Below are 56,541 nucleotides of genomic sequence, written 5' to 3' on the forward strand. Positions count from 1 at the left end.
TGACCGGGATGCCGTGCTCCGCTGCGCCTTCGACATCATGATGGCGATCGCCGATGAGTACGGGCTTGGACGTGTCGACGCCCGCCGCGGTCAGCCGCTCCATCGCCCAGCCGACCACGTCGTACTTGCTGTCGCTGCGCCCGATCATGCCGCTGCGCGCACCCGAGACGGCGGCGAAGAGCCCGAGCAGGTCGTTGTGTTCGAGGATCGCGGTGACCTGGTTCTCGGGTTTCGTGCTCGCGGTCGCCTGGGGAATGCCGGCTGCCGCGACCGCACGGATGAGCTCCGGGACGCCGGGATAGACGTCGACCGAGGCCGCATAGCCGTCGCGGGCGGCGAGAGTGCGGTAGCGGACGAGCGCGTCCTCGGCCTGGGTCGCGCTCAACCCAGCAAGGCTCTGGAACGATTCGTACATCGGCGGCCCGACCCAGCGCGGCAGTGATGCGGGGTCAGGTGCCGGCTGGCCGAAGGATGCGAGCACTTCCATGAGACGAGGGAAGATGCCGGGAGTCGCGTCGGCGATGGTGCCGTCGACATCCCAGAGAATGCAGGAGAAGGGGGAGCGAGGCATTCCTCCAGCCTATGCGGACGGTGTCGCCCCACGGTCCCTGAGCCTGTCGAAGGGTCAGAACAGGCGCGGAACTCCGGACTCGATGCCCTTCATGTCGTCGTAGTCGAGCACGAGGCAGCGGATGCCGCGGTCCTCGGCCAGCACACGGGCCTGCGGCTTGATCTCCTGGGCGGCGAACACGCCCTGCACCGGGGCGAGATGCGGGTCGCGTCCGAGCAGTTCGAGGTAACGGGTGAGCTGCTCGACGCCGTCTATGTCGCCGCGGCGCTTGATCTCCACCGCGATGGCTGCACCCGCAGCATCGCGCACCATGAGATCGACCGGACCGATCGCCGTCGGATACTCGCGGCGCACGAGCGTCGCCCCTTCGCTGATGCGCTCGACCTGCTCGGCGAGCAGACGCTGCAGGTCGGCCTCGACGCCGTCCTTCTGCAGACCGGGGTCGATGCCCAGTTCGTGTGCGGAGTCGTGCAGCACCTCGTAGATCTGCACGCGCAGGGCGTCGCCGGTCTTCTTGTGCGTCACGCGCCACACGTCGATGACGCCGGCGCTCGCTTCTTCTTCACCAGGAATCTCTGTGACGAGGGTGCAGGGCGGACTCATCCAGTTCAGCGGCTTGTAACTGCCGCCGTCGGAGTGCACGAGCAGACTGCCGTCGCCCTTGTGCACGAGCAGACGTGTGGCGAGGGGGAGGTGGGCGTTGAGCCGACCCGTGTAGTCGACGGAGCAGCGGGCAATGACGAGGCGCACCCGACGAGCCTACTTCGTCGTCGTCTCGGCATTCGCCTTCTTGAGAGGTCGGGCGGCGCCGGATGCCAGACCGGATGCCGCGACGAGCGCGACCAGGATGAAGAGGGTGTTCAGCAGGCCGATGTGTTCGCTGATGAGACCGAGCACGGGTGGACCGCCGAGGAAGGCGACGTAGCCGATGGTGGCCGCCGCGCTCACGCGCGCTGCGGCCTTCGCAGGGTCGTCCGCCGCCGCCGACATGCCGAGAGGGAAGCCGAGTGAGGCCCCGACACCCCATAGCGCAGCGCCGACGAAGACGAGGGGGAGTGACGGAGCGAGGATGAACAGCAGGATGCCGCCGGTCGCCGCCACTGCGAGGATGCGCAGCACCAGCACGCGGCCGAAGCGGTCGACGAGCGGCCCGCCGAAGATGCGCACCGTCGTCATCGCCACCGAGAACACGGTCAGCGCCGCGGCACCCATGGCAGCGCCGCCGCCGTGGTCCTCGCTCGTGCCGAGGGCGAGCCAGTCATTGGCGCCGCCCTCGGCGAAGGCCATACCGAGCATCACGACGCCGAGCGCATACGTGCGCGGTTCGCGCCATGCGGACATCGCGACGTGCATGCGCTCGCGCCAGTGAGGCTTCTCGCCAGGCCCTTCCGGATCGAGCGTCGCTTCACGGTTCGGCACGTTCGCGATGCAGACGAACGCGCCGACGAAGATGAGGATGGCGACGACGATCGCGTGCATCGCCACATTGATGTGCCAGTTGGTCGCCGCCCAGCCGAGGCCGGCGCCGATGACAGTGCCGAAGCTGAAGAACGCGTGGAACAGCGGCAGGATCGTCTTGCCCGCCTCCTGCTCGATCGCGGTCGCCTCGACGTTCATCATCACGTCGAGACATCCGTTGCCGTAGCCGAACAGCGCGAGACCGATGACGACGACGGGGAACGACGCGAGCATCGTGGTGCCGACGCCGACCAGCACGAGGCCGATCGAGAGCATGATCATCAGCGACAGCATCCCTCGGCGCGCACCGGTGCGGGCCATGACCGCCGGACTCGTCGAGATGCCGAGGATCGATGCGATGCCCATACCGAGCAGCAGCAGGCCGATCTGCGCATTGTCGATGCCGAGCGCGATCTTGATGTCGGGCACGCGGGACGCCCAGGTCGCGATCGAGACGCCGCTGGCGAGGAAGATCGCGAAGATTGCGCCCCGCCAGCGCACGTACTGCGAACGAGTGAGGGCGTAGTCCATGGGAGATAGCGTATCGAATCGATTCGATCTTCGGAATCGGTCGGGGCTATCCTCGGAGGATGACACCGTCTGCTGCCTCGTCCTCCACGCCGCGTCGTGCGACGCTCGCGGACGTCGCCAGCGCGGCGGGCGTGTCCACATCCACAGCATCCGTCGTCTTCAGCGGCGCCACGAAGGTCTCAGACTCGACGCGCGAGCGTGTGCTCGCCGCGGCGGCCGATCTCGGATACGCGGGACCCGATCCGCGTGCGGCGTCGCTGCGGCGCGGCCGAAGCGGGATAGTCGCCGTCGTGCTCGAGGGTCAGCTGCGCACCGCGTTCCTCGACCCTGTGACGATTCCGATGATGGACGGGCTCACCGACGGTCTCGCCTCACTCGGCGCGGGAGTGCTGCTGCTGCGCGACGAGCCGGGGGAGGGCGAGGTATCGGCGTTGACGACGGCACCTGTCGATGCCGTCGTGCTGATCGGATGCTCTGGACGAGCCCGAGCGTCGCTGGAGATCGCGCGCGTCAGAGGACTCCCGGTCGTCGTGATCGAAGGCGACGCGGGGGAGGGGATCCCGCAGATCACACTCGATAACCGCGAGGCGGCCGCCGAAGTCGCCAGGCACGTCAGGGATCTCGGGCATGAGCGCGTCGCCGCCGTGACGCTGCCGCTCGACAGCGATCGCGTCCGCGGTCGCATCACCGAAGAGCGGCTGGAGCGCGCGACGATCGACGTCACACTGGAGCGGCTGGCCGGCCTTCGGGATGTCTACCCCGAAGTGATCGCGGTCTCGGCCGGCAGCAGTTCGATCGACGACGGCGTGATCGCCGGGCGCGCGCTGCTCAGCGATCCTGCCACTCGTCCGACGGCGATCCTCGCGCAGAGCGACCTTCTCGCCGCCGGTGTGATCCGCGCGGCCGAAGACCTCGGCCTGCGGGTGCCGGATGACCTCAGCGTCGCCGGTTTCGACGGGATCAGAGTCGACGGCATCGGACCTCACATGCTCACGACGATGGTGCAACCTGCTTTCGAGAAGGGCAGAGCGGCGGGGGAGCAGGTCGCGCGGATGCTGCGCGGCGAGCTCGCATCGTCGTTGCACTTCACCTGCCGCTTCCGTGCGGGGACGACGACGGCAGCGCCGCTCGGCTGAGCTCTTCCAGGGTGGGCCCGTTCAGGAGCGCGCGGGTCCGAGGGGCAGTGCGACGGGCGAGAAGTCGTAGATCGTGTACTGACCGCACGTGATCACCTCAGAAGGCATGGCATCGGTACCCAGTGCCCACGGCGTGCTCTGCGAATCTTCGATGAGGAAGGTGACCTCGGCCACGTCGAAGTCCGCGCGATTGACGAGCCACGCGTAGGCATTCAGCTGGTGGTCGACTTGAACGAGCTGCGAAGGATCGTCCAGGTGCAGCTTCGGCAGGCGCACGGTCCAGAACTGCCCGGCTCCGGGCTGACCCGACGCTGTCACCCAATCGTTCACGCACGTGAGGTCCGCATTCGGATGCTGCGCCGCAGCAGCCGCGCGGGGAACACTGAGGCCGGCGCCGACGACGAGCAGCACACCGATGCCTGCGGTCATCCCGGTCAGTGCGCGGCGCGGTATCCGCAGAGCCTGAGGCGACGCGACCAGCCCGAGAATCGGAGCGAACACCACAGGCTCGAGGTATCGAGCGGCGTGTGTGCCGAGTGCGATCGCGCCGATCGTCACGAGCAGCGGCAGCAGCCACGCGGTCGTCGCGACGAAGCGAGCTCCCGGCGACTGTGCGCGGAGGGACTGGCGAATCGCGAGCAGAAGCAGCGCCACCAGCAGCACTGCGCCGATCACGCCGAGCGGAGTCGACAGCCGCTCGGCCACGAGGTCGCCGTAGTACCGGACCGACTGCGGCCAGAGTGTCGGCTGCGCATACGCGGAGCCGTCGTTCGCGATCCATTCCGAAAGCGGAATGCGCGCGATGAATCCGATCGCCGTGCCGCCGATGAGCCAGGCGAGCAGCGGCAGCGCGTGAGCGCGCGAGCGCTGATACACGGCGGCGACGCCCAGCAGCAGACTCAGCGGCACCGTCGCCCATGCCGCGTAGAGCGGGTTGGAGAGCGTGGATACGGCGGCGGCGACGCCGAGCAGCACAGGCAGCAGCCGCGGTGCTCGAGCGGCGTTGTCGAACACTCGTCGCACGACGCCGATGCTAAGCACGACGGCGATCACCGTCGCCGAATAGTACGTCGTGGTCACAAGCAGCGACGCCAGCTCGAACGAGTCACGGGAGGCGGAGGTCTCGGTCACTGCGAGAATGCAGAACCCGCTGAGCGCGAGAAGCGACCACGCGACCGGGGCCGCTCCGGCGCGCCGACGGCCTGCGACCAGGCGCACCGCTCCGAACAGCGCCATCAGGTTGAGGACGGCGTTGATCACGAGGACGGCATTCACGTCGAGAGCGAACGCCTGCCCCAGCATCCAGAGCAATCCGAACACCACGATCTCGGGTAGGAACAGAACGCTCGACATGATCCAGCCGAAAGATTCCCCATCCGCCATCGAACGCACCAGGAGCGCGACGACCAGTGAGTCACTGTCACGGAAGATCAGATCCGCCCGTGCGGTCGCGGCGATCTGGGCCACGGTGACGACGGCGATCAACGCGGCGAACAGCCAGCCGCACAGCTCTCGGATCCACGTCTGTCGCATGTCCACCACTCTCGCACGCCTGATTCTGTGCGGAACGCGGAGTGGTGGGGGTTCATCGACCGGTAAACTTGCAGAAAATGCCCGCCCGCCTGTGCCGCAAGGCCTCGACGAGCCATTGAGGAGCCGCTTATGCTGTTGCTCCTCGCCGTGTTCCTTCTCGGGGCTCTTCTTCTCCCTGCGTTGGTACGTTGGCTCGGGGCACGGGCGTTCGCGATCGGGGCTCTCATTCCCGCCGCGGCATTCGTTCACGCGCTCGTCCTGACGCCACAGGTGCTCGCCGGCGATCCGACGCCGTTCGAAACCGTGGAGTGGATTCCGCAGCTCGGTCTGAGCCTCTCGATGCGCATGGACGTGCTGGGCTGGGTGATGACTCTCATCGTCACCGGGGTCGGCGCTCTGGTGCTGCTCTACTGCCGTTGGTACTTCCACGATGAGGCCGCGGATCTCAGACAGTTCGCCGGTGTTCTGCTGGGCTTCGCCGGAGCCATGTACGGACTCGTCCTCACTGACGACCTGGTCATGCTCGTGATGTTCTGGGAAGTCACCAGCATCCTGTCCTACCTGCTCATCGGCCACTATCGGCGCCGTGCCGCCAGCCGCCGTGCCGCACTCCAGGCGCTGCTGGTCACGACCATGGGCGGACTCGTTATGTTCGTCGGTGTTGTGCTGCTCGTGGTCGAGGCCGGAACCTCGAGCATCGCCGAGATGCTCGAGCTCGCTCCGACCGGACCGCTCGTGAATGCCGCGGTGGTGATGCTCCTGATCGGGGCGCTCAGCAAGTCGGCGATCTTCCCCTTCCACTTCTGGCTCCCCGGCGCGATGGCGGCACCGACACCGGTCAGCGCATACCTCCACGCCGCCGCCATGGTGAAGGCGGGGATCTACCTCATCGCCCGGTTCGCGCCGATCTTCGCACTGGCTGAGCCGTGGCGTCCGATCGTGATCTCCTTCGGGGTCTTCACGATGCTGCTCGGCGGCATCCAGGCGCTGCGTGAGACCGACCTGAAGCGCATCCTGGCATTCGGCACGGTCAGTCAACTCGGCTTCTTCACGGTCCTGGTCGGCTACGGCACGCAGGCGACTGCACTCGCGGGTCTCGCACTGGTGCTCGGGCATGCACTGTTCAAATCGGCCCTGTTCCTCGTCGTCGGCGTCATCGACCGCCAGCTCTCCACCCGCGACATCGATGAGCTCTCCGGCGTGGGCAGACAGGCGCCGGTCATGGCCGCCGCCTCATTCATCTCAATCGCGTCGATGGCGGGCATCGCGCCGACCGTCGGTTTCGTCGCGAAGGAATCCGCTCTCACCGGCCTCCTCGACGACGCGCTCGGCGGATCGACGTGGGGGCTCGTCGCTCTGATCGGCGTCATCCTCGGATCCATGCTGACTGCGGCATACGGTGTTCGTTTCCTGTGGGGTGCCTTCTGGAAGAAGCGTGACGAACGCGACGAAAGGATGCCGGACACCGCCTGGCCCGATCCTCCGGTGGGCTTCCTCTCCGCACCGATCATCCTGGCCGGTGCGACGATCGCCCTGGGCATCGGAGCGCCGGCGGTCGACATCGCGCTGCACGGATACGCCATCACCGCGGTGCCCGGTCTGGATGCCCATGGCCTGGCGGTCGAGGGACCCGGACATCTGGCGCTCTGGCACGGCTTCGAGCCGGCGCTGGGGATCTCCGTGCTGTCCGTGGTTCTGGGAATCGGCCTGTTCCTGCTCAGCAGACGCACGGGCTGGGACCGCAGGGCGCGAATGCTGAAGTTCACGGCGGCCGACGTGTACTACCTGGTGATGCGCGGTATCGACCGGCTCTCGGTGATCACCACGACGTTCACGCAGCGAGGCTCGCTGCCGGTCTACGTCGGCACCATCTTCGTCGTGTTCGTCGCCGCGGAGACCACCGCGCTTCTCGCGAGTGACATCGATCGGCTGAATCTCTCCGCCTGGCACACGCCGACCCAGATCGCCGTGGCACCGATCATGGCCATCGCCGCCGTCGTCGCCGTGCAGGCGCGCAAACGCTACACCGGTGTCGTGCTGGTCTCGATGACGGGTCTCGGCATGGTCGCGCTGTTCGCGACGAGTGGTGCCCCTGACCTCGCTCTCACCCAGATCCTGATCGAGACGGTCACGATGGTCACCTTCGCCCTGGTCCTGAGACGCCTGCCGTCGCGGATGGGCGAGCACAACGCCTCGGTCTCCCGCATCCCGCGTGCGGTCCTGGCGATCGCCGTCGGGGTGACGATGGCCTTCATCGCCGTGGTCGCGACTCAGGCACGCATCGCCGATCCGATCTCGGTCAACTTCCCCGAGCTCGCCTACGAGATCGGACACGGCAAGAACGTCGTCAACGTCGCACTCGTCGACCTCCGAGGCTGGGACACGATGGGCGAGCTCTCCGTGCTCGTGCTCGCCGCCACCGGCGTGGCATCCCTCGTGTTCGTCACCCATCGCGCCGACATGCTGTCCCAGCGGCCGTCGCTGCCCAAGCGGATACGACGCAAGGCACGGATCGCGCCGCTCGTCGAGACGACGGACGGCATCCGCTTCCAGACCACCGAGAACCGCAGCAGCCCACGCGCATGGCTCGTCGGCGGTCAGCAGATGAAGCCGGAGAACCGATCGATCCTGCTCGAGGTGATCGTCCGCATCCTGTTCCACACGATCATCGTGGTCTCCATCTATCTGCTCTTCGCCGGTCACAACGGACCGGGTGGCGGCTTCGCCGGCGGACTCGTCGCCGGAATGGCGCTCGTCATGCGCTACATCGCCGGCGGACGCTGGGAGCTCGGCGCCGCCGCTCCGGCAGATGCCGGACGCCTGCTGGGCGCCGGGCTCATCCTCGCCGTCGGCACCGCAGTGTTCCCGCTGTTCTTCGGCCTAGCGCCGCTGACCAGCTCGTTCTGGGAGTGGGAGATCCCCGGCCTCGGTCACATGGAGTTCGTCACCTCGACGGTCTTCGACATCGGCGTGTACCTCGTCGTCATCGGGCTCGTCCTCGATGTGCTGCGCAGCCTCGGCGCCGAGGTCGACAGGCAGGCGCAGCAGATGCGGTCGCGGGGGGTGAGAATCTGATGGATGTTTCGCTGACCCTCATCATCGTGATGGCGATACTCTTCGCCTGCGGCGTGTACGCCATGCTCGAGCGCAGCCTCACACGTGTGCTCATCGGATTCCTGCTGCTGGGCAACGCGACGAACCTGCTGCTCCTGATCGTCATGGGCGTGCCGGCCGGCGCGCCGTTCTTCGGAGCAGCGGGCGACGTGAGCGATCCTCTTCCGCAGGCGCTCACCCTGACGGCGATCGTCATCACGTTCGCCGTCTCCGCCTTCCTGCTCGCGCTGATCTACCGCTCCTGGCAGCTCGGCCAGGCCGACACCGTGGAGGACGACGCCGCCGACATCGCCCTGCGCGAGCGCACCGACGAAGACGAAGACGTCCTGGACGACGAAGGAGATGCCGAGGACGAGGAGGCGACCACCGACTTCGTCGATGTGCGCACCTCGCCGATCACGGTGCTGCAGATGCGCGATCACGCTTCGATCCGGGACGACGCGCCGACGGATCGGCCGTGGTCGAGGCTCGAGCCCGCCGATACGACCACATCCGACGATGAGGAGGACCGCACGTGAGTGCACTCGTTCCCCTGCTCGTCGCCCTCCCTCTTCTCGGTGCCGCGGTCACGCTGGTGTTCGGCCGCAGCCCGCGGCTGCAGGTTTTCGTCACCGTCGTCACCCTCGCCGCCGTGGCGATCATCGCCGCTGTGCTGCTCATCGTGGTCGACGGAGGTTCGCCGCTCGCCGTCTCGGTCGGAGGATGGCCGGTGCCGTTCGGCATCGTGCTCTACGTCGACCGGCTCGCCGCGCTGCTGGTGCTGATCTCCAGCATCGTGCTGCTCGCCGTGCTGCTCTTCTCGATCGGCCAGGGCGCCGCGGACGGCTCGGACGAGACTCCGATCTCGATCTTCAACCCGTCGTACCTGATCCTCGCGGCCGGCATCTTCAACGCCTTCATCGCAGGCGACCTGTTCAACCTCTACGTCGGCTTCGAGATCCTGCTCGTGGCGTCATATGTGCTGATCACGCTCGGCAGCACAGAGTCGCGCATCCGCACCGGTGCCGTCTACGTCGTCGTCTCGCTCGTCTCGTCGATCCTCTTCCTCGCCTCGATCGCGATGATCTACGGAGCCCTCGGCACCGTGAACATGGCGCAGATCGCCGAGCGGATGACCGAGCTGCCGCAGGAGACGCAACTCGTGCTGCATCTGATGCTCGTCGTTGCCTTCGGCATCAAGGCGGCCATCTTCCCGGTGTCGTTCTGGCTGCCTGACTCCTACCCGACCGCGCCGGCGCCTGTCACCGCCGTGTTCGCCGGTCTGCTGACGAAGGTCGGCGTCTACGCGCTGATCCGCACCGAGACGCAGCTGTTCGCCGAGAACAGCATCGACACGCTCCTGCTGATCGTCGCGCTCGCGACCATGGTCATCGGCGTGCTCGGTGCCGTGGCGCAGGCCGAGCTGAAGAGGATCCTCTCCTTCACGCTGGTGAGCCATGTCGGGTACATGATCTTCGGCCTGGCCATCGCGACGCCGGCTGCCATCGGCGCGACCGTGTACTACATCGTTCACCACATCGTCGTGCAGACGACCCTGTTCCTCGCGGTCGGGCTCATAGAGCGAAGAGCCGGCAGCACATCGATCCTCAGGGTCAAGGGACTGCTGAAGGCGGCGCCGCTGCTGGCCGTGCTCTACTTCGTGCCGGCCATCAACCTCGGCGGCCTGCCGCCGTTCTCCGGTTTCATCGGCAAGTTCGCGCTCTTCGAGGCCGCGGCATCCGTCGGCACTCCGATCATGCTCGTACTGATCTTCGGCGGCATCCTGACCTCGCTGCTCACCCTCTACGCGCTCATGCGCGCGTGGAACCTATCGTTCTGGCGCGAAGAGGACGACTCAACCGAGACTGACGTCAGGATCGAGTACCTCGGCAATGCACCCGCCGCTGACGAGCAGCAGGAGCGTCGTCGTATCCCGAGGATCATGACGCTCGCGACCGGCGGAATGGTCGGCGTGACGTTGCTGCTGACGGTCTTCGCCGGGCCTCTCTACGCGCTCTGCGACCGCATCGGCGATGCGCTGCTGCAGCCGGTGAGCCTCGTGCAGTTGGAAGAGGAGGTGACCCCGTGACTCCCGACACTCAGCGCCACCGCCTGCATGACGTGTGGCTGCAGCTTCCATTCCTCGCATGGCTCGTCGTGCTGTGGATGCTGCTGTGGAACCAGTTCACGCTGCTGTCGTTCGTCAGCGGGCTCGTCGTCGCCGTCTTCGTCACGCGCGTCTTCCGTCTGCCAACGATCGAACTCTCCGGGCGCGTCAACCTCTGGTACGGCGCGCTGTTCCTCGCCCAGTTCCTGCTCGCCGTCGTTCGCGGTGCGATCGCCGTGTCGATCCAGGTGTTCGATTTCCGCCATCAGCCTGGTGCGGCAATCATCGCCGTACCGCTCAAGTACGCCGACGACCTGATCATGACGCACGTCTCGGTCACCTCGTCGCTGATCCCTGGTTCGCTCGTCGTCGAGACGGACCGTGATCGACGCGTGCTCTACCTCCACATCATCGGGGTGCGCACGAGGGCCGACGCCGATGCGCAGCGCGAAGGCGTTCTGCGCTGGGAGGAGCGGATCGTGCGGGCGCTCGGCAGCCCGGCGCAGTATCGTGCCCTCAAGGCCGACGAGCGCGCAGGAGGTGGGCGATGAACATTCTGCTGATCCTGATCGTGGCGGTGTTCAGTGTCGCGGCGATCCTGACGATGTTCCGGATCATCCGCGGACCGTCGATCCTCGACCGGGCCGTGGCATCAGATGTGCTCCTCACCGAGGTGATGTGCGTGCTGGGCGCTGAGATGGCCATCAACGGACATACCCGCAGCATACCTGTGCTGCTCATCATCGCGGCGGTCGGGGTGTTCGGCTCGATCTCGGTCGCCCGCTACGTGGCGAGAAGGGACAACACGACATCATGAACGTGTTCGACTTCGAGATCCCGGATGCCGTCATCGACGTCGCGGTGCTGGTGCTGATCCTGTTCGGCGCAGTGCTGTGCCTTTCCGCCGCCGTGGGGCTGCTGCATTTCCGCGACGTGCCGTCCCGTCTGCACGCGGCGACCAAGCCGCAGGTGCTCGGGGTGATCCTGATCTGTCTGGCCGTCGCGCTCGCGCAGCGTTCCGTCGGCGGCATCCTCCTAGGCCTCGCGCTGGTCGCACCTATCGTTCTGATGCAGTTGGCGACTTCACCGCTGTCTGCCCACATGGTGGGCCGCCAGGCCTATCGCAACGGAACGACAGAGGAACGCCGCCTCGTCGTCGACGAGCTCGGCGAGTCGAAGCAGACGCCGCCCGGGGCGGGGTAGGTCCCGGGGGTCCCGGGCCGCGCGCCGTCCCGGCTTCACCCGCACAACTCCGGAGAAACTGCCCAAACGGCGGTCCGTCGGGCCGATGCGCCGCGGATGCAGCAAAAAGCTCCGGAGTTATGCTGCGGAGAGTTCGGCCTGCACCTCTCCTGCACCTCCCCTGCACAGGAACCCCGAGAGCCAGCGCCTTCCACAGAACGTGGTTTCAGGGCTTCGGGTCTCCGGCGATGGAGGCACGATTCGGTGGATGAACAAGACAGTTTCTGAGCGCCTCACGACGACATATGCTCCGACCGTCTTCTCCCGGAAGGAACTCCTGGAGGCGGGGAACAGCGCAAATGACATCACACGTGCCGTCAAGTCGGGCCTGCTCGTGCGTCTGCGGCGAGATCACTACAGCGCTCCGGGCGTCGACGCGGAGGTGGCGGAGGCGGTTCGAGTGGGTGGTCGTGTGTCGTGCGTGACGTTGCTGCAGATGCTGGGCGTCTTCGTGCTGAAGTCCTCGGGGCTGCACATGCAGCTCCTGCCGCATATGTCGCGGATACGGCCTCGTGCCTCGAAAACGACGGTGATGCACTGGCCACGCCGGTTTCAACGCGGAGGTCCCCGACATGTCGTACCTCTCAGGGATGCCGTGCGACAGTCGATCCTCTGTCAGCAGCCGAGGGCGGCGATAGCGACTCTTGACAGCCTGTTGCATCTCGGCCTGCTCACCAGAAGGCAGCTCGAGGAGTTGTTCGCGCTCCTGCCCGCACGACTGCATGTTCTCCTGAGCCTCGTCGACGCCTCAGCGGAGTCCGGGCCGGAGACATACATGCGCTTGATCCTCCGCACGCTCGATGTGAGCTACGAGACACAGGTGGTGATACCTGGCGTCGGACGCGTCGACTTCGTCGTAGACGGCTGGCTCATCATCGAATGCGACAGCAGGACGTTCCATGAAGGATGGGACAAGCAGGTGGAGGACCGCACCCGCGACATCGCCGCTGCCTGCCTCGGCTACACCACCATCCGCCCGATCGCGTCGGACATCCTGTTCGACTCGCACACCGTTCGACAGAGCGTTGCGGACATTCTGGAAGCGTTCCGGAGGAGAGCTCGGAGCCGTCAGGCTGCATAACTCCGGAGCAACGACCTCAAACCACGTGTGTACTGCTCGAAACACGCCGAATCTGCGAAAACCTCCGGAGTTCTGCCCGGGTGAGTGAACCGGCAACCCGCCGCCGGCCGGGTCAGAGCGAGCGGGCGAACTCCGTGATCACGGCGGCGAGTGCGGCGTCGCTGAGGAGGGTGCCGTGGCCATGGTCGGGGATCTCCTTGAGCGAAGCCGGCCCTGGCACGAGAGAGACGATCTTGCGGCACCATGCCACCGGTGCAAGCGGGTCGCGCTCACCGCGCAGCACGAGCACGGGGCACTTCACGCGCGCGTATGCCTTCTCTGGTTCGTGCACCACGGTGGCGCGGATCTTCCGGATGAGGTGCGGGCCGCCGCGCAGGTACTCGCGCGCGCCGCGCCACAGCACGATCGGGCGCTCGCCGACGAGGTCGCGCAGCAGATGCGTCGCCTGTTCCCGGATGCTGCGCGTCGCGCTGTTCACGGTCGGCCCGGCGAGCACGAGCCCGGACACGAGAGAGGGATGCCGCGCCGCGAGCTCTGCGCCGATCTGGCTGCCCATCGAATGGCCGATGATCACGGCACCCGTGACGTCGATGCTGCGCAGGAACGCTGCGATCAGGTCTGCGTGGCGCGCCATGGTGAGTGTGCGCTCGGGCTCCGGCGCCTCGCCGAATCCGGGCAGATCAAGGGCGATGATGCGACCGGGGAGTCGCTCGATGAAGTCGAGGTAGACGCTGCGACCCATTCCGATCCCGTGCACGAGGACGTACGGGCGCGTGCCGGCACCGAAGTCTTCGGCGATAAGTGTCGCGCCGCCGTGCTCGAACTCGATGACGGATGCGGGGACGCCCTCAGGAGCGAGAAGACGGGAAGGCATGGATCGACCCTATCGAGGGATGCTGACCGCCGGCGGCGTGGACGGGCTGTGTCCGCGCCGTGTGTGAAACTGTCATGTGCCTTCGCAAGACCCGCCTCCCACCGCCACCGTGAAACCGCGAATCAGAGAGCGCCTGGCGCAGTCCTTCGCCGACCCTGTGCTGCGCGCACTCGTGACAGTGACGGCGGTGTCGCGCATCGGTAGAGAAGTCTTCCTCACCGTCACCGTCCTGTTCTTCACGCTGATCATCGGCGTGAGCGCCGGTGAGGCCGCCGTGGTGCTCGCCGTCTCCAGCGCATGCGGTGTGCTCGCCTCGTTCCTCGGCGGATGGCTCGCCGATCGGTCGAGCGCACGACGCCTGGCGTCTTCGAGACCCTCGGAGGGCTGCTTCTGGCGACCTATGCCTTCGCCGACACGTTCATCACCGCCCTGGTGATCGCGAGCCTGGCCGGCTTCTGCGACACGATCGGTTAACTCGGCCCGGTCAGCGATCATCGCCCGCGGATTCGCACCCGAACGGCGAGTGCACGCACGTGCCGTGCTGCGCACGGTGACCAACCTGTCGATCGCGATCGGCTCCGGCATCGCCGCGATCGCACTGGCGCTGGGAACCGCCGAGGCGTACCAGGTCGTGATCGTCTTCGCCGGCGTCATCGGTGCGTTCGGAGCACTGCCGCTGCTTCGGCTGCCGGCATCCGTCGACGCAGCGGTGCGCGAGGTCGAGGAGATGCGCACCGAGACCGGTTCGATCGTCGTGCTGATCGTGGCGGCCCTCACGCACACCGTCGCCGAGGTCCTCACGCACACCTTCGCCGAGGTCCTCTCGCAGGCCGGCGCGTGGGGGCTCGACTTCGAACTCGCCGATCCGGCACGTGCCGGCGCCTATCAGGGCGTGTTCGGCATGGGGTTCTCGCTCGGCGCGCTCGCCTCACCCATCGTCGTGAATGCGACCGCGATCACGTTCGGCCTGCTCGGCTGGGTGATGCTCGGCGTGATCTTCCTCGCCGCCGCATTCGGCATCTGGTTGATCTCACGGCGCGCGGTCGCGGCCGCCGAAACTCGCTGAGCTGCAGCTCAGAGTACAGCCGCGAGGAAGTCCCTGGTGCGCTGTTCGTGCGGGTTGCTGAAGATGTCTTCCGGCGCGCCCTCCTCGACGATGCGGCCGCTGTCGAACATCAGCACCCGATTCGACACGTCGCGGGCGAACTGCATCTCGTGCGTGACGATCAGCATCGTGACGTCGGTGTCGCGGGCGATGTCGCGAAGGATGTTCAGCACCTCTCCGACCACTTCGGGATCGAGCGCACTGGTGACCTCGTCGAGTAGCAGGATCTCAGGCTCCATCGCCAGAGCACGCGCGATCGCGACGCGCTGCTGCTGACCGCCCGAGAGCTGGGTGGGGTGAGCGTTCTCCTTGTCGGGGAGGCCCACCTTCTCCAGCAGTTCGCGCGCCCGCACGATGGCGTCCTTCTTCGGCAACCCGAGCACGTGCACCGGCGCCTCGATGATGTTCTCGATCACCGTCATGTTCGGGAACAGATTGAACTGCTGGAACACCATGCCGATGCGCTTGCGCATCTCGTTCTTGTGCTTCTCCTTCAGCTCGACCCGCCTGCCGTCCTTCTCGTAGTGGGTGAGAGGGTTGCCGTCGATGAAGATGTAGCCGGAGTTCGCCTCCTCGAGTGTCATCACGAGGCGAAGGATCGTCGTCTTTCCCGAGCCGCTCGGTCCGATCAGCGTCACCCGATCCCCACGACGCACCGTGAAGTCGAGGTCGTGCAGCACGACGTGGTCGCCGAAGCGCTTCTCGACCTTGTCGAAGCGGATCGCGGGCACATCACCGTCGTCGAGCGTGATCGCGCCGGTGTGCGTGTCAAGCGGTGGTGTATTCAAGACGTTTCTCCAATCGCCTGGCCAGCAGGGAGCTCAGGTAGCTCGCGACCAGGTAGATGAGGCCGGCGATGATGATCGCCTCCACGAAGCGGAAGTTCTTGCTGCCGTACAGCTGTGCCTGGCGCACCATCTCGACGACCGTGATGACCATGAGGAACGGTGTGTCCTTGAACATCGAGATGACGTAGTTGCTCAGCGCCGGCAGTGTCGATCGCAGCGCCTGGGGGATGATCACGGCAGTCCACGTGCGGCCGCGCGACATCGACAGAGCCGTCGACGCCTCCCACTGTCCTGGCGGTACCGCATCGATTCCCGCGCGGTAGACCTCGGCCATATAGGTGGCGTAATGGATGCCGATGATGATGGTTCCGAGCACGAGGGGCGGCACCGTCGTGAACACGTAGTACGCGAACAGCAGCTGCACCACGAGCGGCGTCATGCGCACGAAATTCATCAGCAGAGTGATGATGGCCGCGACGGGTCGGGGCGCCGTGCGGCGCCCGAGTGCGATCACGAGACCGAGGACGGCAGCGATGATGCTGCCGATGATCGTCACGACCAGCGTGACGGTGAGGAACTTTTCCAGAATGTCCGGGAATGCCGCGATCGCGTGATCCCAGTTCCAGAAGTTGTTGTCGTCGTTCATGCCGCCTGGCCCGCCCCCTTCATATCGGGGAGCGGGGTGGTGGCGATGGTGTCACGCCACTTTCCGCCCTGCCCGAGACGGTGCTTGGCACGGGTCTCGAGTGCATTCATGCCCAGTGTGAGCAGGTAGGCGATCGCGAAGTACACGAGCAGGCCCAGCCCGTAGGCGAAGTACACGTCGGTCTGCACGCGCAGCCGGTTCAGCTCTGCGGTGAGGTCGACGATCGTGATCAGGTAGACGACGGCGGTGCCCTTCAGAAGCTGGATCAGCAGGTTGTTCAGGGATGGGATCATGAGCGCCCAGGCCTGCGGGAAGATCACCCGCCACATCCGCTGCGTGCGCGAAAGACTGAGCGCCGTCGTCGCCTCCCATTGCCCGGCCGGCACCGAGTTGATCGATCCGCGCACCACCTCGGCTCCGTAGGCACCGTAATTCATGCCCAGGGCGAGGATGCCCGTGAAGACGGCTGGCAGCTCGAGGTTGAAAGGCGGCAATGGAAGCACGAAGAAGAAGAAGAACAGCTGCACCAGCAGCGAGGTGCCGCGGAACAACTCGATGACGGTGCGCGCGAAGCCGCGCAGCAGAATGTTCTCGAATCGTGCCAGCAGGCCGAGGCCGATGGCCACGACGATCGCCAGGAGGGCGCCGCCTGCTGTCAACTGAAGGGTGATGATCACCCCATCGACAAGCTGAGGCAGCGCCCGCCAGAGCGCTTCGAAGTTCTCAGTCACCGGACCGGTGTCAGCCCAGCTCGCCCGAGCAGAGCTGCTCGGTGGTCAGGTCTGCCGGCGGGAGGTTCTCCGCCGTGAAGCCGAACGGCTCGACCAGATCGAGGTAGGCCGCCTCGTCGCCGGTGATCTTGGCGAGCTCCTCGTTATAGGCCTCGAGCAGCTCGGTGTCTTCCTGACGGAAGACGGTCGCGCCGGCGCCGATCTGCTCCACACCGTCGATCTCCTGCACGAAGGCCTCGGTGGTCTCGACGTCGTCGCTGCCTTCCGTCATCCAGTTCAGCGACACGGCGGTCAGGGCGAAGGCATCTGCACGGCCCGACTGCACGACCTCGATGCCAGCCTGGGCGCTGTCGACCTGGATCGTGTTCGCGATGCCGAGGTCGGTGGCGTAGCCCTCTTCGATCGCACCCGACTGCACGGCGAGGGTGACGTCTTCGGCTGCTGCGACCGAGTCGAGGTCGCTGAGATTCTTGGGGTTGTCCTTCGCCACGACGAGCGTGGTCGTGTACATGATCTCGGGGTCGCTGAAGGCGGCCTCGGCGCAGCGCTCCGGAAGGATCGACATGCCGGCGCTCACGGCATCCCATCGACCGGCATTCAGGCCGGGGATCAGCGAGTTCCAGTCGACCTCTTCGATCTCGATATCATCGATGCCGAGGTTCTTGAAGATCTGCTCGTGCATGGCGATCGTCGCGCCGGTCGCCTCGCCGTCCTCGACCCAGGAGTATGGCTGCTCGGAGGCGATCGCCAGAGTGATCGTGCCCTCTTCCTGCGCCTTCTCAAGCGTGTTCATGCCTTCGGTATCGCTCTCGCCTGATGCGCACCCGGCGAGAAGGCCGAGCGTCAGGGTTCCGACGGCGGCTGTGGCGATGCCGATCCGTGTCGTTCTCTTCGTCATGATGTCCTCGCGTTCCGTATGCGGTTCCGTATGCCGGCGCTCTGCACGGCGCCGTTGACCGTGCCCCAGACTATGGAATCTGTCGAGCGATGTACAGTCAGACGCGCAGATTGTCGTCATGTATACAAAAATGTGATGATGAGGCAGACTGGTGAATTCAGAATCGACTTCGCGGATCGGCGCGGAGGATCGACAATGAGATGTTCGCGGTTTCGCGCGACGCCTGGAAGGGATGCACATGGCTTCACACACCCCCCGCGCGGTTTCGCCGATCTCGATGGTGCGCGTGGCGCGTCCGTCGACCGTCGACCTCATCACCACCGAGCTGCGCAAGGCGATCTTCACCGGCGCGCTGCCGGTGGGCAGCCCCATCGGCGAGGTCGAGATGTCGTCACAGCTGGGCGTGAGCCGCAGCCCGCTGCGGGAGTCAACGCAGCGACTCGTGCAAGAGGGCCTGCTCACGGCATCCCCCGGCCGAGGCATGCGTGTGAGTGTCATCGGACCCGAGCATGTCGCCGATGTGTACGACGCCCGCCTCGCCGTCGAATGCCAGGCCGTGCGGCTGATCGTCAGGGCCGGCACCGCGTCCGTGCTCGATACGCTCAAGCGCGCTTATGACGAACTGGTCGCGGTCAGCAAGGGAACGGATGCTCGGGCCATCGGAGACGCCGACATCGAGTTCCATCGTGTGCTGGTCGATTCCGCCGGGAGCCGCAGGCTGTCGCACTATATGGCCACACTCGCCGTCGAGACCCGAATCGCCAGTCTCAGCGACCCCAACGGCTACACGGTGCGCCGATCGGTCTCCGACACCTATCAGGAGCTGCTCGATGCGATCTCGGGGGGTGATGTCGCGGCCGCGTTCTTCGCACTCGAACGTCAGTTCGCCGAAGCCGTGGCACGGTTGACGGGCAAGGACGAGGACGTCGAGACTGTTGAGACGCCTGCCGACGACGAGCCGCCCGCCATCGGCCCGATCGAGTTCACCGAAGAGGTCTGAGGGAATCAGCCCTTCGGCGTGAGCACCAGCGTGTCGACGGTCGCCGCATCCACGGCATCCGGAGTGAACGCCCATGGCGTCTGGATGCCGGCGGACCAGTTCTCGGTCTGATCCACGTAGTGCGGGTGGAACGCATGCCCGGATGCGCCGGTCAGGTGATTCCACGACGACTCATCGAAGTCCGACAGGTCGATCACCATGCGCATCGACGGCACCGTGGTCGTCGTGTATCCCTCACCCAGCTCCCACCCGGTGGCGTTCACGACCGATGGGCCGCCGCCGACCGGATACGGCCCGCGGTTGAACAGCGCTTCGATCGGCGCGATTCCGGACGAGCCGAGGGTGTCGCTCGTCAGGGTGATGGCGTGCAGGTCGCCCCAGTTCCAGCGCGAGACGGTCGAACCCTGGTACCCGGCGAGCTCGTCGTAGGCCTGCTCGGCAGACAGCGCCAGCATCTCTTCCATGCCGGAGACGCCGATGTTCTCGTTCGTCCAGAGAGGGTCGGTCGGGTCATCGAGCAGTGCGGACACCACGGTGAACAGACGGCCCTGACCGTCGTGCGGCAGGGACCCGTCGCGCTGCTCGAACAGGTTCAGCACCAGGTTCGACCACAGCACGTTCGCGTAGGCGGCAGCCGATGAATCAGCGTTGTTCTGCGCATCCCACGTGCGCAGCAGGGCGACGGCCTCCTTCGGGCCTGCGCCCTTCACCTCGATGTCGCCCATCACCGCCGCGAGCTTCTTGCCGATCCACATCTCGTTGTCGCTCTGGATGTCGCGCATGACCTGCGCGGTGAGGGGCGCGGCCGCGGCCTGGCGTTCGATCAGGTGCGTGATGCGTGCAGCGCGGTAGCCGTAGGCCCAGTCGCGAGAGAGGAAGTGTTCGTAGTCGTCGGTGACGATCGCGTTGTTCGCCGTGACGATGTAGCCCGAACTCGGGTTGTACGAGACCGGAAGATCCTCGAACTCGATGAAACCGGTCCAGTCGTAACTGCTGTCCCACCCTGGCTGCGGGATCCACCCGTCTCCCGCTCCCCGGAGCGGCAGCCGACCCGGCGCCTGGTACCCGATGTTGCCTTCGACGTCGGCGTAGATCAGGTTCTGCGCCGGCACGTCGAACAGTGACGCCGCATGTCGGAAGTCGTTGAAGTCCTGGGCGGTGGCGAGTGCGAAGATCGCGGTCGCGGCGCTGCCCGGATCCAACGCTGTCCATCGCAGGCTCACGGCGTACTCGCCCGAGAGGGCGGCCGACGCATCAGTCTCACCCTGCGTGAGGGCGTCGCCGTCCGCCGACACCTCGCCATCGGCGATCGCGGTGAAGTCATCGGTGAGGCCGGAGATGATCGGGCCGTGCACGGTCGAGCGGATGGTGAGATCGATGTCGTCTCCACCGGCGACCCTGACGGTCTCCTCTCGCACGTCGAGCGGCACCAGTGCGCCGTCGCGCCAGTAGGAGTCTCCGTCGACCTTCTCGATGTAGAGGTCGGCGACGTCGGTCGTGAGGTTCGTGAAGCCCCAGGCGACCTGATCGTTGTGGCCGATCACGATGCCGGGCAACCCGGAGAACGAGAAACCGCCCACGTCGAACGGGCATTCCTCGGTGACCTCGGAGCAGCGCAACTGCACCTGGTACCAGACCGACGGAAGCGATGCGCCCAGGTGCGGATCATTCGCCAGCAGTGGCATGCCGCTCTCGGTGAGCTGCCCAGACACGACCCATGAGTTCGAGCCGATGCCCTCGCCGACGTCGCCGACCAGCAGGCTCGCCGCCGCGATGACGCTGCCGGCCTCGCGCCATTCGATCGTCGTGACTGCGGTCTGCACGTTCGATACGCCGGTCTCGTCGCCATCGGCTTCGAAGGCGGCCGGCGTGGCATCCGTCTCCGACCCGAGGGCCGGAACGGTCGAGATCTCGGGAACGATCACAGGGTTCTTGTCGAAGGGGTAGGCGGGATACAGCTGCTCGAGCAGCTCGAGGCTGTCAGCCGGAACCCCGGGGTCGCCGACCTCGGCGACGAGGAGTGCGCGCTCGGTCTCGTCTTCGATGTTGGTGCGCAGATCCCACGCCATGGCCTTCAGCCACGCGACCGAATCCGCGGGTTCCCACGGCTCGACCTCGTAGTCGGGGTTCTGTATGTCGAGAACGGCATATTCCAGGGCGAGGTCAGCACCGTCACGCGTGGAGAGGTAGGAGTTCACTCCGTCGGCGTACGCCTGGTAGTAGGCGAGAGTCGTCTCGTCCATCGCCTCGACCTCCTGTTCGGCGACAGCGCGCCAGCCGAGAGTACGCAGGAACATGTCAGTCGGCGCCTGTGATTCGCCGAACATCTCGGCGACGCGACCAGATGTCACGTGTCGGCGGAAGTCCATCTCGAAGAAGCGATCCTGGGCGTGCACGAACCCCTGTGCGTAGAACAGATCGTGCGAGGAATCGGCGGTGATCGTCGGAGTTCCGAGGTCGTCGCGCTGCACGGTGACCTGGGCCTTCAGTCCGTCGAGTTCGAGCTCGCCGGCCGTCTGCGGGAACGAGCGCTGGATCGTCCAGACCACGAAGAATGCCGCAGCGACCGCCGCCACCAGCAGCCCGGCGACGATTACGAACGCGATGCGTCCGATCTTGGTGCCCAGCGTGCGACGTACGGGAGCTTCGAGCGGTTCGATCGTCATTGATGAGTTCTTTCACGGTCGTCGATGGGATCCGGTCTAACAGTCCCCCAGAGAGTGTCTCGGGCGTGCTGTCGAGCCTAGTCGGATCGATGGGCTTCAGCAGGAGGCACGGTAGACGTCGACCTGTGGAGGATGAGTGCGGATGCCGCGGCATCCGCACTCCGAATCGCCATGCACGAAACCGTGCCTTCGCCGCCGGCGACTCACCGCGTCAGTCTCTGCGCTCGCAGTCGCCGAAGCACTGGACGAGGGTGCGCCTCAGTCGGTGCCGGAGTCGAACGCCGCACCCTCGGACGCCGTGTCGACGGCATCCGCAAGAGCGTCGTGCTTCTCGCCCGAATCTGCGATCTCGGATGCTTCGCCCGCAGTGACGCGCCCGACGAGCTCACCCGTCGCGCCGCCGACGAGGCCGAGGCCTGCGTACTGCTCGAGACGCGAGCGCGAGTCGGCGATGTCGAGGTTGCGCATGGTCAGCTGGCCGATGCGGTCGACCGGACCGAATGCGGCGTCGCCGACCCGCTCCATCGACAGCTTCTCCGGACCGTATGACAGGTTCGGGCTGGTGGTGTCGAGGATGGTCCAGTCGTCGCCGCGGCGCAGGCGGATCGTGACCGTGCCGGAGATCGTGAGTCCGACCCAGCGCTGGATCGACTCGCGCAGCATGAGCGACTGCGGCTCGAGCCAGCGTCCCTCGTACATGAGGCGACCGAGGCGGCGGCCCTGCTCGTGGTAGGTGGCGAGGGTGTCTTCGTTCAGGATGCCGTTGACCAGGCGCTCGTACGCGATGAAGAGCAGCGCCATGGCCGGGGCCTCATAGATGCCGCGCGACTTCGCCTCGATGATGCGGTTCTCGATCTGGTCGCTCATGCCGAGGCCGTGGCGTCCGCCGATCTTGTTCGCCTCGAGCACCAGCGCGACGGGGTCGGTGTACTCGACGCCGTTGATCGCGACCGGGCGGCCGCCCTCGAAGGTCACCGTCACGTCTTCGGTCTCGATCGCGACCGCGGGGTCCCAGAACTTCACGCCCATGATCGGGTCGACGGTCTCGAGCGAGACGTTGAGGTGCTCGAGCGTCTTCGCCTCGTGCGTGGCGCCCCAGATGTTGGAATCGGTCGAATAGGCCTTCTCGGCGGCGTCGCGGTAGGGGAAGCCGTGCTCGACGAGCCATTCGCTCATCTCCTGACGTCCGCCGAGCTCGGTGACGAAGTCGGCGTCGAGCCAGGGCTTGTAGATGCGCAGGCGCGGGTTCGCGAGCAGGCCGTAGCGGTAGAACCGCTCGATGTCGTTGCCCTTGTAGGTGGAGCCGTCGCCCCAGATGTCGACGCCGTCCTCCTTCATGGCGCGCACCAGCATGGTGCCCGTGACGGCGCGGCCCAGGGGGGTGGTGTTGAAGTACGTCTTGCCGCCGGAGCGGATGTGGAACGCGCCGCACTGCAGCGCGACGAAGCCCTCTTCGACGAGTGCGGTCTTCGCATCGATGATGCGGGCGATCTCGGCGCCGTACTCGAGCGCGCGTCCGGGGATGGACTCGATGTCGTCCTCGTCGGGCTGGCCCAGGTCGCCGGTGTACGTGCAGGGGATCGCGCCCTTGTCGCGCATCCATGCGACGGCGACGGAGGTGTCGAGTCCTCCGGAGAAGGCGATGCCGACGCGCTCGCCGACGGGCAGGGACTGGAGGACCTTGGACATGGAGTCCATTCTATCGGCGCGCGGCGTGTCGCCATGCGGCCCGAGACGTGCCATCCGAACGAGCGGATGCCGCCGCTAGGGTGGGGGCATGATCGAGGCAGTGCTGTGGGGTGCGGTCGCGGCGGTGCCACTGTTCGTCGGGGCCGTGCTCGCGCTGCTGCGCACCTGGCCACCGAAGTGGCTGGGGATCGTGCTCGGCTTCGGCGCCGGAGCCCTCATGGCATCGATCGCCTTCGAGCTGTGGGAGGAGGGCCTGCAGCTCGCCGGCCCGATCCCGCTCGTCGCCGGAGTCGCCGTAGGGGCGCTCTGCTATTACGCGGCCGACCGGATCGTCGAACGCCGCGCTTCCGCGACGCAGGGGTCGGCCGGTGGGCCGCTTGCCGTGGGCGCTCTGCTCGACGGCATACCGGAGCAGCTCGTCCTCGGAATCGGGCTGGCCACGGGCGAGGGGGTGAGCGTCGCCCTCATCATCGCGATCGTCGTCTCCAACCTGCCAGAGTCGATCGGTTCCGCCGCCGACCTGTTGGACAGTGGGATGAAGCGCTCACGGGTGCTGTCGCTGTGGGGCGGGGTGGCTGTCGTCTGCGCGCTCGCGACGATCGCGGGTTACGCCCTCGCGGATGCGGTGAGCGCCGAGTTCAGCGCCGGAGCGAGCGGGTTCGCGGCCGGCGCTCTACTCGTCATGCTCGTCGACTCGATGGTGCCAGACGCACAGTCCAAGGCCAAGGAGTTGACGGGCCTGGCCACTGTTCTCGGCTTCGCGCTCGCCGCGGGGCTCTCCTTCGTGGCGTGAATACAGGGCTCTCTCGCCTGATGGCCGACCCTGCCGGAAAACCCAGACGATCTGGCGTGCCGACGGCGTGTCAGTGAGTGACATGCCGTCGACACGCCGATTGATCTGGGTTTTCCCACGGAGCCCAGGCGCTCAGTACCCCGGGTACTCCTGCATCCGCGTCTCGAACTCTTCCCGGTCGTCCTCGCTGAGCAGCTCGGGCGCGAGGAAGTAGATCTGCAGCCCCTCCAGCGGCTCGCCGGTGCGGGCGCTCTGCGCCTCGCGCTCACCGGCGAACTCTCCGGTGGTGTCGTTGGACAGGTCGTAGAGCACGGCGTAGAAGCGCAGCGGATCCGGATAGTTGTCCGAGTAGTACTCCCAGGTGGTCTGCGAGCGCGGGTCGGTACTGCCGTAGAACCTCTCGAGGATCGAGTCGTCCATGCCCGAAGAGGGCTCGTTGAACGAGTACAGGTCGTACATGCCGTACTGCGTGACGACGTCTTCGATGACGTCCATCACGGCGACCTTGCGGTCGTAGTCCTGGATGGGCTCGTTCGTCATCCACTGCATCGAGGTGTACTGCACCAGCATCGATTCGCCGCCGTAGCCGTTGCGCTCCGGACGGAGATTTTCCGTGCCGGCCTCGGTCCACGTGTAGCCGAACCGCTCGGTGAGTCGGTCGCGGATCTTGGCGAGCATCTCCTCGCTCTGCGCGCGCACCTCTTCGAGAGAGGGCTGCGCGAGGATCGTGCTCGACGAGGTGTCCTTGATGCCGGGGTAGGCCTCTTCGTGCTTCTGCTCGTCGGTCTTCTCGCCCTCGTAATTGCCAGACGCCGAGGTCTGCAGCGCGCTCATCGCACCGACGGTGGCGACGTTGAGCATGAGGGTGACGATGAGGGCGGATGCTGCGAGCCTCCGTCCACGTCGAGAGAACAGTGCCGCGATCACGACGGCGAGCACGACGAGCTGCAGGGTGAGCATGGTGACGCCGTACAGCGCGTCGGTACCGCCGGAGAGCAGGACCCCCAGCAGCACGACGGCGAAGAGGATCGCTGTGACCAGCGCGACCCAGCCGATCACGCCCGCCGGCTGCTTCTCCTCGGCAGCCTGCGCCGGGCTGAGCACCGGCGGCAGTGGTGCACCCTGAAGCGGTGCGGTGGGGGCCGGCTGCACTCGACGAGCGCCGTGGTACCCGCCGGGCGGCGGCACCGGAGGGGCGCCATCGGTGCCGGCGATGTAGCGTGCGCGCTGCTTCTCTGGCTCTACCATGGCTTGTCCGTCCCGCCACCGGGGCCGTCCTCGTCGCCCTGGTTCTGCTCGCGCTCCTCGGCGCCCTGATCGAGCTTGTCCTGCAGTTCGTCGAGCTTGTCCTGATCGGGGTGCGGCTGCTCCTGCTCTTCGCCCTCGCCCTCAGCGGGTGGCGGCTGCTGTTCCCGGGCCTGCTGTTGCTTCTCCTGCAGTCGATCACCGAGCTCGTCGAGGGTCTCACCCATGCTGCGATCGGGGTCGGGCGACTGCGAATCCGCTTCTTCGCTGTTGCACTCCTCCGGCGTCTCGGCCGTGATCTGCAGCGCCTCGCCGTACAACTCCGCCCCGCCGGGCGCGTCGCCGGCGTCGACCGCAGCATCGCCCTGACGCTCGATCACGATCGCGAGGTTCACCCGCACCGCGCACACTTCGAGGCCACTGGCCAGCGGCAGAGCCTCTTCGAACTTGGCACGGGCACCGTCGAGTTCCTCAGATCCGGCCAGTGCCGTGCCGACGTTGTACGGCGCCTTGTAGGGCTCGAACCAGTTCAGGAACTCCTGGCCCTCGGCCGCGGCCGTCGACCCAGCGTAGTCGTCGACGACGTAGGCGGTGATCGCCTGGTGGGCGAACGCGTACATGCTCAGCAGCTTGCCGACGAAGAGCAGCGCGGCGAGCGTGAGCGGCAGCGTGCCGATCGTGACCCAGCGACGGATCAGTCGGCGCCGACGATTCGCGGCGAGCAGAGCTGCCGCGGCATCCGGTGCGACGGTCGCAGCCGCTGAATCGGTCGGTCGGGTGGTCGTCTGCGAGGTCATGCGTCGCCTCCCCGGGTGGCGAGTCCGCGCATCTGCGCGATGAGGATCGTCGCCCTGGCGACCTCGACGCCGAGCAGCAGCACCATCACGAGGGCGAAGATCCAGTACAGGTCGATCACGTTGCCCACTGACCCGGACTCGGTGTAGTTCGTCGTCGTGGTCGGCGCCTCCGGCAGCTCGATGGCGGTGTCGGCGGAGCGCAGCTGGTACGGCACGCCGAGGTCGTCTGCGATGGTCTGCAGATTGGCCTCGTCGATCACCGATCGAGCCGGCTCGCCCTGATACTCGATGTACTCGCCGCCCTCTTCGGATGCCGCGAAGCTCCCAGAGGTGACCTTCATCGGGCCGCCCTCGTTCGTGCCGTAGCCGAGAACCGCGCCGCCGTCGGTGAACTCGGCGCTCGCGGAGAACGACTCGGGTTCGGTGCTCACCGTCTGTTCGCCGTCGCCCAGATAGAACACCATCCGGGAGCGGTCGGGGGCCGATTCCGCGGCAGCCGCGAGCGTCTCCTCGACCATGGCGCTCGCGATGCCGATCGAGCTGCCCTGCGACTGCGCGGTGACCTCGGGACGCAGCACCTCGAGCGAGGAGATCAGCGCAGTGGCATCGGTGGTCAGCGGCAGCCGCAGCTCGGGTGCCGCGTCGAAGCTGATCAGCGCGAAGCGCGCGCCGGGGTACTCGTCGACGATCGCCTGCACGTCGGCGCGGACGCCGTCGAGCCGCTGCCCTTCGCCGTCCCAGTCCTCCGCCACGATGCTCGCGGTGGTGTCGACGACGATGAGGATGTCGGTGTCGGTCGCGAGGGTCTCGGTGGTGCCTCCGGGGATGCCGGGCCGCAGCAGCATCATGAAGCAGGCGAGCAGCATCAGCAGGCGCACACCCCAGATGGCCGCTGAGGCCCCGGTTCCGGCATCCGCTGAGCCTGCCTGAGGACGCACCGCCCTCACCAGCATCCAGATGACGACGAAGGCGACCGGCGCGAACAGCAGCACGAGGAGTGCGACATTTAGGACGGGTTGGAAGATCACAGCCTGACCCTCCACAGCAGCATCAGGAAACCGAGAGCCGCGACCAGCAGTACCGCGATCCAGAGGTTCGGGTTGTCGGTCCACACGACCTGCGCCTGGCCGCGGAGTTCGGTCGCCTCCTGCTCCTGGACGTCCTCGATGATGTCGGACACGGTCGTGGCGTCGCGCAGGCCGTACGCCTTGCCGCCTGTCGTCTCGGCGGCTGCGATGAGCTCCTGGCTGATGTCGGTGTCGACTCCCTGCACGGGGTTGAGCGCGAAGACGCGCACCCCTGCGGATGCCGCATAGTTCGACGCCTCCTCGAGGGTGACGATCGAGTCACCGTTCACCTCGTTGTCGGTGGCGAGGATGATCGAGCGAGAGCGCTCGTCATCCTGGTGATCGAAGCGCATGGCGCAGGATGCGAGCCCGTCGCCGATCAGCGAGGCACCTGGTCCGTTGAGCGTTCCCACCCAGTGCTCGGGGATCTCCTCCATGTAGCCGAAGCTCTCGCGGATGCTCTGCAGATGGGTGCGGATGAATTCGTAGTCGTCCGTGAGCGGGAAGATCTGCACCGGCGAGCTGTTGAAGATCGTCAGGCCGATGCGCTCGCCCTCGAAGCCGTCGAGCAGCTCCTCGAACACGCTGAGCACCTCGACGTCGACGTCGCTCATCGACCCTGAGACGTCGAGGCAGAGCATGATGTCGCGGCTGGTGTTGACGGGCTGGATCGTCTCGGATGACATCGGCCGTGCGGCGACGACGCCGGCGATCACAGTCGCGAGCACGCCGAGAGTGAGCACTCCGGCGAGGGCGACGGTGCGGCGTCTGACGGCGTGCTGGAACGACGGCAGCGCACGCAGCCGCTCCGCCCTGGCGATCGGCGCGCTCTGCTGCCCGCGGTGGCGCGCATTCCGGCGGAGGCCGATGACGAGCCCGATGCCGATCGCGATCACGATGACGGCGACCGCGATGAGGATCACCCACCAGTTCGCTAGTGCCATGAGCCCACCACCTTGTGCGCTGCCTCGGCGCCGGCGATCGGGTCGACCGCCGGACCCTTGCGGAAGATGCTCGGGTAATAGTGCCGCTGCAGCGCGTCGATCAGCGACGGCGGCACACCGAGGCGCACGAGGTCATCGAGGGCGAGCACCGGGGCCTCCAGGCCGCTGTACTCGTTGACGAAGGTGCGCACGACGCGGCTGAGCTCGAGATTGGCGTGCCGCGCCGTGAGTGTTCCCGCACGGTAGTCCGTCTCGATCTGTCCGATGCGCTCGTGGTACTCCTGCCGCAGCATAGTGAGTACGTCAGCGGTCGGTGGTGCGGAGGTCGGGGCATCTCCCTGCGGCACCGTGCCGCGTCGCGCCTTCGTGAGGAAGATCAGCAGCCAGCCGGCGAGGATCAGCACGGCGATGATGCCGAGCGCCAGCAGCATCCAGCCCCAGCCGTACTGCGCGGGAGGGTAGAGCTCGTCAGTTCCGGACATTGGCCCTCCGGTTCAGCATGCGCAGCAGTTGCGGCACCGCATCATCCTGGGTGTCGAGGGCGGTGTGGCTGATCTCGAGGCGATCGAGCAGGTCATGCAGCCGCGCGGCATCCGCCAGCGTCTGGGCGATGAGCTCGCCGAGCACCTCGCTGTCGCCGTGCACGAAGTCGGGAACGGCCCAGCGAGTGTTGACGTCGGCGCGCACCGAGTGCGACGCGTGATCGAGCACGGGGTCCGCGTCGCGGAGCGTGACCCACAGCACGTCGTGCTGCACGCGCAGACGGCGCAGCATCCGCTCCGTCTCGTCGGTGACAGGTGCGTCATCCGTGATGATCACGACGATGCATCGCCGGGCGATCGTGCGCGCGACGTAGGAGAGGAGTGCGTCGCGATCGCTGGGTGCGCTGCCGTCGGTGATCGCCTGGTCGATCGTGCGCAGGGCGTGCTCGAGCGCACCTTCGCTGCGACCGGGAGCACGTCGACGCACGCGCTCGGCGTCGCCGTGCACGACGCTGAAATCGTCGCCATGCCGCAGAGCCAGGATGCCGAGTGCCCCGGTGGCGAGGATCGCGAGGTCTTTCTTCGGTTTCTCGTCGTGCGCGAGCGCCGTCATGGACCTGCCGGTGTCGACGACGAACAGCACCGTGTGCATCCGGTTCGCGCGGTGCCGCTTCACGAGCGGCGTGCCGAGGCGGGCGGTGGCGCGCCAGTCGATGTCGCGCACCTGATCGCCGTACTCGTACTTGCGCAGATCCTCGAAGTCGAGGCTGCGTCCGTGCAGCAGTGACGCGTAGGCGCCGTCGAGCGCATGCATCGACTTCTGCGACGAGTGGATGAAGAGCTTGCTCTTCACCTGCGTGATCAGGCTGGTCATGAGCTATCGGGCGGGTTCGAAGGGCGACTACGGCGTCGGCACGGCGGCGAAGATCTGGTCGATGATCTCCTCGCTGCGGATGCCCTCAGCATCCGCCTCGAACGTGAGCAGCACGCGGTGACGGAGGATGACGTGTCGGAGGGTGCGGATGTCTTCCGGGAGGACGTGCGAGCGGCCGTTGAGCAAGGCCAGTGCGCGCGATGCTTGCAGGAAGGCGATGCTGGCGCGGGGGCTCGCACCGTACTTGATGTAGCGTGCGCGTTCCTCTCCTATATAAGGACCGGGGTTTCGCGTCACGTAGGCGATCGACACGATGTAGTTGCGGATCGCGGCGTCGACATAGATGCGGCTCGCGACACCCTGCAGCAGCTGCACGTCTTCGAGGGTGACGGCGCTGGCGACATGCCGGTCCGGGTCGAGCACGCCGGAGTCGATGCGCCGGAGGATCTCGAACTCGTCGGAAGGGCTCGGGTACTCGACGATCTCCTTGAGCAGGAAGCGGTCCATCTGCGCCTCGGGCAGCTCGTAGGTGCCCTCCTGCTCGATGGGGTTCTGTGTGGCGATCACGAGGAACGGCTTCGGCAGATGGTGCACCTCTCCGCCGATCGTGGTCTGATGCTCCTGCATCGCCTCGAGCATGGCCGACTGCGTCTTCGCGCTCGAGCGGTTGATCTCGTCGAGCAGTACGAAGTTCGCGTGCACGGGGCCCAGGACTGTGCGGAACGAGCCGGCGTGCGCGTCGTATATCTGGTTGCCGGTGATGTCACTCGGCAGCAGGTCGGGCGTGCACTGGATGCGCTTGAAGCTGGCTTTCACGGTGTCGGCCAGGGTGCTCGCGGCCGTGGTCTTCGCAAGGCCAGGCACGCTCTCGAGCAGGATGTGGCCGCCGGCGATGAGCGAGACCAGCAGGCTGGTGCGCAGCCGCTCCTGGCCGACCATCTTGGCGGAATACGCGTTGGAGATGACCCGGAGCACGTTCGCGGCACGCGTCATCTCCGCCTCTGTGGGTGCGGATTCGGAGTGCGCTGCGGGAGCCGCGGACGGAGCCGGTGCAACTGACGGAGCCGCAGTCGCGGGGGTTGGGGCTGGGGGCCGCGGGGGCGGCGGTGGGGAGGCAGCCCCGGAAGCGGTGGCGTTGGATTCGTTCATCACTGTCTCCTCGCTTGCCCGGGGGAACGGCGATCCGATCTCCCCCAAGGACCAGCGTAATCGCAGCATCCGACCCGGACTGGATGTAGGAGCCGCATATTCGGGTGCCCCCGGCTGCCCGGACAACGAGAGCGTGCAGCTGGACAGGATCCTGATGCGGGTGGAGCAGGGGCGACGGATCACCAGCGCCGCGGTGCTCACAAGCAGCCAAGGTCGCGACGCCGGGCGCTCACCGCGGTTGTCGGCTCCGATCCATCCACGCCGACACCATATCGATCACGCGAACCGTTCTCACTCCAGGGCGGACGCCCGCTGAGCCGCGCCCGACTCGAAGATCGCGTCAGAAAGTCCGGGGGAGCGGGTGCGGCGGTGGCCGACCCAGACGACGAGAGCCGCGACTGCGATGATCACGGCCGCGATCCCGACGATGTACCCGGAGACACCGAGATACCCGCCGGGGACGATGTGCGGGTTGAGGAAGGGATACGGGTACCACCAGGACTCACCCGTTGCCGGCGCGATGATCATGTTCGCGCGGACCAGCGTGTAGACGGCCCAGGCGATCGGGAAGATCGCGGCGATGGGAACCGTGCTCCACGGCAGCGCTCGTCGCTTCGGGGCGAACAGCACATCTGCCAGCAGGAACAGGGGGAAGACGACGTGGAGAACCTCGTTCGCCCAGAGGACCGTGACGCCCTGGGGAAGTTCGACGTTTCGAAGCAGCAGGTTGTAGACGATCCCGGTGACGATCATGTACGTGCTCGCGCAGACGAGAAGCACAGCGAACCAGCGAGGTTCACGCTCTGCTCCGCGTGCGCTCGTCCACGCCCAACTCGCGCCGATCACGAGGACGACCGCGGCGATCAGATTCGATTCGATGGTGAAGAAGCTGAGGAAGTTCACGGCTACCGTAGGTAGATGGCCGCCCCATGCGGTATCTGCCTCGACGGCGTTCTGAATCGTGCGTGTCAGTTGCGCGATGATCGCCGCGAGTCCGAGCACCGCTGCGGCGAGACGCGCATATGGCCACCATTTGTTCATGTTTCCTCCGCGATCACTGTAGCGAGTATGTCGCTCATGATGTCTCAATCGGCCGCAGAAGCTGCACTTGCAGCGGCGGCGGCCGCCTCCTCCTCCTCCAATGTGCGCTGGCGAAGAACGGAGCTCTCTCTCCATAGCATGTAGATGCCGGTCCACAGCAGCATCCCGGCGATGAGTACGAGGCAGGGGAAGAGCACGATGAAGTCCATCGCGGTGCCGATGGGAGGAGCGCCCGGCATCGAGCCGCGCAGCGCCGGGAACGACAGCAGCGTCGCAGACAGCCAGATGACGTTCGAGAACTCGAGCTTGCGCCGGATGATCGCGCTGCCGATGATCACGACGGCCATGAGGGTAGTGAGAAGGATCGCGAGGACGTAGAAACTCACCAGGGTGATGCTGAGCAGGTCGCGCGATCCGTCGATGGTCACCGGCACCAGCGTGCGTTCGCCTTCGGCGATGTCGGCGCCACGATGTCCGGCGAGCACCCAGGGCCGTGCGGAGTTGTTGAGCTCGATGACGAACGGCACCGCGCGTCCCGTCTCGTCGTCCTGCACGCTGAGCTGGAAGTCGGCGTAGGGAGTGTCGAACGGGTAGGCGCTGTCTCCGCGCTCGAGCGAGAGCGTCAGCGACGTCGGGTCGACGATCGACTCTCCGGGGAAGGTCACCACAGAAGTGGTGATGCCTCCGCTGGAGACCTCGATGCGCAGGTTGCGGGAGATCTCGCCGGACTTGTCTCCGAGGAGCGAGCCATGCGGAATGGGGATGACCTTCGCCTGGACCACGCGGTTCGTCAGATCGATGTCTTGCGTGGACATCCGAAGCGTCAGGTAATTGCTGTCGGAGGTCTCGTTGTCGCCGCTGATGGGAACCTCGGTGTTCGCGTCCAGCACCCCCGAGAATGACACGACCACGTAGTACACGACGAGAACGACGCCGACGACGGCAAGGATGATCGGCGCGGGGTTGCGGCGTTTCTTGGGTGCGATGTCAGTCATGGATCGGCTCCAGATAGGGGTCAAGGTCGACGTCGTTCGGCCACGGATGCGGCGAGTGCGAGCAGAAGCATGGCGGTGAGAGGGAGGAAAGCGCCCTCGAGCGTCGACATGTCGAGAGTGAACGCGGCTTTCCATTCATCGGTGTCGCTGTCGTCGGACGCGATGGCGGTGGTCACGGTGCGGGTGTTGTCGCCGGAGCCGTCGCCGGTGTTCAGCGACACCTGCTGGATCGCCCGATCGGGTGCGTTGAGGGCATCCGCGAAGAGTCGCACTTCGATCTGTGCGCGCTCGCCCGGCTGCAGTACGACCGTGCATGAGAACGAACGGGTCTCGGTGACGCAGGACTCCGTGTCCGCGTCGTCGACCAGAATCCGCACCAGTCGATAGACCATGCCCTGGTTGACGCGTCCCGAGACCGAGATCTCGACCGGCTCGTCTCCGGAGACAGGACCGATCGTACCCCGCAGCGTCGACACCGTCCCGGGCTGTATCTCGTCACCCGCGAAGGACAGCGACAACGGCACCGGAGCACGATCCGGTTCGATGGTCGTGGGCGGCGCTGTCTCCTCACGCGCAGTGGGCGGTGCTGTCTCCTCAGGTGAAGGAAGCGGCCTCGGCGCGGCCGGCGGGAACGTCGTCTGAGGCGGCTCTGTGATGTTCGTAGGCGGAGGCGGCGGCGGTCGGACGGGAACGGCGGCGACTGTGAACCGATGCGTGGTGCTGGGATCGGACGTCAGGCCACCCATGCTCTGTACCGCAGTGAGGGCGACGCCCCCGACGCCGAACGCACGGTAAGGCGAGCAACTCCAGTTGCCCGAGGCGTCAGTGGTCGTCTGGCACACGACACCGGGTGCATCGCTGACGGTCACCCCTGCGCCGGGGAGCGCAGTGCCGCCGATCGCGGGCGTGCGGTCGGTCGTCGAGCTTCCCACGGCCGGCCGGGAGATGGTCGGCGGTGCGGGGGCGACGACGGTGAGCGTGTCGGATGCTGTGACCGGTGACGCCGCGTCGTTGATCGAGTCCGCGGACGCGGTGAGCGTGAAGGCGGTGCCTTCCGCCGTCCCGGTGGGAACAATGCCGGTTGCTCGGATCTCGACGGCCGCCGAGGAGGCCAGGTCTCCGAGCGCGACGCCTCCGGGAAGAATCGCGCAGTCGGTGTCGACGCCGGCGACCGTGCAGGAGATTGCGGGGAACCCTCCGAGGTCAACGGATGCGCTGACTGCTTCCGCAGCGCCCGGACCGCCATTGGCGACGCTGACGATGCGATCCACAACGACCGCGGGCGGCGTTGTGGTCGCTCCGGCGTGGGTGACGGTGAGCGCGGCCGGCTTCAGCACCTCGACTGAAACCGCAGCAGACGTCGGCGAGATATCTCCGGCGGGGCTGGTCTGGGTCGCGGTGATGACGTGAAGGCCGATCGCCAAGGGCGTCGAGGGCGTGCACGACCACGTCGTCCCGGCATCGGCCGCGATCGCGCACGTCTGCGCACCATCGACGAATACGTTCGTACTGTGTCCGGCTCGTTTGGTACCGGTGGTCGCCGGTTGCGTGTCCAGCGTGCGCACTCCGTCGGCCGGTGCAGTGATCTCCGGGGCAGGCGGTGCGAGCACGGTGATCGAATACGAGCCGCTTTCACTTCCGGCAATGTCAGACGTGCCGGAGGTGACGTCGGCGGCGGCTCCGGCGTCGATCTGCAGCACGACCGTGACGAGGTTGCCCGACGCCCAGCCGCCTGCGCCCGACGGCCCGCACACGACCGACGCCGCGGAGCCATTGCATGAAAATGATCCCGCCCCGGATGCGGCGGTTCCACTCGCCGATACGATGCTGGTCCCAGCCGGTGCATTCACCGCCCAGGGAGAGAAGGGCGGTCCGACACTATCGTTGCGGATCACGATGGTGACCTGTTCCCCGGGGTATCCCGACGCTTGTCGGACCTGCGTCATCGCTTGTGCCGGTACGGCCGTCCATGGGGCCACCGAGGCGGCAACCGCGATCAGCGCGCAGAGAAATGCCGACAGTATCAACCGCGAAACGTTGCGGATGCTCTTCGCGCGTCGATGGGGAGAAGCGATGCGCATGGTACTCAGACTACGACCCATCCGATGTCGCTGCGAGAGTGCGTCGGTTGCCGCGGTATTCGCGTGGGCGCTCATCCGCACGCTGATCTGTGCGCGCTGACGACCTCGACGGGAACGAGTCCGACGGCGTGCGTCGTGCTCACGCGCCGATGCGTCGGCGCCTGACCACGAGCAGCAGAACTCCGGTGACCAGGGCGATCACCGCGCCGGTGATGAGTGGCGTGCTGTCGGCACCGGTCACGGCGAGCGGACCGGATCCACTGCTGCCGGGTGCCTGCCCGGCGGGTGGAACCGTGGGGGCGGGCGGATCCACCGGATCCACAGGCACGATCGCGTCGGCGATCAGCGCGAAGTCGCGATCCACGATGACGTCACCGGATGCTGTGATCGTCGCGGTCACGACCGCGGGCCCGTCGACCGTGTAGCCGTCCGGGGCGACGACCGAGATCTCGTACGTGCCGGGCAGGAGGTCACCGACCGAATACGTTCCGTCGGGCCCGCTCGTCGTGGTGGCCGTGCCCGCGGGGCCGTCCAGCGAAACGGTCACGCCGTCGAGCGGATCGCCGGCGGAGTCCGTGATCGTCCCGGAGATTGACCCGAGCCTGGCCAGCTCGAAGTCGACGGCAGTGAGGTCTGTTCCCGCCACGGTCTCGTTCCTCGTCGCCGGTGTGACGGCCACCGTGCCCGCGGGCACGGTGATCGCGACGTCGTACGTGCCGTCTCCGATCAGGGGAAACGAGTACGTGCCGTCGGCCGCAGTCGTGGTCGTGAGGGCGCCGCCCGGGCCGGTCGCGGTGACCGTGACGCCACCGATCCCGGAGCCGGCCGCAGTCACGGTGCCGTCCAGCGAGGCGATGTCGCGCACCGTGAGGTCGACCACAGCGTCTGCCGTGCGCAGGTCAGCGGTTCCGGTCGCGACCACTCCGACCTTGCCGGGCGGCGGGGTGGCCGTGACCTGGTACCCGTCGGTCGCGAAGAATCCGGGGAAGGAGTAGAGACCGCCACCGGACGTGGTCGTGGTGGCAACGACTGCGCCGTTCGCATCGGTGAGCGAGAGAGTGACGCCATCGAGCGGTCCGTCTTCCACGTCGGTGACCGTACCGGTGATGTCCCGCGCCATCGACGCGAACCAGGTCTGGTAGATCGGGAAGCCGGAGCGCTGGGAGTACTCGAAGGTGAGCGTGCTGATCGACACGGTCGGCTCGAACCATGCCGCCGCACCAGCGGTGTCCGCTGCCGTCGGATTTCCCATGAGCGTGAGCGTCGCCGGGTCCCACGTGGGCACGTCGCCGACGTATCCGGCGCACGACATACCGACGCCGACGCCGGGGGCGCAGTAGTTGAATGCGTCCTGGAAGCCGAGATCCGCGGCGGTGAGCGCGGCGCCCGTCGCAGTGGTGCCCGAGATGCGCAGCGAGTCGGCGTCGATGTCACCGAGCGCGAAGGCCCAACCGGAGGCCGGAGCAGGAGTGTCGAACGTGTACGTCGTGGTGGAGGGGGAGGTCGCGTTGTTCGCCTGCGGGCGGAGGTTCAGATAGGGCTGGTTGCGGCTGGATCCGTACTTCGCGCCGATCGGCGTGCCCTCGGAGAGCCACGTCGAGGCACCGGAGATGACGCCGATCCCACCCCCGCCGAGCGAGTCGCTCGTGATCGTCGCGGTCAATTCCGGCTGCCCCGCGAGCGTCATGGAGGACGTGTAATTCCCGCCCGTGCCGGAGAGCGGATCCCACGAGCCCCACGCGGTCGTCGTCGCGGCTGAGGCCGCCGGGGCGATCGCGAGGCTCAGCGCGGCGGCAACGACCAGAGTCGTGACATCTCTTCCGCGTCTTCCGTGCGAGCGACGACGTGCGGAAGTTCTTGGGGGAGAGTCAGCATGGCGCATTTTTTCAGTCTGTCGGAGACGAATCGCCGGCGCAATGAATCGGAATCGCCCGCGCAGTAAATCGGATGCTCGATAAGAGTCATCCCGATGCGGTAGGAATATCTCTGTGTGGTTGCGACGCCACGGGGGTTCGGGAGGAGGCCGGCATGTCGGAGATCCAAGAGGCGGTCGAGCAGACCCGCGCAGAGAGATTGCGTTCGCCGCGACGATTCGGCATCAGCATCCAGTCAAAGCTGCTTCTCATGATGCTCGTCACCGCACTCATCACAGCGCTCGTCGTCGGCATCATCGGCGTGGTGAACGGACGCCAGTCCCTACTGCAAGCGACGCAGGCTCACATGACCTCGATCCGTGAGATGCGTGCGCACGAGATCGAGCAGTCCCTCACCGCGCTTCAGCAGTACGTCGTCGCATTGTCTGAACGCGAATCGGTCATCGAGTCCACCAAGCAGTTCGATGCCGCATGGGACGAGCTGGAGGCGCAGCCACTCGCACCCGAACGCGAACAGGCGCTCGGTGCCTTCTACGATGACGTGTTCATACCCGCACTTGAGGAGCGCTCTGGAGCAGACTTCGACAAGGTGTCGTTGCTCCCGCACACCGACGCCGGTAAGTACCTGCAATCCGTCTACACGGCCTCCACCGCCGAATCGGCGGAACGTCTCGCGATAACCGATCCGGGGGACGGCAGCACGTACTCGCGACTGAACGCGCAGTACCAGCACATCTACAAGAGTGCGATCGAGTCTCTCGGATACCAGGATCTGCTGGTCGCGAATGAGCACGGCGATATCGTCTACTCCGCTTACAAAGGCGAGGACCTCGGAATCAGCCTGACTGAAGGCGCGTACGCAAACTCTCTTCTCACCGACGCGTTCCAGCGCGTCATGACCTCCGGATCCTCATCCGTTGTGATAACCACGGATTTCGAGCGCTGGCAGCCTTCCGAGAACAGGCCGAACATGTGGGTCGTCTCCTCGATCGCCGATGCCGACGGGATCTACGGCGCGCTCATCGTTCAGGTGCCGATGGCGACCATCAACGATCTCACGACAGCCGGCGGCGAGTGGGAAGAGCAGGGCTTCGGCGACACCGGCGAGGTCTACCTGGTGGGTACCGATGATCTGATGCGCAGCAACTCCCGACTGCTGCTTGACGATCCGGAGGAGTTCGCACGACGCTCCCGCTCGGCCGGGACGGCGACGGCGACGGTTGACCAGATGCAGGAGCATGGCGGAAGCATTCTGCTTCAACCGATCGTGTCCTCGGCGGTCGAAGCGGCGCAGCGTGGCGAATCGGGGGTCACCGTGAACCGCGACTACCTGGGAGGCGAGAGCGTCTCGGCGTATCAGCCGCTGCAGATCGGAGACTTGGACTGGGTGATCGTCGCCCGTTCTGACACGAGCGAGGCCTACGCGGCGGTCAACGAGTTCACCCGCAACCTCATCCTGTCCGCTCTCGCGCTGCTGCTTCTCGTCAGTCTGGCCGCGCTTCTGCTGGCGCAGACTTTCTCACGACCGATCCGAAGGCTGGCCGGCGCCGTTCGAGAGGTGGCTGCCGGCGACTACGCCGTGCGCGCGCCGGTCACCGGACGAGACGAGGTGGGCGACCTCGGCAGCGCGTTCAACGACATGGCCGAGAGCTTGCAGTTCAAGCAGCAGCTCCTCGAGGAGGAGAAGGCCGAGAACGATCGGATCATGCGCACGCTCATGCCTGAGGAAGTGGCTGAGCGCTATCGCGCGGGCGAGGACGCTATCGCGCAGTCGCATAAGAACGTCTCGGTCATGTTTGCCGAGCTCACCGATTTCGACGACTATGCGCGTGATCTCTCCGAGCAGGAGGAGATCACCGCGCTCAATGAGCTCATGCGTCTGTTCGACGAGGCGGCGAAGAAGACGGGAGTCGAGAGCGTGCGTACGCTCCGCGGAGGCTACCTCGCCTCAAGCGGACTGATGGTGCCGCGCGTGGATGCCGTGCGCCGAGCAGTGCAGTTCGCGCGCGAGATGCGTGCGGCCGTCGGACGGTTCAACGACCAGCACGGAGCTTCGATCGATCTGCGTGCCGGCGTCGACTCCGGAACAGTGACCAGTGGCGTTGTATCGCGCGCCAGTCTCGCCTACGACCTGTGGGGGGACGCCGTGAACCTGTCGCAGCGTGTACGTACGGTCACCACGGAGCCCGGTGTCTACGTCAGCGACGCCGTGCATGGCCGGCTGCAGGAGACCGTCGGATTCGAGCAGGTCGGCACTCTCGAAGTGGACGGCACCGAGCAGGCGGTGTGGCGGGTGATCGGATGAGCGGCATCGCCAACCCCTTCGAGGAAGGGTGGGGCTGGTGGGCCCTTGGACTGGCGGTCGGACTGCCGCTGCTGCTCGTCATCACGAGTGAGGTGCTTCACGAGCTCAACCGGCGCGGTTCCGCAGCGGCGAAGCCGGTGCGCTTCCTACGCAACTGGGTGCTCCCCTTCGCGGCCCTGTTCGTTCTCCTCGCCTTCGCTCTCCAGTCCGATGCAGGCAACGTCTGGCTGAGGATCGTCGCGACGATCCTGGGAACGCTGGTCGTACTTCTCGTGCTTTCGGCGTTCAACGTGGCGATGTTCCGTCGCAAGGGTATGGACACGGAAGCCTCGTGGCAGCGTCGGGTGCCGAACATCTTCGTCGAGCTCGCGCGCGTCTTCCTCGTCATCATCGGTGTGGCACTTCTGCTGCAGTTCGTGTGGGGCGCGGATGTCGGCGCGATCTGGACCGGTCTGGGCTTCGGGTCGATCGTGCTCGGCCTCGCTTTGCAGAAGGCGGCGGGGGGCATCTTTTCGGGGCTCCTCCTCCTGTTCGAGTCGCCCTTCAAGATCGGAGATTCCATCGAGGGCGGCGGTGCATCGGGGCGCGTCATCGACATCAATTGGCGATCTGTGCACGTGCAGACCGCGAACGGCATGCAGATAGTGCCCAACGCGGCGCTGGCGGACGGTGTGATCCTCAACAAGAGCCGTTCGGGAAGCATCTACAACGCTTCGGTCGACGTCGAGTTCACGACCGATGATCCGCCGCACGAGGTGATCGCACTGCTGACCGATGTCGCGAGTTCGCTGCCTATGCTTGCGCCGAATGCTCATCCGCGCGGCGCTTACCACGGCGGGGCGGCGTATTCGGTCTCGCTCCCGCTTGAGACGGCGGCCGATGAGGCGCGCGCGACGAGCCTCTTCCTCGCCTGGCTCTGGTACGGCGCCAGGCGGCGCGCGCTCGGCTACAACGGTGACACCACCGACCCCTTGCAGGAACCAGAAAGTCGCAAGAGGGCGCTTGAGACGGTCGAGAGCGCGCTGCAGTTCACAACCGAGCAGCGCGAGGCCGTTGATGCTGCCGCGACTCTCGAGCGGTTCGGCATGGGTGAAACGATAGTGCGCAAGGGGGACATGCTCGAGAAGGTCGGATTTATAGTTGAGGGCTCTGTGCAGATGGTGCTCGACACCGAAGAGGCCGGACGGATCGAGGTCGGCGACGCGGACGCGGGGGAGTACATCGCGTCGACCGCACTCGCGCGTCAGCCGCAGCTCGTGACATGTCTCGCTTCGGGCATGACCACGATCATGTGGGTGCCGGTCGAAGTGCTCGACGGGTTGATCAATCAGAGACCGGCCACCGCGGCCGAGTTCGGGCAGATCATCGAGGCCCGCCGAGATCAGGTCGCCAAGGCGCGTGCGCGTGCCGGGCTGTCGAAGTAGGATCGCCAGGCCGCTCAGCGCCCGCGGTGCCACCGCATCCGGGTGACGAGAACGCCGAGCAGGCAGAGCGCTCCGCCGATGAACATCATCGGCGTCGGCACTTCGCCGAGGATCATCCACGACATCAGGATCGCGATCGCCGGTACGACGTACGTCGTCGCCGAGGTCTGACCGGCTGTGCTGCGTTGCAGCACGTATGCCCAGGTGGTGAACGCGATCGCGGTCGGGAAGATGCCCAGGTAGACGACCCAGAGGGTCGCATCCAGCGGCGCGGTCTGCAGATCGGTGACCAGGCGGCCCGCCCACGGCAGCAGAGCGACGGTGCCCGCAATCGCTCCGAGCCAGGTCAGCGTCGTCGCGTCGACGCCTGAGGTGAGCAGATGCTTCTGCACCAGCGTGCACCCCGCGTACATCACGGCGGCGAGCACGGCGAGCAGCAGACCGGTGATGTCGAGGCCGGCGCTGGTCGACGAGTTCATCCCGATCAGCACCACACCGAGGAAGGCGATCGGAGCGCCGATCAGCAGCGGCTTGGGGAAGCCTTCGCGCAGGAACAGGCCGCTGAAGACGACCACCATGAGAGGCGCGAGATTCACGACCATCGCGGCGGTGCCGGCGTCGAGCGTGCGCTCGGCGCTGTTCAGCGCCAGGTTGTAGATGCAGAACCAGCCGACTCCCCACACGATCACCAGCAGCCAGTGGCGGCGCTCAGGCATGTGGATGCCGTGCCGGAGAGCGATGATCGCCAACGCGGCGCTGCCCACCGCCATGCGCAGCAGAGCCAGCGCACCGGGGTCGAAGTGCGGACCGGCGCCGCGGATGCCGATGAACGCGGACGCCCACAGCACGACGGTGACGAGAGCGGCGATGAGGATGAGCGATCCGCCCGATCGCGGCACAGCGCCATTCGACACAGCGTCTTTCGTCACGCGCGGTGTGGGCCGGATCGGTGCTTCTGGCATGATCCGATCCTCGCAGCGACCACCGAGACCGTCGATCAGCCGGAGAGTCAATTGCCGTGCCTTTTCCGCCAGCCTTGGAGTCGTCGTTCCGCCACAACGCGGGGGCCGACGGCATCCGCACACCCCTTCGGTAGGATGAAGAGGCCCGTTCGGGCGCAGTTACAAGGCAGAAGACCCAGGGGGTTACCCATGCCAGGAATCGTGATCGTCGGCGTCCAGTGGGGCGACGAAGGCAAGGGCAAGGCGACCGACCTGCTCGGCGACCGCACCGACTGGGTGGTGAAGTTCAACGGCGGCAACAACGCCGGGCACACCGTCGTGGTCGGCAACGAGAAGTACGCGTTGCACCTTCTGCCATCCGGCATCCTTTCCCCCGGCGTCACCCCCGTGATCGGCAACGGCGTCGTCATCGACCCCGAGGTGCTCTTCGACGAGCTCACGGCGCTGTCCGCCCGCGGAATCGACGTCTCCAAGCTCCGGGTGAGCGCGAACGCGCATCTCATCACGCAGTACCACCGCACGCTCGACAAGGTCACCGAGCGCTTCCTCGGCAAGCGCAACATCGGCACGACAGGTCGCGGCATCGGACCGGCATACGCCGACAAGATCAACCGTGTCGGCATCCGCGTGCAAGACCTGTTCGACGAGAACATCCTGCGCCAGAAGGTCGAGGGCGCCCTCGATCAGAAGAACCACCTGCTGGTGAAGGTCTTCAACCGCCGCGCGGTGACGGTCGACGAGATCGTCGACGACCTCCTCTCCTACGCTGAGCGGCTGCGCCCGATGGTCGCAGACACCGGACACCTCATCGACGTGGCGCTCGATCGCGGCGAGGTCGTCGTGTTCGAAGGCGGCCAGGCGACCATGCTCGACATCGATCACGGCACCTACCCCTTCGTCACCTCGTCGACCGCGACGGCGGCGGGCGCGGCATCCGGATCCGGAGTCGGACCTGGCCGCCTCGACCGCATCGTCGGAATCGTCAAGGCCTACACGACACGCGTCGGCTCCGGTCCGTTCCCGACCGAGCTGTTCGACGAGAAGGGCGACTGGCTGCGCTCCGCAGGCTTCGAGTTCGGCACCACGACCGGCCGGCCCCGCCGCGTCGGCTGGTACGACGCCCCGATCACGCGCTACGCGACGCGCATCAACGGCATCACCGACCTCGTGCTCACCAAGCTCGACATCCTCACCGGGCTCGAGCAGATCCCGGTCTGCGTCGCCTACGACGTCGACGGTGAGCGGTTCGACGACGTGCCGGTGAACCAGACCGACTTCCACCACGCGAAGCCGATCTACGAGTACTTCCCCGGCTGGAGCGAAGACATCTCCACCGCGCGCACCTTCGATGACCTGCCGCAGACCGCTCAGGAGTATGTGCTCGCGCTCGAGAAGATGAGCAAGACGCGCATCTCGGTGATCGGTGTGGGACCGGAGCGCGATCAGGTGATCGTGCGTCATGACCTGCTCGACTGAGTCGTGACGCAGTTCCCGAGCCCGTCTATGTGGCGCTAATCGTCGTTTGGAGCGGGCTGAAGCGCAGGTTTGCGCCACATAGACGGGCGCTGAAGCGAAAGGTGAGCGCGTGACGCAGTTCTGGGTCGGCGGCTACGGCGCCGACATGGGCGGGGATGCCACGGGCATCGGCCTGCTCGAAGGCGACGAGGGACGCGAGCCCGACACGCTCGCGTACCGTGGCGCGGTGACGCAGACCGCGTCGCCGTCGTGGCTCGCCCGGCATCCGTCCCTCGATGTCGTCTACGCGGCGCTCGAGAGCGACGGCACCGTGCAGGCGTTTGCCCGTACCGGTCAGTCGACGCTTGCGCCGATGGGCCGTGCGGTCGAGGCGGGTGATTCGGTGTGCCACCTCGCCGTCGCGCCCAGTGGCGCGTATCTGATCGCCAGCTGTTACGGCGACGGCCGGGTCGTGCGCATCGGGCTCTCCGCGGACGGGTCGCTGGGGAAGCCGACGGTCTCGGCGCCTGCGCGTGACCCTTACAACCCGGATGCTGCGCAGGATGCCATGGGCCCGGATGTTGAGCCGGCTTCAGCGCAGGAGATCGCCGCAGCCATGCTTCGGGGCGGCTCGATGACGTTCGAGCAGCCCTCGGCCGAGGACGTGCCCGCGGAAGCGACGCCGCGCGTGGGCCTGCTGCTCTTTGACGAGATGCTCGGGTTGAATCCGGCTCCCGAGCCAGAACCGGACACCGAATCGGAGCCCGACGAGCAGCCTGCCCGTGCGTCGCACTCCCACGCTGCCGCGTTCTTGCCGGACGGCCGTATCGCGACCACTGACCTCGGCTTCGACCTCGTGCGCATCTGGCGCCCGGTGGCGGGTGGCCTGACTTTGGACCACGAGATCGTGCTGCCGATGGGTACCGGACCGCGGCACATGGTGGTGCATCCGAGCGGGCACCTGCATGTGGTGACCGAGTACTCCTGCGAGATCTTCACACTCGCCGCGCAGCCGGACGGGCGCTGGGCTCTGGCCGCAGCGACCCTGGCGACCCCGGCGGCCGAGATCGGCACCGACTTCCCGGCAGAGCTCGCGCGCTCCCGCGACGGCGCGACGCTGTACACGGCGCTGCGCGGCAGCAACACGATCGCCGCACTCCGCGTGAGCGGCGCCGGCGAGAGCGTCGAGCCGTTCGCGCTCGCCGAGTCAGGGGTGGACTGGCCGCGTCACCATCTCGTGCACGACGGGGCCCTGCTCGTCGCCGGGCAGCGCTCGAATGAGATCAGCGTGCTCGACCTCGACGATCGCACGGGTGCGCCACGCGGCATCCGTCACCGCACTTCGGCGCCCGCGCCCACGAGTCTGCTGCTCGCGCGCTGAATCCCGTTCACTCTGCCGCCGCCGCCGCGCCTTTCGCGAGCCAGCGGATCGGCCCGGAGCCCTTGCTCCCGAGCACGTCAGCCGGATTCTGCAGGGCGCACGAGTTCAGGCTGAGGCATCCGCATCCGATGCAGCCGTCCAGATCGCCGCGAAGATGCTCGAGTTGCCGGATGCGCGCGTCCAGCTCGTCGCGCCAGCGCTGCGAGAGGCGCGCCCAGTCCTTCTTCGTGGGCGTTCGTCCTTCCGGCAGTGATTCGAGTGCAGAGCGGATGTCTTTGAGTGGGATGCCGACGCGCTGCGAAACCCGGATGAAGGCCACGCGGCGCAGGGTGTCGCGGCAGTAACGGCGCTGGTTCCCATCGGTCCGCTCGGAGTGGATCAGACCGTTGCGCTCATAGAAATGCAGCGCCGACGATGCGACACCGCTGCGGCTGGAGAGCTCTCCGACCGTGAGCTTGCGGTACTTGTCGCCATCCAACTGGGGCATGCGCGGCTCCTCCTGACACCCTCGGCTTGACCTCAACCATAGTTGAGGTTCTAACGTCTGGGGAATGACAACGGAAACAGGAGAGGTGCGGACGGTCGATCCCGTCGCACCGGGCATCATGAGCGGCACGTTCCTCTGGATCACGATCGGCGCGTGCGCACTCGTGTTCCTGGGGGCGTTCGAATCGCTGGCGGTCACGACGGTGATGCCGGTGGTGAGCGCCGACCTCGGAGGAGAGCGCCTGTACGCACTCGCGTTCGCGGGCCCACTGGCCACCGGAGTGATCGGCATGGTCGCCGTGGGGAACTGGGCTGACCGGCGCGGTCCCACGGCTCCCCTGTACACGTCGGTCGCCGCATTCGTCGCCGGTCTGCTGATCGCCGGACTCGCACCGAGCATGGAGATCCTCGTGGCAGGCCGCTTCGTGCAGGGTCTGGGCAGCGGGGCGATGATGGTCGCACTGTACGTCGTCGTCGCCAGGGTGTACTCGCAGGACAAGCATCCAGCGATCTTCGCGGCGTTCGCCGCCGCCTGGGTCGTACCGTCGCTGATCGGACCGACCATCGCCGCCGTGGTGACGGATCTGTGGAGCTGGCACTGGGTCTTCCTCGGCGTCGTCGTGCTCGCTCTCGCCGCGCTCCTCATGGTGGTCCCTGCGCTTCGAGGCGTGTCGGGTGGCGGCGACGTATCGGCGCCCTGGGCGCTCGGACGCCTCGGCTGGTCGGTGCTCGCGGCGTTCGCCGTGCTCGCGCTGAACCTCGTGGGCGACATTCCGGGCGTAGGGCCGGCGCTCGCGGCCGGGGCCGTCGTGATCGCGCTGATCGCGGTTCGTCCGCTGGTGCCGCGAGGCGCGCTGCGTGCATCCCGGGGCCTCCCATCGGTCATCCTCGTCCGCGGGCTCGTGGCGGGTGCCTTCTTCGGCACGCAGGTGTACGTGCCGTACCTGCTGACGGATCGGTACGCACTGACGCCGACCCTCGCCGGACTCGCGTTGACAGGTGGCGCTCTGGCATGGTCGACGGCATCCACGGTGCAGGGGCGGATGGGCGCACGCCTGTCGAATGTGACGGCCCTGCGAATCGGAACCGTGCTCGTGCTGATCGGCATCGCTCTCGTCCTGGCGACCGCCGCTTTCGGGTGGGATGCTCTGGTCATCGTCGCGGCGTGGATCATCGCCGGCTCGGGCATGGGCCTCATGAGTCCCAGAAGCAGCGTGCTGACGCTGTCGCTCTCGACGCCGGCGAATCAGGGATTCAACAGCGCCGCCATGACGGTCGCCGACTCGTTCGGCAGCGCGATGGTGCTGGCCATCACCGGCACCCTGTTCGCCGCGCTGGCGACGACCGCGGATCCGTTCACCGCTGTGTTCGCGCTGACCGTGGTTATCGCCGTCGTCGCCGCCATCCTCGCGCCTCGAGTCGCCGCTGGTCGCGTTCACGAGGAGGTCTGAGCATGAGGGCGATCGTCCAGCGCGAGTTCGGCGCGGCGGGAGTGCTGGTGGTCGAGGACGCCGACGTGCCCGAGCCCGCTGAAGGCGAGGTTCGCGTGCGCGTCGCCGCCGCGGGCGTGCACGCTGTGGACACGAACATCCGGCAGGGAGACAGTCCGCCCTCCATGCCGCGGCCGTCGCTGCCCATGACGCCCGGTCGCGAGGTCGCGGGCATCGTGGATGCACTGGGTCCGGACGTCGACGAGGCGCTGATCGGCACACAGGTGGTCGCGCACGTCGGGTTCCGCAGCGGCGGGTACGCCGAGTTCGCTCTGGCCGCGGCCGGCGCTCTGCACACTGTGCCCGACGGTGTGGAGTTCGCTCAGGCGGTCGCGGCGATCGGCACGGGGCGCACGGCCCAGCTCGTGCTGGATGCCGCGGTTGTGCAGCCGAATGACGTCGTCGTCGTGCCGGGAGCTTCCGGAGGGCTCGGCAGCCAGCTCGTGCAGCTCACACTCTCGATCGGAGCCGTAGCCGTGGCGCTGTACGGCGGATCGGCCAAGCGGGCGGTCGTTGACGGGTTGGCGTCGGATGCCGAGCGATTCTTCGCTCTGGATGCCACGGACGAGTCCTGGCCGTCGCAGATGGCCGCACTGCTGGGGGAGCGCGAGCCGTCGCTGCTGATCGATGGCGTCGGCGGAGTGGTCGGCCGTGCGGCTTTCGAGGCCTTGGGCCGCGGCGGCCGGGTGGTGATCATCGGATGCTCGAGCGGTGAGGCCGTACGCATCGAAACCGATGACCTCCTCGCCCGTTCGTTGTCCGTGACGGTTCCACTGGGCAGGCCGGTGCCGCAACTGCGTGAGTTGGAAGCGCGCGCGCTCGCCGCGGTCGCGGAAGGAAGGGTGCGTCCTCCCGTCGACGAATACCCGCTGGAGCGCGCCGCCGACGCGCACGCGGCGATCGAGCAGCGCAGGCAGAGGGGGAAGGTCGTGCTGATTCCGTGACGCGGCCGCCGGCCCGCACACCTGCAGGGCCGATGCACACCTGCAGGGCGAAACGCCGGCGTTCGAACCTGCATCCGTGATTTCTCCCTACAGGTGTATCCCTGACGGGAACAACCCCGGTGACATCGCGTTGCACTTCCTGGAGACTGGTGCCATACCGGTTCGGACGGAAGGCGCTTGGATGTCAACGGATGAATACGACCTGATCGTTCTCGGCGGTGGCCCGGTCGGCGAGAATGTCGCAGACCGAGCGGTACAGGGCGGGCTCACCGCAATCATCGTCGAGAGCGAACTCGTCGGGGGCGAATGCTCGTACTGGGCGTGCATGCCGTCGAAGGCGCTGCTGCGTTCGGCGCAGGCGCTGCGCGCGGCCCAGAATGTGGCGGGCGCCGCGGAGGCGGTCACCGGAAACCTCGACGTGCGTGCTGTGCTCGCCCGCCGCAACTCGTTCACCAGCGACTGGTCGGACGACGGTCAAGTGAAGTGGCTCGACTCCGCCGGCATCGATCTGGCCCGGGGTCACGGTCGTATCACCGGCCAGCGCGAGGTCACCGTGACGGCCGACGACGGCACCGAGAGGGTGCTGAAGGCTCGCCACGCGGTCGCGATCAGCACCGGGACGGATGCCGCGATCCCTCCGATCGAGGGCCTGATGGATGCTGCGCCGTGGACGAGCCGCGAGGCGACGAGCGCGCAGGAGATCCCGGCATCCCTCGCCATCATCGGCGGCGGCGTCGTCGCCGTCGAGATGGCCACCGCCTACGCAGGCCTCGGCGCGGACGTCACGCTGATCGCCCGCAGCGGCCTGCTTGGCAACATGGAGCCCTTCGCGGGCGAACTGGTCGAGAAGGGGCTGCGAGAACTCGGCGTCGACATCCGCACGAACGTCGGCACGAACCGTGTCGCTCGCGATGCCGACGGTGTGACGGTGACTCTCGACGACGGGACCACCGTCGCCGCGGAGGAGATCCTCGCCGCGACCGGACGTGCCCCGCGCAGCCGTGACATCGGGCTCGAGATCGTCGGCCTCGAACCGGGGAAGTACATCCCCACGGATGACACCCTCAGGGTTGCCGGCAACGACTGGCTGTACGCCGTGGGCGATGTCAACGGGCGCGTGTTGCTGACCCACCAGGGCAAGTACCAGGCCAGGGCCGCCGGCGATGTGATCGCCGCCCGCGCGAACGGCGAAGACGTTGACGACGCCGCGTGGGGCCGCCATGTCGCCACCGCCGACCACGCCGCCGTGCCTCAGGTCGTGTTCGGCGAGCCGGAGGTCGCATCGGTCGGGCTGACCGCCGATGCCGCGAAGGATGCCGGATACCAGACCCGCGTGATCGATCAGGATCTCGGGGCCATCGCCGGCTCCAGCATCCGCGAGGACGGGTACAGCGGTCAGGCCCGCATGGTCGTCGACAGCGAGCGCGACGTCATCCTCGGGGTCACGTTCGTCGGCCCGGACGTCGCGGATCTGCTGCAGGCGGCGACCGTCGCGATCATCGGGGAAGTGCCGATCTCGCGGCTGTGGCACGCGGTGCCCGCCTACCCGACGGTCAGCGAAGTCTGGCTGCGGTTGCTCGAGCAGTACGGCCGGGATTCCGCCTGAACTGATTCGATCCAGTCGGCGCTCGGCTCCGAACAGCCGAAGAATATGTCGCCAGATGTCCGATCCTTCCCATACGCTCGAACCGAATCTGAGGAAACATGACTATGAAGTCTGGAGGTCGGATCATCGGCCGGGCGACGAAAGCAGGGCACGCATGATCGAGTTCCGTTCGGTCTCGAAGCGATTCCCCGATGGTACGCTCGCCGTCGAGGACTTCAGTCTCGTGCTGCCCTCACGCAAGACCACGGTGTTCGTCGGGTCCTCCGGATGCGGCAAGACGACGCTGCTGCGCATGATCAACCGCATGGTCGAGCCGAGCAGCGGTGACGTCGAGATCGACGGCGAGAGCGTTCTCGACAAGAACCCGGTGACACTGCGACGCCGCATCGGCTACGTCATGCAGAACTCCGGACTCATGCCGCACTTCACCGTGATCGACAACGTCGCCACGGTGCTGCGTCTGACCGGCACCTCCAGGAAAGAGGCGCACGAGCGCTCCCGCACGCTTCTCGACACGGTCGGTCTTGACCGATCGCTCGCAGATCGCTACCCGAGCCAGCTCTCCGGCGGGCAGCAGCAGCGGGTCGGGGTGGCACGCGGCCTCGCGGCCGATCCGAACATCCTGCTCATGGACGAGCCGTTCGGCGCTGTCGACCCGATCGTGCGCGCCGACCTGCAGCAAGAACTCATCCGGTTGCAGGTTGAGCTCGACAAGACCGTCGTCTTCGTCACTCACGACATCGATGAGGCATTTCTGCTCGGCGATCAGGTGGTGATCCTCGACAAGCGCGCGCGCATCGTGCAGGTCGGCAGCCCGAGCGAGATCATCGAGAATCCTGCCGACGACTTCGTCTCCGCGTTCATCGGCGCCGAGCGCGGCAGGCGGGCGTTGCGCATCAAGCAGACTGCGCGTGGTCGAGTCCTCGTCGATTCCGAGGGTCGTACGCAGGGGGCACTTCTAGACGATGAGGCTCCGTCGAGCACGCCGCCTGAGGTACGCGCCGAGGGGGCCGGCTCCTCGTGAACTGGATCGCCGACAACATCGGCCTCATCCTCGAACTCGCGCTCGCGCATCTCTGGCAGAGTGCGATACCGATCGTGCTCGGCTTCTTCCTGTCTTTGCCGCTGGGATGGATCGCCTGGCGATACCGGCTCGTGAGGGGCCCCGTGGTCGTCGTCACCGGTCTGCTGTACACGATCCCCTCCTTGGCCCTGCTCATCCTGCTGCCCGCCTTGATCGGCATCTCGACGCGCGACCCGGCGAACCTGATCATCGGTCTCACCATCTATGCGATCGCGATCCTCGTGCGTGCGGTCGCCGACGGCCTCGACTCGGTCGATCCGGCGATCCGCCAGTCCGCGACCGCAGTAGGCTACGGAGGGTTCCGCAGGTTCTGGACGGTCGACTTCCCGCTCGCCGCTCCCGTGATCCTCGCGGGACTGCGGGTGACGGCGGTGAGCACCATCTCGTTGGCCACCGTCGGGATCCTCGTCGGAGTCGAGAACCTCGGCTACCTGTTCACGAACGGCCTGCAGAGGCGGATCATCGCCGAGGTGTTCGCCGGGGTTATCGCCGTCGTCGTGATCGCTCTCATGATCGACCTCCTGCTGCTGCTCGCCGGGCGCGCACTCATGCCGTGGACGCGGGCGATCAGGACGCCGTCCGCCGACCGTCGGCCTGTCCGTATCCTCAGGGCTGCCGCATGAATCTGTTCGCCGAGGCTCTCGCCTGGCTGTTCTCCCCAGAGCGGCTGGAAGGCCAGTACGCCCTGCCCGTGCTCCTCGGCCAGCATCTGTTCTACACGGTCATCTCGGTGCTGATCGCGGCGGTCATCGCAGTGCCGGCAGGCTGGCTCATCGGTCACACCGGTCGCGGACGCGAGGTGGCGGTGGCGATCTCCGGTGCGGCACGCGCCGTGCCGTCGTTCGGCCTCATGGTGCTGCTCGTGCTGCTCCTCGGTGTACTGCGCGTGCCGGAGGCTGCGACCATCACTTTCGTGCTGCTCGCGATCCCGTCGCTGCTCGCCGGCGCATACACCGGTCTCGAAGCCGTCGACCGTCGGGTGATCGATGCCGCTCGCGCGACCGGGATGACCGAGTGGCAGATCTTCTGGAAGGTCGAAGTGCCGCTCGGACTCCCATTGCTCGTCGGTGGCCTGCGTGCGGCGACGCTCCAGGTGATCGCGACGGTCACGATCGCCGCCTATGTGAACCTGGGCGGTCTCGGCTGGCCGATCATCCAGGGAATTCCGTTGCGCCGGTTCGACCAGGTGCTCGGTGGCGCCATCCTCGTCGCCGTGCTCGCACTGCTCGCCGACCTGCTTCTCGCGCTCGCGCAGCGTGCCGCTGTTCCCGCGGGCATCCGCGTCGCCACGCCCCATTCCCCGCGCGCCGCTCGTCGCACGGCCCGCCGCGCGGCATCGGCCGCAGCCTCCACGACTTGACCAGAACTCCCCACCAGAGAGGAACATCATGTTCACCGCACGAAAGTCACGCATCGCCCTCATCGGCGGCATCGGGCTCGCAGCCTCGCTCGTGCTCGCCGGCTGCGCCAGCAGCAACCCGCTGGACACCCAGACCGAAGAGGGTGGCGAGAGCGCCGGCTCCGACACGATCGTCATCGGTTCGCAGGCCTATTACTCGAACGAGATCATCGCCGAGATCTACGCCCAGGCACTGGAGAACGCCGGCTTCGACGTTGACAAGCAGTTCAACATCGGTCAGCGCGACGCCTACATGCCCGAGCTGGAGTCCGGCGCGATCGATCTGTTCCCCGAGTACACCGGCAACCTGCTGGAGTTCTACGACGATGCGGCCGACGTCACCAGCCCGGAGGACGTGTACGCGGCCCTCCAGGAGGCGCTGCCCGAGGGCCTGACCGCGCTCGACTACGCCGAGGCCAGCGATCAGGACACCTACACGGTGACCAAGGAGTTCGCCGAGGCGAACAACCTCACCACGATCGCCGACCTGGCGAACGTCAGCGAGAAGCCAACGATCGGTGCTGCACCTGAGTTCGAGCAGCGTCCGTACGGACCTGCAGGCGTCAAGGACGTCTACGGCGTCGACCTCACCTTCTCGGCCACGGGCGACACCACGCTGGAGTCGCTGCTGGCCGGTGAGATCCAGGTCGCCGACATCTACACCGCAGACCCGGCGTTCGAGACCGAGGAGATCGTCGCACTGGAAGACCCGGAGAACCTCATCCTCGCCTCGAACGTGGTGCCGATCGCCTCGAGCGATATCGCCGATGAGGTCGCCGACGTCATCAACGCGGTCAGCGCCGCACTCGGTGCCGATGACCTCGTCGCGCTGGGCGTGCAGAGCACCGTTGAGCAGATGTCGCCGGAGGACATCGCCACGCAGTGGCTGACGGACAACGATCTGATCTGATCGAACTGACCAAGGGGCCTTCCGATCGTCGTCGGAAGGCCCCTTCAGCGTGCGAGGAGCGGACGGCCTGAGACAATGGAGCCCATGGCAATGGACTCACGCGCATGATCTCGAAGCGCGATCTCGCCCACCGGCTCGACATCCCCCTGGAGATGGCCGAGCGGCACGGCCTCGGCGACGGTGTGAGCGAGGCCGAGTTCGCGGCGCTCGAGAACGATCCGCCGGCGTGGCTCATCCAGTCCAGGGCGAACCGCAAGAAGGGCGCGCGCCCGGTCTGGGCGACGCTCACCTGCGATGTGTGCGGCTACACCGAAACGGCCAGACCCAAGAAGTGGTGGCCGGAGTTCACGTATCTGATCTGCGGGCACCACTCGCTCGACGAACTCCCTAAGCCCGCGTCCGGACACCACCGCGGTGAGTTCGAGGGCGTCGGAAGCCGCTTCATCGGCATCGTCGACCAGTCTCTCTAGACCCTCGAGTCCTGCCGCGGGATCCAGATCTTCTTGATGATGATCAGGATGGATGCCGCGACCGGCACGGCCACGAGCGCTCCGAGCAGTCCGAGCAGGGTGCCTCCGACGAGAGCGCCGATGACGACCAGGGAACCGGGGATCGAGATCGCCCGGTTCATGACCTTCGGCGTCAGGAAGTACGACTCCACCTGCATGTAGATGAGGTAGACGACCGCGAACACCAGCGCGAAGATGATGTTGTCGCCGAACAGCGCGATCCCCGTGCCGATCACCCAGAACAGCAAGGGTCCGACGAGCGGGATCAGCGTGATGAGGAAGGCGACGACGGCGAGCAGCAGCGGGAATGGCAGGCTGAGCACCGTGTACAGGATCAGCACGAGGACCGCGTTCATGAATGCCAGCGTCACCATGCCCATGACGTAGCCGCCGACGGAGTCGGTGATCTCGGTGCTGATGATGTCTGCGTTCGCACGGTCGCGCGCCGGCACGAGGCGGAGCATCGCCCGCTTCATGCCGGGGAGTGTCGCTACGAAGTAGATGACGAGCACCAGGACGATGACGGCCCCGGAGATGCCGTTTGCGATGGATGCCCCGACCTGAAGAGCACCGCCGCCGATCGCGGCGATGTTGCCCGGGTCGGTGAGAAAGCCCTGCACGTCGCTGACAAGGGTTTGGAACTGCTCGCCGAACTGGCCTTCCAGCGTGGTGTAGATATCACTGGTCTGGAAGTCCGAGATCATTCCGGGGACATCTTTGACGAAGCTCGTGATCTGCGCCACGACCACCGGGACGATGGCCCAGATGACCAGGCCCAGCGCGATGACGAGGCCGAAGAGCACGATCACGACGCCCCACCCGCGGTTCAGTCCTCGTCTCTCGAGGAAGCGGACAGCAGGGTCAAGCCCCAGGGCGGCGAACAGCGCGAGCGCGATGTAGATGATGACGGTCGACAGATTCGACAACGCGAGTCCGAGCAGGATAGCGGCGAGACCGCCGAGCGTGACGAGGAACCCGAAGCCGAACGGCCGCTCTATACGCGTCCAGAACGAACGGCTCGACAGCACCGGTTCGATGACGGGCTTGGTCTTGACCTCCGGGGCTGCGGGAGGTTCGGTCTCGGCGGCTTTCGACGTCTCGGGCTTCACCTTCGCCGCGGCCGCGGTCCGCCGGGTGACGGGCGCCTCGTCAGCTGTCGTGTCGTCGTCTGCCGCAGGCTCATCGGTGCTCATGCGCCCACTCTAAGGCGTGACTGTCGGCCCGACGGGAGCCGCTCGCCGAGCCCGTCGCGATATCGTCGTACCTGCGACCAGGAGGAGACACATGACCGACGCAGAAGATGCCCGCGCAGAGCTGCTGCGACTGCGCGGCAGCATCGACAACATCGACGCCGCGCTCATCTACATGCTCGCCGAGCGGTTCCGCGCGACGCAGCAGGTCGGCATCCTCAAGGCGGAGCACGAGATGCCGGCATCCGATCCGAATCGGGAAGAGCAGCAGGTGGCACGTCTGCGCGCCCTCGCCGAGGAAGCGCACCTCGACCCCGAGTTCGCCGAGAAGTGGTTCAACTTCGTCGTCGCGGAAGTCATCCGCCACCACACCGAGGCCAAAGAGGGGCGCTGATCGGATGCGCGGGCCGGCGACTGAAGACAGAAATGCGCGTTTCCGTCTCGGGGTCATCGGTCACGGCATGTGGCCGTCCACATACCTCATCCCCGGCGCGCGGCACTTGCGGGATGTCGACGTCGTCGCCGTGTGCGGGCGTGACTCCGCGCGGGCAGCCGCCTTCGCGGCGGCGCAGGGAATCCCGCATTCCTACGACTCGATCGAGCGGATGCTGACGGTCGAGGATCTCGACGGGGCCATCATCGCGACCCCTCCGGGTCAGCACGAGGAAGCGGCGCGTATCGTCTCGGGCTTCAGAGCAGCCGTGCTCTGCGAGAAGCCTCTCGCACTGGACGTGGAGAGCGCACGCCGCATCCGTGATCTGCTCGTGGACAGGCCGGCACTCACGGGTTTCACACTGCGATGGCAGCCGTTGTTCCAGGAACTGCGCGAGACCATCGGCTCGGGCGTCATCGGTGCGGTGCGGCACGTGCGCATCCGCTATCTCCAGTCCTCGGCCGCGACGCCGGCGCGCGGGTGGGACTGGCATTTCGACGCGGCCGACGAGCCGCTCGGTGTCGTCTCCGACCTCGGACCGCACGCCATCGATCTCGTGCGATGGATGGTCGGCGATGTGACCCAGGTCACTGCGTTCGCGCGGACGACGATCGCCGAGCGAGTGGACCCGGAAGGTCGACGCCGTCCGGTCACCAACCACGACGATGCGGACGTGCAGCTGACCGCGGCGTCGGGCGCGACCGTCTCGTTGACGATCAGCCGCGTCGCCCCGAACACCGGGGTGCCCGGCGGGATCACGATCGAGGTTCTCGGTGCCGAAGGGTGGATCCGAACGGACTCCAACGAGGCGGATATCGTCAGCGGCACAGCATCCGGAATCCACCGGCGTCCGGCGCCAGCGATGTCGCTGACGGACGGCGCCGGCGCGCAGATCAGAGACTTCGTCGACTCCGCCCGGGGAGAACCCCGGGCGGAGTTGCCGAGCATCGACGACGGCTATCAGGCGCAGCGCGTGATGGACGCCATCGCGCAGTCGCTGAGCAGACGCGAGAGCGTCACTCTCACCTGAGTCCGCTACTTCGAAGTGCCCTGCGACACCGACCCCTGCAATTGGCGCTGGAAGAAGATGTACACGATCAACACCGGAACGATCGTGATGATCACCGCAGCGAACATCTCACCGAAGTCGAGCGCGTAGCCCGCTGACGAGGCGTACGACGCCATGCCCTGGGAGAGCACGTACTTGCTGCGATCCGTGTTCAACGAGATCGGCAGCAGGAACTGGTTCCACAGGCCCAGGAAGTTCATGATCGCCACCGCGGCCATTCCCGGCCTCGCCATGGGCAGCATGACTTGGAAGAAGGTGCGCCACTCGCTCGCGCCGTCGACGTATGCGGCCTCCTGAATCTCGTACGGCAGCGACTTGAAGAATGAGAAGAGGAAGAACACCGTGAACGGCAGCGCGAATGCGACGTACGTGATGATCAGGCCGGGCAGCGTGTTCAGCAGCCCCATGCCCTGCAGGATGAAGAACAGCGGGACGATGGCGAGGAACACCGGGAAGGTGAGTCCGGCGAGCATCAAGTAGTAGATCACTCGACTGCCCGGCACTGAGAACCGCGCCAGCACGTAGGCGCACATGGCGCCGAGCACCATCACCAGTACGAGCGAGACACCGACGACGATGACGGTGTTGATGAACATGCCGCCGAAGTTGTTCCCCACCCAGGCGCTGACGTAGTTGTTGAAGTTCCACTCAGCGGGCAGGCCGAACGGCGATGCGAAGATCTCCTTCGTGTTCTTGAACGAGCCGAGCAGGGTCCACAGCAACGGCAGGATCACGACGATCGACCAAATGATCAGGACGACGTGGGAGGCGCCGCCGACGGCCTTGTCGCTCGTGGTGGACTTCGTGGTCGTCGGCCGAGTCTTTGATTTCAGATCGACCGTGACTGCGGCCCGTGTGTCGAGGGTCATGACCGTCCTCCTTCATCCTTGCCGCCGATGAGGCGGAACGCGCCGATCACGATCGCTGCGAACAGCAGGGTGATCACGGCGAGCACCACGCCCATCGCACTCGCCAGGCCGAACTGGCCCTTTTCGAACGCCGTGCGGAAAAGATACTGGCTCATCACGAGTGTGCTGTTGCTCGGGCCGCCCGAGGAATTGAGCCCCACCATGTAGACGAAAGCATCCAATGCCAGGATGCCGAGGTAGATGTAGGCCGTCTGCACGTTGTCGCGGATCTGCGGAAGGACGATCGCGGTGACGGTGCGGAACCGGCCAGCGCCGTCGATGCGTGCGGCTTCGAGGGTCTCGCCTGGGATGCCCTTGATCGCAGCGATGAACAGCACCATGTAGAAACCGACCATGCTCCAGACGATGACGAAGATCGTCGCTCCCATGGCCGTGCGTGCGTCACCCAGCCATGCGAAGTCGTTGTTGTCGATCCCGACCGCGGCGAGAAGACCGTTCAGCAGACCACTCGGTGAATAGATCAGGTTCCACAGG

General features: G+C 66.6%; 53 protein-coding genes (2 of these 53 only partly in view). 26 read left to right on the top strand and 27 right to left on the bottom strand.

What is annotated here, in order from left to right; all coding sequences use genetic code 11:
* The 3 genes in view from HDC95_RS16075 to HDC95_RS16085 are tightly spaced (at most 54 nt apart) and all read right to left on the bottom strand, a layout consistent with a single transcriptional unit that may run on beyond the window.
* Positions 1 to 571: the 5' portion of an HAD hydrolase-like protein gene (locus HDC95_RS16075; RefSeq protein WP_259064664.1), read on the bottom strand. 98 nt of this gene lie to the left of the window's left edge; the window shows 571 of its 669 coding nt (coding positions 1-571); the start codon lies at positions 569 to 571; its stop codon lies beyond the left edge, outside the window.
* Positions 572 to 625: 54 nt separating this feature from the next.
* Entirely contained in the window at positions 626 to 1,321 is a 696-nt protein-coding gene (nucS, locus tag HDC95_RS16080; protein ID WP_259064665.1) for an endonuclease NucS, read from the bottom strand.
* 9 nt (positions 1,322 to 1,330) lie between these two features.
* Complete coding sequence (locus HDC95_RS16085; protein ID WP_259064666.1) at positions 1,331 to 2,560, bottom strand: MFS transporter; 1,230 nt, start codon at positions 2,558 to 2,560, stop codon at positions 1,331 to 1,333.
* A gap of 59 nt (positions 2,561 to 2,619) precedes the next feature.
* On the opposite strand from HDC95_RS16085, the gene HDC95_RS16090 reads away from it, so the two are divergent.
* Positions 2,620 to 3,696, top strand: coding sequence for a LacI family DNA-binding transcriptional regulator (locus tag HDC95_RS16090; protein WP_259064667.1), 1,077 nt, complete (start codon positions 2,620 to 2,622; stop codon positions 3,694 to 3,696).
* Positions 3,697 to 3,717: 21 nt separating this feature from the next.
* Here the strand turns inward: HDC95_RS16090 and HDC95_RS16095 are convergent, their stop codons facing one another.
* On the bottom strand, positions 3,718 to 5,229 hold the full coding sequence (locus tag HDC95_RS16095) for a hypothetical protein (protein ID WP_259064669.1): 1,512 nt from the start codon (positions 5,227 to 5,229) through the stop codon (positions 3,718 to 3,720).
* Positions 5,230 to 5,358: 129 nt separating this feature from the next.
* Between HDC95_RS16095 and HDC95_RS16100 the strand changes: the two genes are divergently transcribed.
* From HDC95_RS16100 to HDC95_RS16130, 7 genes are all read left to right on the top strand, one after another.
* The gene (locus HDC95_RS16100) at positions 5,359 to 8,304 is read left to right on the top strand and encodes a Na+/H+ antiporter subunit A (RefSeq protein WP_259064670.1); all 2,946 of its coding nucleotides are present in this window, start codon (positions 5,359 to 5,361) and stop codon (positions 8,302 to 8,304) included.
* Entirely contained in the window at positions 8,304 to 8,861 is a 558-nt protein-coding gene (locus HDC95_RS16105; protein WP_259064671.1) for a Na(+)/H(+) antiporter subunit C, read from the top strand. The genes HDC95_RS16100 and HDC95_RS16105 overlap by 1 nt, the downstream gene beginning before the upstream one ends.
* A complete protein-coding gene (locus HDC95_RS16110; RefSeq protein ID WP_259064672.1) occupies positions 8,858 to 10,411 on the top strand; it encodes a Na+/H+ antiporter subunit D in 1,554 nt (517 codons plus the stop codon). Before HDC95_RS16105 ends, HDC95_RS16110 begins: the two co-directional genes overlap by 4 nt.
* On the top strand, positions 10,408 to 10,980 hold the full coding sequence (locus HDC95_RS16115) for a Na+/H+ antiporter subunit E (RefSeq protein WP_259064673.1): 573 nt from the start codon (positions 10,408 to 10,410) through the stop codon (positions 10,978 to 10,980). The genes HDC95_RS16110 and HDC95_RS16115 overlap by 4 nt, the downstream gene beginning before the upstream one ends.
* The gene (locus HDC95_RS16120) at positions 10,977 to 11,246 is read left to right on the top strand and encodes a monovalent cation/H+ antiporter complex subunit F (protein WP_259064674.1); all 270 of its coding nucleotides are present in this window, start codon (positions 10,977 to 10,979) and stop codon (positions 11,244 to 11,246) included. The genes HDC95_RS16115 and HDC95_RS16120 overlap by 4 nt, the downstream gene beginning before the upstream one ends.
* Positions 11,243 to 11,632, top strand: coding sequence for a monovalent cation/H(+) antiporter subunit G (mnhG, locus tag HDC95_RS16125; protein WP_259064675.1), 390 nt, complete (start codon positions 11,243 to 11,245; stop codon positions 11,630 to 11,632). The genes HDC95_RS16120 and mnhG overlap by 4 nt, the downstream gene beginning before the upstream one ends.
* 247 nt (positions 11,633 to 11,879) lie before the next feature.
* Complete coding sequence (locus HDC95_RS16130; RefSeq protein ID WP_259064676.1) at positions 11,880 to 12,752, top strand: type IV toxin-antitoxin system AbiEi family antitoxin domain-containing protein; 873 nt, start codon at positions 11,880 to 11,882, stop codon at positions 12,750 to 12,752.
* 112 nt (positions 12,753 to 12,864) lie between these two features.
* Here the strand turns inward: HDC95_RS16130 and HDC95_RS16135 are convergent, their stop codons facing one another.
* Positions 12,865 to 13,626, bottom strand: coding sequence for an alpha/beta fold hydrolase (locus tag HDC95_RS16135; RefSeq protein WP_259064677.1), 762 nt, complete (start codon positions 13,624 to 13,626; stop codon positions 12,865 to 12,867).
* 109 nt (positions 13,627 to 13,735) lie between these two features.
* Here HDC95_RS16135 and HDC95_RS16140 point away from each other — a divergent pair, with 109 nt between their 5' ends.
* Positions 13,736 to 14,062 carry a hypothetical protein gene (locus HDC95_RS16140; RefSeq protein WP_259064679.1) on the top strand — a complete coding sequence of 109 codons (327 nt, stop codon included), beginning with the start codon at positions 13,736 to 13,738 and terminating at the stop codon, positions 14,060 to 14,062.
* Positions 14,063 to 14,149: 87 nt separating this feature from the next.
* The gene (locus HDC95_RS16145; protein WP_259064681.1) at positions 14,150 to 14,692 is read left to right on the top strand and encodes a hypothetical protein; all 543 of its coding nucleotides are present in this window, start codon (positions 14,150 to 14,152) and stop codon (positions 14,690 to 14,692) included.
* An 8-nt stretch (positions 14,693 to 14,700) separates the two neighbouring features.
* On the opposite strand, the gene ehuA is transcribed toward HDC95_RS16145, so the two are convergent.
* The 4 genes from ehuA to ehuB are packed head-to-tail and all read right to left on the bottom strand — an operon-like array spanning position 14,701 to position 17,794.
* Positions 14,701 to 15,483 (bottom strand): ectoine/hydroxyectoine ABC transporter ATP-binding protein EhuA, encoded by a 783-nt coding sequence (gene ehuA, locus HDC95_RS16150; RefSeq protein WP_310503274.1) that lies wholly within the window; start codon positions 15,481 to 15,483, stop codon positions 14,701 to 14,703.
* Positions 15,484 to 15,499: 16 nt separating this feature from the next.
* On the bottom strand, positions 15,500 to 16,165 hold the full coding sequence (ehuD, locus tag HDC95_RS16155) for an ectoine/hydroxyectoine ABC transporter permease subunit EhuD (RefSeq protein ID WP_259064683.1): 666 nt from the start codon (positions 16,163 to 16,165) through the stop codon (positions 15,500 to 15,502).
* Positions 16,162 to 16,896: an ectoine/hydroxyectoine ABC transporter permease subunit EhuC gene (gene ehuC / locus HDC95_RS16160; protein ID WP_259064684.1), complete on the bottom strand. Its 735-nt coding sequence runs from the start codon at positions 16,894 to 16,896 to the stop codon at positions 16,162 to 16,164. Before ehuC ends, ehuD begins: the two co-directional genes overlap by 4 nt.
* 10 nt (positions 16,897 to 16,906) lie before the next feature.
* Complete coding sequence (gene ehuB, locus HDC95_RS16165) at positions 16,907 to 17,794, bottom strand: ectoine/hydroxyectoine ABC transporter substrate-binding protein EhuB (RefSeq protein WP_259064685.1); 888 nt, start codon at positions 17,792 to 17,794, stop codon at positions 16,907 to 16,909.
* A 238-nt stretch (positions 17,795 to 18,032) separates the two neighbouring features.
* Here ehuB and HDC95_RS16170 point away from each other — a divergent pair, with 238 nt between their 5' ends.
* Entirely contained in the window at positions 18,033 to 18,794 is a 762-nt protein-coding gene (locus HDC95_RS16170; RefSeq protein ID WP_259064686.1) for a GntR family transcriptional regulator, read from the top strand.
* 5 nt (positions 18,795 to 18,799) lie between these two features.
* On the opposite strand, the gene HDC95_RS16175 is transcribed toward HDC95_RS16170, so the two are convergent.
* Together HDC95_RS16175 and argG are read right to left on the bottom strand one after the other, a co-directional pair.
* A complete protein-coding gene (locus HDC95_RS16175) occupies positions 18,800 to 21,460 on the bottom strand; it encodes a penicillin acylase family protein (RefSeq protein WP_259064687.1) in 2,661 nt (886 codons plus the stop codon).
* Positions 21,461 to 21,718: 258 nt separating this feature from the next.
* Positions 21,719 to 23,149, bottom strand: a complete 1,431-nt coding sequence (argG, locus tag HDC95_RS16180; protein WP_259064688.1) for an argininosuccinate synthase — start codon at positions 23,147 to 23,149, stop codon at positions 21,719 to 21,721.
* Positions 23,150 to 23,237: 88 nt separating this feature from the next.
* Between argG and HDC95_RS16185 the strand changes: the two genes are divergently transcribed.
* Complete coding sequence (locus HDC95_RS16185) at positions 23,238 to 23,942, top strand: ZIP family metal transporter (RefSeq protein WP_259064689.1); 705 nt, start codon at positions 23,238 to 23,240, stop codon at positions 23,940 to 23,942.
* A 132-nt stretch (positions 23,943 to 24,074) separates the two neighbouring features.
* Here the strand turns inward: HDC95_RS16185 and HDC95_RS16190 are convergent, their stop codons facing one another.
* The 11 genes from HDC95_RS16190 to HDC95_RS16240 all read right to left on the bottom strand — a co-directional run bounded on the left by HDC95_RS16190 (position 24,075) and on the right by HDC95_RS16240 (position 36,499).
* Positions 24,075 to 25,190, bottom strand: coding sequence for an LppA family lipoprotein (locus HDC95_RS16190; protein WP_259064691.1), 1,116 nt, complete (start codon positions 25,188 to 25,190; stop codon positions 24,075 to 24,077).
* The gene (locus tag HDC95_RS16195; RefSeq protein ID WP_259064693.1) at positions 25,184 to 25,984 is read right to left on the bottom strand and encodes a hypothetical protein; all 801 of its coding nucleotides are present in this window, start codon (positions 25,982 to 25,984) and stop codon (positions 25,184 to 25,186) included. The genes HDC95_RS16190 and HDC95_RS16195 overlap by 7 nt, the downstream gene beginning before the upstream one ends.
* Positions 25,981 to 27,012 carry a VWA domain-containing protein gene (locus HDC95_RS16200; protein ID WP_259064695.1) on the bottom strand — a complete coding sequence of 344 codons (1,032 nt, stop codon included), beginning with the start codon at positions 27,010 to 27,012 and terminating at the stop codon, positions 25,981 to 25,983. The genes HDC95_RS16195 and HDC95_RS16200 overlap by 4 nt, the downstream gene beginning before the upstream one ends.
* The gene (locus HDC95_RS16205; protein WP_259064696.1) at positions 27,009 to 27,995 is read right to left on the bottom strand and encodes a VWA domain-containing protein; all 987 of its coding nucleotides are present in this window, start codon (positions 27,993 to 27,995) and stop codon (positions 27,009 to 27,011) included. The genes HDC95_RS16200 and HDC95_RS16205 overlap by 4 nt, the downstream gene beginning before the upstream one ends.
* Positions 27,986 to 28,477, bottom strand: a complete 492-nt coding sequence (locus tag HDC95_RS16210; protein ID WP_259064697.1) for a hypothetical protein — start codon at positions 28,475 to 28,477, stop codon at positions 27,986 to 27,988. Before HDC95_RS16210 ends, HDC95_RS16205 begins: the two co-directional genes overlap by 10 nt.
* On the bottom strand, positions 28,464 to 29,351 hold the full coding sequence (locus HDC95_RS16215) for a DUF58 domain-containing protein (RefSeq protein ID WP_259064698.1): 888 nt from the start codon (positions 29,349 to 29,351) through the stop codon (positions 28,464 to 28,466). Before HDC95_RS16215 ends, HDC95_RS16210 begins: the two co-directional genes overlap by 14 nt.
* A 27-nt stretch (positions 29,352 to 29,378) precedes the next feature.
* The gene (locus HDC95_RS16220) at positions 29,379 to 30,344 is read right to left on the bottom strand and encodes a MoxR family ATPase (RefSeq protein WP_259064699.1); all 966 of its coding nucleotides are present in this window, start codon (positions 30,342 to 30,344) and stop codon (positions 29,379 to 29,381) included.
* A gap of 447 nt (positions 30,345 to 30,791) precedes the next feature.
* Positions 30,792 to 31,541 (bottom strand): Pr6Pr family membrane protein, encoded by a 750-nt coding sequence (locus tag HDC95_RS16225; protein ID WP_259064700.1) that lies wholly within the window; start codon positions 31,539 to 31,541, stop codon positions 30,792 to 30,794.
* A 44-nt stretch (positions 31,542 to 31,585) separates the two neighbouring features.
* Positions 31,586 to 32,536: a DUF4436 domain-containing protein gene (locus HDC95_RS16230; protein WP_259064701.1), complete on the bottom strand. Its 951-nt coding sequence runs from the start codon at positions 32,534 to 32,536 to the stop codon at positions 31,586 to 31,588.
* Between the two features lie 20 nt (positions 32,537 to 32,556).
* Entirely contained in the window at positions 32,557 to 34,290 is a 1,734-nt protein-coding gene (locus HDC95_RS16850) for an Ig-like domain-containing protein (RefSeq protein WP_310503272.1), read from the bottom strand.
* 466 nt (positions 34,291 to 34,756) lie between these two features.
* Complete coding sequence (locus HDC95_RS16240; protein ID WP_259064702.1) at positions 34,757 to 36,499, bottom strand: collagen binding domain-containing protein; 1,743 nt, start codon at positions 36,497 to 36,499, stop codon at positions 34,757 to 34,759.
* 146 nt (positions 36,500 to 36,645) lie between these two features.
* Between HDC95_RS16240 and HDC95_RS16245 the strand changes: the two genes are divergently transcribed.
* Positions 36,646 to 38,796 carry an adenylate/guanylate cyclase domain-containing protein gene (locus tag HDC95_RS16245; RefSeq protein WP_259064703.1) on the top strand — a complete coding sequence of 717 codons (2,151 nt, stop codon included), beginning with the start codon at positions 36,646 to 36,648 and terminating at the stop codon, positions 38,794 to 38,796.
* Positions 38,793 to 40,220, top strand: a complete 1,428-nt coding sequence (locus HDC95_RS16250) for a mechanosensitive ion channel family protein (RefSeq protein ID WP_259064704.1) — start codon at positions 38,793 to 38,795, stop codon at positions 40,218 to 40,220. Before HDC95_RS16245 ends, HDC95_RS16250 begins: the two co-directional genes overlap by 4 nt.
* 14 nt (positions 40,221 to 40,234) lie before the next feature.
* Here the strand turns inward: HDC95_RS16250 and HDC95_RS16255 are convergent, their stop codons facing one another.
* Positions 40,235 to 41,182, bottom strand: a complete 948-nt coding sequence (locus HDC95_RS16255) for a DMT family transporter (protein WP_259064705.1) — start codon at positions 41,180 to 41,182, stop codon at positions 40,235 to 40,237.
* Positions 41,183 to 41,371: 189 nt separating this feature from the next.
* On the opposite strand from HDC95_RS16255, the gene HDC95_RS16260 reads away from it, so the two are divergent.
* Complete coding sequence (locus tag HDC95_RS16260; RefSeq protein ID WP_259064706.1) at positions 41,372 to 42,658, top strand: adenylosuccinate synthase; 1,287 nt, start codon at positions 41,372 to 41,374, stop codon at positions 42,656 to 42,658.
* Positions 42,659 to 42,767: 109 nt separating this feature from the next.
* The gene (locus HDC95_RS16265; RefSeq protein ID WP_259064707.1) at positions 42,768 to 44,018 is read left to right on the top strand and encodes a lactonase family protein; all 1,251 of its coding nucleotides are present in this window, start codon (positions 42,768 to 42,770) and stop codon (positions 44,016 to 44,018) included.
* A gap of 7 nt (positions 44,019 to 44,025) precedes the next feature.
* Here HDC95_RS16265 and soxR read toward each other — a convergent pair whose 3' ends face one another.
* Positions 44,026 to 44,505, bottom strand: a complete 480-nt coding sequence (gene soxR, locus HDC95_RS16270; protein WP_259064708.1) for a redox-sensitive transcriptional activator SoxR — start codon at positions 44,503 to 44,505, stop codon at positions 44,026 to 44,028.
* Positions 44,506 to 44,569: 64 nt separating this feature from the next.
* Between soxR and HDC95_RS16275 the strand changes: the two genes are divergently transcribed.
* From HDC95_RS16275 to HDC95_RS16310, 8 genes are all read left to right on the top strand, one after another.
* On the top strand, positions 44,570 to 45,955 hold the full coding sequence (locus HDC95_RS16275) for an MFS transporter (protein WP_396652722.1): 1,386 nt from the start codon (positions 44,570 to 44,572) through the stop codon (positions 45,953 to 45,955).
* 2 nt (positions 45,956 to 45,957) lie between these two features.
* Positions 45,958 to 46,938 (top strand): zinc-binding dehydrogenase, encoded by a 981-nt coding sequence (locus HDC95_RS16280; RefSeq protein WP_259064709.1) that lies wholly within the window; start codon positions 45,958 to 45,960, stop codon positions 46,936 to 46,938.
* Between the two features lie 181 nt (positions 46,939 to 47,119).
* The gene (locus HDC95_RS16285) at positions 47,120 to 48,544 is read left to right on the top strand and encodes an NAD(P)/FAD-dependent oxidoreductase (protein ID WP_259064710.1); all 1,425 of its coding nucleotides are present in this window, start codon (positions 47,120 to 47,122) and stop codon (positions 48,542 to 48,544) included.
* 154 nt (positions 48,545 to 48,698) lie between these two features.
* Positions 48,699 to 49,568, top strand: coding sequence for an ABC transporter ATP-binding protein (locus tag HDC95_RS16290; protein ID WP_259064711.1), 870 nt, complete (start codon positions 48,699 to 48,701; stop codon positions 49,566 to 49,568).
* Positions 49,565 to 50,251, top strand: a complete 687-nt coding sequence (locus tag HDC95_RS16295) for an ABC transporter permease (protein WP_259064712.1) — start codon at positions 49,565 to 49,567, stop codon at positions 50,249 to 50,251. Before HDC95_RS16290 ends, HDC95_RS16295 begins: the two co-directional genes overlap by 4 nt.
* Positions 50,248 to 50,988, top strand: coding sequence for an ABC transporter permease (locus HDC95_RS16300; RefSeq protein WP_259064713.1), 741 nt, complete (start codon positions 50,248 to 50,250; stop codon positions 50,986 to 50,988). The genes HDC95_RS16295 and HDC95_RS16300 overlap by 4 nt, the downstream gene beginning before the upstream one ends.
* Positions 50,989 to 51,016: 28 nt before the next feature.
* The gene (locus tag HDC95_RS16305) at positions 51,017 to 51,937 is read left to right on the top strand and encodes an ABC transporter substrate-binding protein (RefSeq protein WP_259064714.1); all 921 of its coding nucleotides are present in this window, start codon (positions 51,017 to 51,019) and stop codon (positions 51,935 to 51,937) included.
* 104 nt (positions 51,938 to 52,041) lie between these two features.
* Positions 52,042 to 52,407 carry a hypothetical protein gene (locus tag HDC95_RS16310; RefSeq protein WP_259064715.1) on the top strand — a complete coding sequence of 122 codons (366 nt, stop codon included), beginning with the start codon at positions 52,042 to 52,044 and terminating at the stop codon, positions 52,405 to 52,407.
* On the opposite strand, the gene HDC95_RS16315 is transcribed toward HDC95_RS16310, so the two are convergent.
* Positions 52,404 to 53,639, bottom strand: a complete 1,236-nt coding sequence (locus tag HDC95_RS16315; RefSeq protein WP_259064716.1) for an AI-2E family transporter — start codon at positions 53,637 to 53,639, stop codon at positions 52,404 to 52,406. The genes HDC95_RS16310 and HDC95_RS16315 overlap by 4 nt on opposite strands.
* Positions 53,640 to 53,730: 91 nt before the next feature.
* On the opposite strand from HDC95_RS16315, the gene HDC95_RS16320 reads away from it, so the two are divergent.
* On the top strand, positions 53,731 to 54,030 hold the full coding sequence (locus HDC95_RS16320) for a chorismate mutase (RefSeq protein WP_259064717.1): 300 nt from the start codon (positions 53,731 to 53,733) through the stop codon (positions 54,028 to 54,030).
* A 4-nt stretch (positions 54,031 to 54,034) separates the two neighbouring features.
* Entirely contained in the window at positions 54,035 to 55,099 is a 1,065-nt protein-coding gene (locus HDC95_RS16325; RefSeq protein WP_259064718.1) for a Gfo/Idh/MocA family protein, read from the top strand.
* Between the two features lie 5 nt (positions 55,100 to 55,104).
* Here the strand turns inward: HDC95_RS16325 and HDC95_RS16330 are convergent, their stop codons facing one another.
* A complete protein-coding gene (locus HDC95_RS16330) occupies positions 55,105 to 56,007 on the bottom strand; it encodes a carbohydrate ABC transporter permease (RefSeq protein ID WP_259064719.1) in 903 nt (300 codons plus the stop codon).
* Positions 56,004 to 56,541, bottom strand: the 3' portion of a protein-coding gene (locus HDC95_RS16335) for a carbohydrate ABC transporter permease (protein ID WP_396652723.1). 488 nt of this gene lie beyond the right edge of the window; 538 of the gene's 1,026 nt are visible here — the last part of the coding sequence; the start codon falls outside the window, past its right edge; it ends in the stop codon at positions 56,004 to 56,006. Before HDC95_RS16335 ends, HDC95_RS16330 begins: the two co-directional genes overlap by 4 nt.

The sequence above is a fragment of the Microbacterium sp. AK031 genome (assembly GCF_024807145.1).
In the GTDB taxonomy this organism is placed as follows: domain Bacteria; phylum Actinomycetota; class Actinomycetes; order Actinomycetales; family Microbacteriaceae; genus Microbacterium.

Excerpts from the sequence above, each read along its gene's own strand:
- HDC95_RS16085 (WP_259064666.1), bottom strand. The coding sequence starts at position 2,560 with ATGGACTACGCCCTCACTCGTTCGCAGTACGTGCGCTGGCGGGGCGCA.
- HDC95_RS16090 (WP_259064667.1), top strand. The coding sequence starts at position 2,620 with ATGACACCGTCTGCTGCCTCGTCCTCCACGCCGCGTCGTGCGACGCTC.
- HDC95_RS16095 (WP_259064669.1), bottom strand. The coding sequence starts at position 5,229 with ATGCGACAGACGTGGATCCGAGAGCTGTGCGGCTGGCTGTTCGCCGCG.
- HDC95_RS16100 (WP_259064670.1), top strand. The coding sequence starts at position 5,359 with ATGCTGTTGCTCCTCGCCGTGTTCCTTCTCGGGGCTCTTCTTCTCCCT.
- HDC95_RS16105 (WP_259064671.1), top strand. The coding sequence starts at position 8,304 with ATGGATGTTTCGCTGACCCTCATCATCGTGATGGCGATACTCTTCGCC.
- HDC95_RS16120 (WP_259064674.1), top strand. The coding sequence starts at position 10,977 with ATGAACATTCTGCTGATCCTGATCGTGGCGGTGTTCAGTGTCGCGGCG.
- mnhG (WP_259064675.1), top strand. The coding sequence starts at position 11,243 with ATGAACGTGTTCGACTTCGAGATCCCGGATGCCGTCATCGACGTCGCG.
- HDC95_RS16130 (WP_259064676.1), top strand. The coding sequence starts at position 11,880 with ATGAACAAGACAGTTTCTGAGCGCCTCACGACGACATATGCTCCGACC.
- HDC95_RS16135 (WP_259064677.1), bottom strand. The coding sequence starts at position 13,626 with ATGCCTTCCCGTCTTCTCGCTCCTGAGGGCGTCCCCGCATCCGTCATC.
- ehuD (WP_259064683.1), bottom strand. The coding sequence starts at position 16,165 with ATGAACGACGACAACAACTTCTGGAACTGGGATCACGCGATCGCGGCA.
- ehuB (WP_259064685.1), bottom strand. The coding sequence starts at position 17,794 with ATGACGAAGAGAACGACACGGATCGGCATCGCCACAGCCGCCGTCGGA.
- HDC95_RS16170 (WP_259064686.1), top strand. The coding sequence starts at position 18,033 with ATGGCTTCACACACCCCCCGCGCGGTTTCGCCGATCTCGATGGTGCGC.
- HDC95_RS16175 (WP_259064687.1), bottom strand. The coding sequence starts at position 21,460 with ATGACGATCGAACCGCTCGAAGCTCCCGTACGTCGCACGCTGGGCACC.
- argG (WP_259064688.1), bottom strand. The coding sequence starts at position 23,149 with ATGTCCAAGGTCCTCCAGTCCCTGCCCGTCGGCGAGCGCGTCGGCATC.
- HDC95_RS16185 (WP_259064689.1), top strand. The coding sequence starts at position 23,238 with ATGATCGAGGCAGTGCTGTGGGGTGCGGTCGCGGCGGTGCCACTGTTC.
- HDC95_RS16190 (WP_259064691.1), bottom strand. The coding sequence starts at position 25,190 with ATGGTAGAGCCAGAGAAGCAGCGCGCACGCTACATCGCCGGCACCGAT.
- HDC95_RS16195 (WP_259064693.1), bottom strand. The coding sequence starts at position 25,984 with ATGACCTCGCAGACGACCACCCGACCGACCGATTCAGCGGCTGCGACC.
- HDC95_RS16205 (WP_259064696.1), bottom strand. The coding sequence starts at position 27,995 with ATGGCACTAGCGAACTGGTGGGTGATCCTCATCGCGGTCGCCGTCATC.
- HDC95_RS16210 (WP_259064697.1), bottom strand. The coding sequence starts at position 28,477 with ATGTCCGGAACTGACGAGCTCTACCCTCCCGCGCAGTACGGCTGGGGC.
- HDC95_RS16215 (WP_259064698.1), bottom strand. The coding sequence starts at position 29,351 with ATGACCAGCCTGATCACGCAGGTGAAGAGCAAGCTCTTCATCCACTCG.
- HDC95_RS16220 (WP_259064699.1), bottom strand. The coding sequence starts at position 30,344 with ATGACGCGTGCCGCGAACGTGCTCCGGGTCATCTCCAACGCGTATTCC.
- HDC95_RS16225 (WP_259064700.1), bottom strand. The coding sequence starts at position 31,541 with ATGAACAAATGGTGGCCATATGCGCGTCTCGCCGCAGCGGTGCTCGGA.
- HDC95_RS16230 (WP_259064701.1), bottom strand. The coding sequence starts at position 32,536 with ATGACTGACATCGCACCCAAGAAACGCCGCAACCCCGCGCCGATCATC.
- HDC95_RS16240 (WP_259064702.1), bottom strand. The coding sequence starts at position 36,499 with ATGCGCCATGCTGACTCTCCCCCAAGAACTTCCGCACGTCGTCGCTCG.
- HDC95_RS16245 (WP_259064703.1), top strand. The coding sequence starts at position 36,646 with ATGTCGGAGATCCAAGAGGCGGTCGAGCAGACCCGCGCAGAGAGATTG.
- HDC95_RS16250 (WP_259064704.1), top strand. The coding sequence starts at position 38,793 with ATGAGCGGCATCGCCAACCCCTTCGAGGAAGGGTGGGGCTGGTGGGCC.
- HDC95_RS16255 (WP_259064705.1), bottom strand. The coding sequence starts at position 41,182 with ATGCCAGAAGCACCGATCCGGCCCACACCGCGCGTGACGAAAGACGCT.
- HDC95_RS16260 (WP_259064706.1), top strand. The coding sequence starts at position 41,372 with ATGCCAGGAATCGTGATCGTCGGCGTCCAGTGGGGCGACGAAGGCAAG.
- soxR (WP_259064708.1), bottom strand. The coding sequence starts at position 44,505 with ATGCCCCAGTTGGATGGCGACAAGTACCGCAAGCTCACGGTCGGAGAG.
- HDC95_RS16275 (WP_396652722.1), top strand. The coding sequence starts at position 44,570 with ATGACAACGGAAACAGGAGAGGTGCGGACGGTCGATCCCGTCGCACCG.
- HDC95_RS16280 (WP_259064709.1), top strand. The coding sequence starts at position 45,958 with ATGAGGGCGATCGTCCAGCGCGAGTTCGGCGCGGCGGGAGTGCTGGTG.
- HDC95_RS16285 (WP_259064710.1), top strand. The coding sequence starts at position 47,120 with ATGTCAACGGATGAATACGACCTGATCGTTCTCGGCGGTGGCCCGGTC.
- HDC95_RS16290 (WP_259064711.1), top strand. The coding sequence starts at position 48,699 with ATGATCGAGTTCCGTTCGGTCTCGAAGCGATTCCCCGATGGTACGCTC.
- HDC95_RS16300 (WP_259064713.1), top strand. The coding sequence starts at position 50,248 with ATGAATCTGTTCGCCGAGGCTCTCGCCTGGCTGTTCTCCCCAGAGCGG.
- HDC95_RS16305 (WP_259064714.1), top strand. The coding sequence starts at position 51,017 with ATGTTCACCGCACGAAAGTCACGCATCGCCCTCATCGGCGGCATCGGG.
- HDC95_RS16310 (WP_259064715.1), top strand. The coding sequence starts at position 52,042 with ATGATCTCGAAGCGCGATCTCGCCCACCGGCTCGACATCCCCCTGGAG.
- HDC95_RS16315 (WP_259064716.1), bottom strand. The coding sequence starts at position 53,639 with ATGAGCACCGATGAGCCTGCGGCAGACGACGACACGACAGCTGACGAG.
- HDC95_RS16320 (WP_259064717.1), top strand. The coding sequence starts at position 53,731 with ATGACCGACGCAGAAGATGCCCGCGCAGAGCTGCTGCGACTGCGCGGC.
- HDC95_RS16325 (WP_259064718.1), top strand. The coding sequence starts at position 54,035 with ATGCGCGGGCCGGCGACTGAAGACAGAAATGCGCGTTTCCGTCTCGGG.
- HDC95_RS16330 (WP_259064719.1), bottom strand. The coding sequence starts at position 56,007 with ATGACCCTCGACACACGGGCCGCAGTCACGGTCGATCTGAAATCAAAG.